Annotated in this window: 52 protein-coding genes and 2 pseudogenes (2 of these 54 only partly in view); 25 read left to right on the forward strand and 29 right to left on the reverse strand. The window is 61.2% G+C overall.

Features of this window, described 5'->3' with window-relative positions; translation table 11 throughout:
- From DKY63_RS00530 to DKY63_RS32040, 5 genes are all read right to left on the reverse strand, one after another.
- A protein-coding gene (locus DKY63_RS00530; RefSeq protein ID WP_110962286.1) for an amino acid permease crosses the window boundary here: on the reverse strand, positions 1-265 show its 5' end (the start). It extends 1,295 nt beyond the left edge of the window; the window shows 265 of its 1,560 coding nt (coding positions 1-265); the start codon lies at positions 263-265; its stop codon lies off the left edge, out of view.
- A 309-nt stretch (positions 266-574) separates the two neighbouring features.
- A complete protein-coding gene (locus DKY63_RS00535) occupies positions 575-1,738 on the reverse strand; it encodes an iron-containing alcohol dehydrogenase (RefSeq protein WP_110962287.1) in 1,164 nt (387 codons plus the stop codon).
- Positions 1,739-1,741: 3 nt separating this feature from the next.
- Entirely contained in the window at positions 1,742-3,133 is a 1,392-nt protein-coding gene (locus tag DKY63_RS00540; protein WP_110962288.1) for an aldehyde dehydrogenase family protein, read from the reverse strand.
- A gap of 32 nt (positions 3,134-3,165) precedes the next feature.
- Positions 3,166-4,539 (reverse strand): glutamine synthetase family protein, encoded by a 1,374-nt coding sequence (locus DKY63_RS00545; protein ID WP_110962289.1) that lies wholly within the window; start codon positions 4,537-4,539, stop codon positions 3,166-3,168.
- A gap of 133 nt (positions 4,540-4,672) precedes the next feature.
- Complete coding sequence (locus DKY63_RS32040; protein WP_162634815.1) at positions 4,673-4,984, reverse strand: hypothetical protein; 312 nt, start codon at positions 4,982-4,984, stop codon at positions 4,673-4,675.
- A 777-nt stretch (positions 4,985-5,761) separates the two neighbouring features.
- On the opposite strand from DKY63_RS32040, the gene DKY63_RS00555 reads away from it, so the two are divergent.
- Positions 5,762-6,082 carry a carboxymuconolactone decarboxylase family protein gene (locus DKY63_RS00555; protein ID WP_110962291.1) on the forward strand — a complete coding sequence of 107 codons (321 nt, stop codon included), beginning with the start codon at positions 5,762-5,764 and terminating at the stop codon, positions 6,080-6,082.
- 72 nt (positions 6,083-6,154) lie between these two features.
- Positions 6,155-6,958, forward strand: a complete 804-nt coding sequence (locus DKY63_RS00560; RefSeq protein ID WP_110962292.1) for an alpha/beta fold hydrolase — start codon at positions 6,155-6,157, stop codon at positions 6,956-6,958.
- On the opposite strand, the gene DKY63_RS00565 is transcribed toward DKY63_RS00560, so the two are convergent.
- Together DKY63_RS00565 and DKY63_RS00570 are read right to left on the reverse strand one after the other, a co-directional pair.
- The gene (locus tag DKY63_RS00565; RefSeq protein ID WP_110962293.1) at positions 6,930-7,478 is read right to left on the reverse strand and encodes an HIT family protein; all 549 of its coding nucleotides are present in this window, start codon (positions 7,476-7,478) and stop codon (positions 6,930-6,932) included. The genes DKY63_RS00560 and DKY63_RS00565 overlap by 29 nt on opposite strands.
- 266 nt (positions 7,479-7,744) lie before the next feature.
- Entirely contained in the window at positions 7,745-8,722 is a 978-nt protein-coding gene (locus DKY63_RS00570; RefSeq protein ID WP_110962294.1) for an alpha/beta fold hydrolase, read from the reverse strand.
- Positions 8,723-9,029: 307 nt separating this feature from the next.
- Between DKY63_RS00570 and DKY63_RS00575 the strand changes: the two genes are divergently transcribed.
- A complete protein-coding gene (locus tag DKY63_RS00575; protein ID WP_110962295.1) occupies positions 9,030-9,884 on the forward strand; it encodes a hypothetical protein in 855 nt (284 codons plus the stop codon).
- A 51-nt stretch (positions 9,885-9,935) separates the two neighbouring features.
- Here the strand turns inward: DKY63_RS00575 and ahr are convergent, their stop codons facing one another.
- The 5 genes from ahr to DKY63_RS00615 all read right to left on the reverse strand — a co-directional run bounded on the left by ahr (position 9,936) and on the right by DKY63_RS00615 (position 16,368).
- Complete coding sequence (gene ahr, locus DKY63_RS00580) at positions 9,936-10,967, reverse strand: NADPH-dependent aldehyde reductase Ahr (protein WP_110962296.1); 1,032 nt, start codon at positions 10,965-10,967, stop codon at positions 9,936-9,938.
- A 681-nt stretch (positions 10,968-11,648) separates the two neighbouring features.
- Positions 11,649-13,055 (reverse strand): aldehyde dehydrogenase family protein, encoded by a 1,407-nt coding sequence (locus DKY63_RS00600; protein WP_110962297.1) that lies wholly within the window; start codon positions 13,053-13,055, stop codon positions 11,649-11,651.
- 238 nt (positions 13,056-13,293) lie between these two features.
- A complete protein-coding gene (locus tag DKY63_RS00605) occupies positions 13,294-14,358 on the reverse strand; it encodes an alpha/beta fold hydrolase (protein WP_110962298.1) in 1,065 nt (354 codons plus the stop codon).
- Between the two features lie 267 nt (positions 14,359-14,625).
- Positions 14,626-15,669, reverse strand: a complete 1,044-nt coding sequence (locus DKY63_RS00610; protein ID WP_110962299.1) for an LLM class flavin-dependent oxidoreductase — start codon at positions 15,667-15,669, stop codon at positions 14,626-14,628.
- A gap of 213 nt (positions 15,670-15,882) precedes the next feature.
- The gene (locus DKY63_RS00615; protein ID WP_110962300.1) at positions 15,883-16,368 is read right to left on the reverse strand and encodes a flavin reductase family protein; all 486 of its coding nucleotides are present in this window, start codon (positions 16,366-16,368) and stop codon (positions 15,883-15,885) included.
- A 322-nt stretch (positions 16,369-16,690) separates the two neighbouring features.
- On the opposite strand from DKY63_RS00615, the gene DKY63_RS00620 reads away from it, so the two are divergent.
- The 4 genes from DKY63_RS00620 to DKY63_RS00635 all read left to right on the forward strand — a co-directional run bounded on the left by DKY63_RS00620 (position 16,691) and on the right by DKY63_RS00635 (position 21,485).
- Entirely contained in the window at positions 16,691-18,097 is a 1,407-nt protein-coding gene (locus tag DKY63_RS00620; RefSeq protein WP_110962301.1) for a purine-cytosine permease family protein, read from the forward strand.
- Positions 18,098-18,246: 149 nt separating this feature from the next.
- Positions 18,247-19,536 carry an NAD(P)/FAD-dependent oxidoreductase gene (locus DKY63_RS00625; protein WP_110962302.1) on the forward strand — a complete coding sequence of 430 codons (1,290 nt, stop codon included), beginning with the start codon at positions 18,247-18,249 and terminating at the stop codon, positions 19,534-19,536.
- Between the two features lie 25 nt (positions 19,537-19,561).
- Complete coding sequence (locus DKY63_RS00630) at positions 19,562-20,116, forward strand: helix-turn-helix domain-containing protein (RefSeq protein WP_110962303.1); 555 nt, start codon at positions 19,562-19,564, stop codon at positions 20,114-20,116.
- A 22-nt stretch (positions 20,117-20,138) separates the two neighbouring features.
- On the forward strand, positions 20,139-21,485 hold the full coding sequence (locus DKY63_RS00635) for a glutamine synthetase family protein (RefSeq protein WP_110962304.1): 1,347 nt from the start codon (positions 20,139-20,141) through the stop codon (positions 21,483-21,485).
- 358 nt (positions 21,486-21,843) lie between these two features.
- On the opposite strand, the gene DKY63_RS00645 is transcribed toward DKY63_RS00635, so the two are convergent.
- Positions 21,844-22,476, reverse strand: a complete 633-nt coding sequence (locus DKY63_RS00645) for a response regulator (protein WP_110962305.1) — start codon at positions 22,474-22,476, stop codon at positions 21,844-21,846.
- Positions 22,477-22,500: 24 nt separating this feature from the next.
- Positions 22,501-23,865, reverse strand: a complete 1,365-nt coding sequence (locus DKY63_RS00650) for a cache domain-containing protein (RefSeq protein WP_110962306.1) — start codon at positions 23,863-23,865, stop codon at positions 22,501-22,503.
- 383 nt (positions 23,866-24,248) lie between these two features.
- Here DKY63_RS00650 and DKY63_RS00655 point away from each other — a divergent pair, with 383 nt between their 5' ends.
- Both DKY63_RS00655 and DKY63_RS00660 read left to right on the forward strand, forming a co-directional pair.
- On the forward strand, positions 24,249-26,306 hold the full coding sequence (locus DKY63_RS00655) for a carbon starvation CstA family protein (RefSeq protein ID WP_110962307.1): 2,058 nt from the start codon (positions 24,249-24,251) through the stop codon (positions 26,304-26,306).
- Between the two features lie 15 nt (positions 26,307-26,321).
- Positions 26,322-26,519, forward strand: coding sequence for a YbdD/YjiX family protein (locus tag DKY63_RS00660; RefSeq protein WP_008051268.1), 198 nt, complete (start codon positions 26,322-26,324; stop codon positions 26,517-26,519).
- Positions 26,520-26,647: 128 nt separating this feature from the next.
- On the opposite strand, the gene DKY63_RS00665 is transcribed toward DKY63_RS00660, so the two are convergent.
- The 4 genes from DKY63_RS00665 to DKY63_RS32045 all read right to left on the reverse strand — a co-directional run bounded on the left by DKY63_RS00665 (position 26,648) and on the right by DKY63_RS32045 (position 29,900).
- Positions 26,648-27,313, reverse strand: coding sequence for a GntR family transcriptional regulator (locus DKY63_RS00665; RefSeq protein WP_110962308.1), 666 nt, complete (start codon positions 27,311-27,313; stop codon positions 26,648-26,650).
- Between the two features lie 23 nt (positions 27,314-27,336).
- Positions 27,337-28,047, reverse strand: coding sequence for a FadR/GntR family transcriptional regulator (locus DKY63_RS00670; protein ID WP_110962309.1), 711 nt, complete (start codon positions 28,045-28,047; stop codon positions 27,337-27,339).
- Between the two features lie 51 nt (positions 28,048-28,098).
- The gene (locus DKY63_RS00675) at positions 28,099-29,412 is read right to left on the reverse strand and encodes a C4-dicarboxylate transporter DctA (RefSeq protein ID WP_110962310.1); all 1,314 of its coding nucleotides are present in this window, start codon (positions 29,410-29,412) and stop codon (positions 28,099-28,101) included.
- 329 nt (positions 29,413-29,741) lie between these two features.
- On the reverse strand, positions 29,742-29,900 hold the full coding sequence (locus DKY63_RS32045; RefSeq protein WP_162634817.1) for a hypothetical protein: 159 nt from the start codon (positions 29,898-29,900) through the stop codon (positions 29,742-29,744).
- A gap of 234 nt (positions 29,901-30,134) precedes the next feature.
- Between DKY63_RS32045 and DKY63_RS00680 the strand changes: the two genes are divergently transcribed.
- Entirely contained in the window at positions 30,135-31,193 is a 1,059-nt protein-coding gene (locus tag DKY63_RS00680) for a GGDEF domain-containing protein (RefSeq protein WP_110962311.1), read from the forward strand.
- Positions 31,194-31,312: 119 nt separating this feature from the next.
- On the opposite strand, the gene DKY63_RS00685 is transcribed toward DKY63_RS00680, so the two are convergent.
- A complete protein-coding gene (locus tag DKY63_RS00685; protein WP_110962312.1) occupies positions 31,313-32,878 on the reverse strand; it encodes an aldehyde dehydrogenase (NADP(+)) in 1,566 nt (521 codons plus the stop codon).
- A gap of 8 nt (positions 32,879-32,886) precedes the next feature.
- Entirely contained in the window at positions 32,887-33,510 is a 624-nt protein-coding gene (locus tag DKY63_RS00690; protein ID WP_110962313.1) for an isochorismatase family cysteine hydrolase, read from the reverse strand.
- A 110-nt stretch (positions 33,511-33,620) separates the two neighbouring features.
- Between DKY63_RS00690 and DKY63_RS00695 the strand changes: the two genes are divergently transcribed.
- The 4 genes and pseudogenes from DKY63_RS00695 to DKY63_RS32985 form a co-directional block, all read left to right on the forward strand.
- Positions 33,621-34,121 carry a winged helix-turn-helix transcriptional regulator gene (locus tag DKY63_RS00695; RefSeq protein WP_110962314.1) on the forward strand — a complete coding sequence of 167 codons (501 nt, stop codon included), beginning with the start codon at positions 33,621-33,623 and terminating at the stop codon, positions 34,119-34,121.
- A gap of 215 nt (positions 34,122-34,336) precedes the next feature.
- Positions 34,337-34,675, forward strand: coding sequence for a hypothetical protein (locus DKY63_RS00700; protein WP_110962315.1), 339 nt, complete (start codon positions 34,337-34,339; stop codon positions 34,673-34,675).
- Positions 34,676-35,144: 469 nt separating this feature from the next.
- Positions 35,145-36,038, forward strand: a pseudogene (locus DKY63_RS32980) (PDC sensor domain-containing protein); the annotation flags it as partial.
- Positions 36,039-36,362: 324 nt separating this feature from the next.
- Positions 36,363-36,899 (forward strand): annotated as a pseudogene (locus tag DKY63_RS32985) (methyl-accepting chemotaxis protein); the annotation flags it as partial.
- Positions 36,900-37,019: 120 nt separating this feature from the next.
- On the opposite strand, the gene DKY63_RS00710 reads toward DKY63_RS32985, so the two are convergent.
- Positions 37,020-37,571, reverse strand: a complete 552-nt coding sequence (locus DKY63_RS00710) for a TetR/AcrR family transcriptional regulator (RefSeq protein WP_110962317.1) — start codon at positions 37,569-37,571, stop codon at positions 37,020-37,022.
- A gap of 109 nt (positions 37,572-37,680) precedes the next feature.
- On the opposite strand from DKY63_RS00710, the gene DKY63_RS00715 reads away from it, so the two are divergent.
- The 8 genes from DKY63_RS00715 (at position 37,681) to DKY63_RS00750 (ending at position 47,497) form a co-directional block, all read left to right on the forward strand.
- Positions 37,681-38,007 carry a LysR family transcriptional regulator gene (locus DKY63_RS00715; protein ID WP_110962318.1) on the forward strand — a complete coding sequence of 109 codons (327 nt, stop codon included), beginning with the start codon at positions 37,681-37,683 and terminating at the stop codon, positions 38,005-38,007.
- A gap of 94 nt (positions 38,008-38,101) precedes the next feature.
- On the forward strand, positions 38,102-39,361 hold the full coding sequence (gene mexE, locus DKY63_RS00720) for a multidrug efflux RND transporter periplasmic adaptor subunit MexE (RefSeq protein WP_110962319.1): 1,260 nt from the start codon (positions 38,102-38,104) through the stop codon (positions 39,359-39,361).
- Positions 39,362-39,373: 12 nt separating this feature from the next.
- Positions 39,374-42,553 (forward strand): efflux RND transporter permease subunit, encoded by a 3,180-nt coding sequence (locus tag DKY63_RS00725; RefSeq protein ID WP_110962320.1) that lies wholly within the window; start codon positions 39,374-39,376, stop codon positions 42,551-42,553.
- Positions 42,550-43,968, forward strand: coding sequence for an efflux transporter outer membrane subunit (locus tag DKY63_RS00730; protein ID WP_110962321.1), 1,419 nt, complete (start codon positions 42,550-42,552; stop codon positions 43,966-43,968). Before DKY63_RS00725 ends, DKY63_RS00730 begins: the two co-directional genes overlap by 4 nt.
- Positions 43,969-44,609: 641 nt before the next feature.
- Positions 44,610-44,918, forward strand: coding sequence for a DUF6124 family protein (locus DKY63_RS00735; protein WP_110962322.1), 309 nt, complete (start codon positions 44,610-44,612; stop codon positions 44,916-44,918).
- 286 nt (positions 44,919-45,204) lie between these two features.
- A complete protein-coding gene (locus DKY63_RS00740) occupies positions 45,205-45,702 on the forward strand; it encodes a PAAR domain-containing protein (protein WP_110962323.1) in 498 nt (165 codons plus the stop codon).
- Positions 45,699-47,111, forward strand: coding sequence for a PAAR domain-containing protein (locus DKY63_RS00745; RefSeq protein WP_110962324.1), 1,413 nt, complete (start codon positions 45,699-45,701; stop codon positions 47,109-47,111). Before DKY63_RS00740 ends, DKY63_RS00745 begins: the two co-directional genes overlap by 4 nt.
- Positions 47,108-47,497, forward strand: a complete 390-nt coding sequence (locus DKY63_RS00750) for a hypothetical protein (RefSeq protein WP_110962325.1) — start codon at positions 47,108-47,110, stop codon at positions 47,495-47,497. The genes DKY63_RS00745 and DKY63_RS00750 overlap by 4 nt, the downstream gene beginning before the upstream one ends.
- A gap of 120 nt (positions 47,498-47,617) precedes the next feature.
- On the opposite strand, the gene DKY63_RS00755 is transcribed toward DKY63_RS00750, so the two are convergent.
- The 3 genes from DKY63_RS00755 to DKY63_RS00765 form a co-directional block, all read right to left on the reverse strand.
- Positions 47,618-48,544 (reverse strand): LysR family transcriptional regulator, encoded by a 927-nt coding sequence (locus tag DKY63_RS00755; protein WP_204354285.1) that lies wholly within the window; start codon positions 48,542-48,544, stop codon positions 47,618-47,620.
- Between the two features lie 82 nt (positions 48,545-48,626).
- Positions 48,627-49,982 (reverse strand): FAD-dependent oxidoreductase, encoded by a 1,356-nt coding sequence (locus tag DKY63_RS00760; RefSeq protein ID WP_162634819.1) that lies wholly within the window; start codon positions 49,980-49,982, stop codon positions 48,627-48,629.
- A gap of 37 nt (positions 49,983-50,019) precedes the next feature.
- Complete coding sequence (locus DKY63_RS00765; protein WP_110962327.1) at positions 50,020-51,075, reverse strand: Rieske 2Fe-2S domain-containing protein; 1,056 nt, start codon at positions 51,073-51,075, stop codon at positions 50,020-50,022.
- 236 nt (positions 51,076-51,311) lie between these two features.
- Between DKY63_RS00765 and DKY63_RS00770 the strand changes: the two genes are divergently transcribed.
- On the forward strand, positions 51,312-51,692 hold the full coding sequence (locus DKY63_RS00770) for a hypothetical protein (protein WP_110962328.1): 381 nt from the start codon (positions 51,312-51,314) through the stop codon (positions 51,690-51,692).
- An 11-nt stretch (positions 51,693-51,703) separates the two neighbouring features.
- On the forward strand, positions 51,704-51,931 hold the full coding sequence (locus tag DKY63_RS00775; RefSeq protein ID WP_110962329.1) for a YMGG-like glycine zipper-containing protein: 228 nt from the start codon (positions 51,704-51,706) through the stop codon (positions 51,929-51,931).
- A gap of 70 nt (positions 51,932-52,001) precedes the next feature.
- Here DKY63_RS00775 and DKY63_RS00780 read toward each other — a convergent pair whose 3' ends face one another.
- The 5 genes from DKY63_RS00780 to DKY63_RS00800 form a co-directional block, all read right to left on the reverse strand.
- Positions 52,002-52,562 (reverse strand): YSC84-related protein, encoded by a 561-nt coding sequence (locus tag DKY63_RS00780; protein WP_110962330.1) that lies wholly within the window; start codon positions 52,560-52,562, stop codon positions 52,002-52,004.
- Positions 52,563-52,802: 240 nt separating this feature from the next.
- The gene (locus DKY63_RS00785) at positions 52,803-53,525 is read right to left on the reverse strand and encodes a haloacid dehalogenase type II (protein WP_110962331.1); all 723 of its coding nucleotides are present in this window, start codon (positions 53,523-53,525) and stop codon (positions 52,803-52,805) included.
- A gap of 36 nt (positions 53,526-53,561) precedes the next feature.
- On the reverse strand, positions 53,562-54,578 hold the full coding sequence (locus tag DKY63_RS00790) for an LLM class flavin-dependent oxidoreductase (RefSeq protein ID WP_110962332.1): 1,017 nt from the start codon (positions 54,576-54,578) through the stop codon (positions 53,562-53,564).
- A 114-nt stretch (positions 54,579-54,692) separates the two neighbouring features.
- Positions 54,693-54,911: a DUF4287 domain-containing protein gene (locus DKY63_RS00795; RefSeq protein ID WP_110962333.1), complete on the reverse strand. Its 219-nt coding sequence runs from the start codon at positions 54,909-54,911 to the stop codon at positions 54,693-54,695.
- A gap of 45 nt (positions 54,912-54,956) precedes the next feature.
- Positions 54,957-55,622: an NADPH-dependent F420 reductase gene (locus tag DKY63_RS00800; RefSeq protein ID WP_110962334.1), complete on the reverse strand. Its 666-nt coding sequence runs from the start codon at positions 55,620-55,622 to the stop codon at positions 54,957-54,959.
- Between the two features lie 428 nt (positions 55,623-56,050).
- On the opposite strand from DKY63_RS00800, the gene DKY63_RS32050 reads away from it, so the two are divergent.
- A protein-coding gene (locus tag DKY63_RS32050; protein WP_162634821.1) for a hypothetical protein crosses the window boundary here: on the forward strand, positions 56,051-56,065 show its beginning. Its footprint extends 369 nt past the window's final position; the window shows 15 of its 384 coding nt (coding positions 1-15); its start codon is at positions 56,051-56,053; the stop codon falls past the right edge of the window.

The raw sequence follows: 56,065 nt of genomic DNA on the forward strand, positions 1-56,065 counted from the left end.
AAATCTGCGCCATGGCCAGGGCGAATACTCCGGAGATCAGGCAGCCGATCGGCCAGCCGATGCCGATCGAGGCACCGCCTGCGCCCGAGGTGCCCTGGGCCAGTGAGTTGATCCCTCCGGAGAGGATGCAGATGATCGAAAAGGAAATCGCGAAGTTGGAGAAAACCCCCATACGTCGCGACAGCTGCTGGGCATAGCCCATGCTGTGCAGCACCTTGACGTCATCGTCATGCGCCTCGGTGCCGGGCTGGCTTGCTGGGTTCATCGTATGTGCCCCTTCAGGTTTTGATACGCATCCATCCGCGATGGCGGACAGCTCGGCCTTCAACCCCTTGTCGTACTGCTCCTGACTTCAATCGGTGAAACCTGTCCACATGACCCTGGACAATCAATTGCTCTACTACGAACTTGCTCTTCTGTGGGAGCGAGCCTGCTCGCGATGGACGTTAACGATGACGCGTTCTGTCTGAATAAACGCATCGTCCTTGAGTCCATCGCGAGCAAGCTCAGCTCCTACAGAAAACGAGGAGGCAGCCCTCGTTATCGTTAACGACCATCGCGAGCAGGCTCGCTCCTACAGGAGGCGGCCGTGATAGGCGGCCTGGAAAATCTCTGCTGCGTCGGCTTTGGTCAGCGGCAACGGGTTGCCACCGGCCGACGGGTCGACCACCGCCATGTCGGCGATCAGGTCCGCCTGCTTGTCATCCACACCCAGCTCGAACAGCGTGTGCGGCACGGCGATGTCCTTGCGCAGTTTGAGGACGAAGGCCATGAAGCTGTCGAAACCGGGAGAGGGCAGCTGTAAATACGCGGCCAGGCGGGTGATGCGTTCTTCGATGGCCGGGCGATTGAATTTCAGGACATAGGGCATCAGCGTCGCGTTGGTCATGCCGTGATGGGTGTCGTACAGCGCGCCGATCGGGTGCGCCAGGGCATGCATGCCACCCAGGCCTTTCTGGAAAGCGGTGGCGCCCATCGCGGCGGCGGCCAGCATGTTGGCGCGGGCATCGAGGTCATCCGGAGTGTGCACTGCACGCACCAGCGCGTGGCTCACCAGGCGCATGCCTTCCACGGCGATGCCATCGGCCAGCGGGTGAAAGCCGGGGGCACAGTAGGCTTCCAGGCAGTGCGCCAGCGCATCCATGCCGGTGCCGGCGGTGACTTTCGGTGGCATGCCGACGGTCAGCGCCGGGTCGCTGATGACCACACGGGGCATCATTTTCGGGTGGAAGATGATGCGTTTGGTGTGGGTCTTGTCGTCGATGATCACCGCCGCCCGGCCCACTTCCGAACCGGTGCCGGCGGTGGTCGGGACCGCGATGATCGGGGCGATGCCGTTTTCATCGGCGCGGGTCCAGTAGTCGCCGATGTCCTCGAAATCCCATACCGGACGGGTCTGCCCGCTCATGAACGCGATCAGCTTGCCCATGTCCAGGCCACTGCCGCCGCCAAACGCCACCACGCCGTCGTGATTGCCCGCGCGCCAGGCGGCGAGCCCACCGGCGAGGTTGGCTTCCACCGGGTTGGGCTTGAGGTCGCAAAACAGCTCGGCGCCGAGCCCGGCGTCACGCAAGGCAGCCAGTGCGGCGGTGGTGATCGGCGCTTTGCCAAGGCCACTGTCGGTCACCAGCAGCGGGCGCTGGATGCCCTGGTTGCGACAGGCCTCGGCCAGTTCGCTGATGCGACCGACACCAAAGCGAATGCTTGTGGGGTAGTTCCAGTTTCCCTTCAGGCTCATGGTTCAGATCTCGTGGCGCAGATGGAAAGATTTGGCGCGGGTCAGGTGCTCGTAACCCAGGCTCGACAGGGTCACGCCGCGCCCGCTGTTCTTCACCCCGGTCCAGGCCAGCGCCGGGTCGAGGTAGTCGCAGCGGTTCATGAACACGGTGCCGGTGTCGACCCGGTTGCCCAGCTGTTCGGCTGCGGCCAGGTCCGTGGTCCAGATCGAGGCGCTGAGGCCGAATTCGCTGTCGTTCATCAAGGCCACGGCCTGGTCATCGCCGGTGACCGGCATGATGCCCACCACCGGGCCGAAGCTTTCATCGCGCATCACCGACATTTGATGGGTGACGTCTACCAGCACCTGCGGCGCCAGATAGGCGCTGCCGGCGACGTCGGGGGCAAACGCCTGCGGCTCGATCAGCGCCTTGGCGCCTTGTGCCAGCGCATCGGCGATCTGGCGGCGGACGAAATCCGCCGCGCCGGGATTGATCAGCGGGCCGAGGGTAGTGGCTTCATCCAGCGGATTGCCCAGCACGTATTGGCGGGTGAGGGCGACGAAGCGCTCGACGAATTGCGGATAGAGCGCCTGATCGACGTAGATGCGCTCCACCGCACAGCAGCTTTGCCCGGAGTTGAAGAAGCTGCCGTCCACCAGGTTTTCCACGGCATGTTCGAGGTTGGCGTCGGCGCGGACATAGGCCGGATCCTTGCCGCCGAGCTCCAGGCCCAGGCCGAGAAACCTGCCCGTGGCAGCGCTTTCCATCGCTGCGCCGGCGGGCACGGAACCGGTGAAATTCACCTGGTGTACGCGTCCGCTGCCGATGATTTTGCTGGTCTGCTCGTGGCTCAAAAGCAGGTTCTGGAACAACCCTTCAGGCAGGCGCGCGCGGCGGAAGGCCTCGGCGAAACGCTCACCGACCAGCAGCGTTTGTGAGGCGTGCTTGAGGATGACGCTGTTGCCCGCCATCAATGCCGGGATGATCGTGTTTACCGCTGTCAGGTAGGGGTAGTTCCATGGCGCCACCACCAGTACCGTGCCCAGTGGATCGCGCTGGATGTGCCGGCGAAAACCGGCGATGGGGGTGGGTTCGACGCTCGCCAGGGCTTTGGGGGCGATGGCGATCATGTGCCGGGCGCGCTCTTCGAAGCCGCGCAATTCGCCGGCGCCATAACGTACCGGACGGCCCATTTGCCAGGCCAGTTCGGGCACGATCTCGCCCTTCATCGCCAGCATGGCGTCGGTGGCGGCACTGCAAAACGCCGCGCGTTCGCTCAGTGGCCGGTGTTTCCACTGCGCCTGGGCGGTCGCGGCGGCGGCCAGCGCCTGTTCGATCTGCCCGGCATCGGCGTACGGGCGTTCGGCATAGATCCGGCCATCGACCGGCGAGATGAGTTGAATCGTTGCAGTCATGTTTTCACCACGGTTTCACAGGCCTGGAATGATCAATAACGCTCGAAGCCGCGTTGCAGTTCCCAGTCGGTGACCCGCCGGTCGTACTCTTTCTGCTCCCATTCGGCGGTGTGCACGTAGTGGTCGACCACCTCATCGCCAAAGGCCTCGCGCAACATGGCCGAGCCCTTCAGCGCGGCGCTGGCGTCGCGCAGGGTCTTGGACACTTCGGGCAAGGTCTCGTTGACATAGGCATCGCCCTCGTAGGGCGGGTCGAGGCTGAGCTTCTCGTCGATACCGGCCAGCCCCGCGGCAATCAGCGCGGCGAAGGCCAGGTAAGGGTTGAGATCGGCGCCGCCGATGCGGCATTCGATGCGAATCGATTTGCTCTCTTCGGCGCACAGGCGGAAACCGGCGGTGCGGTTATCACGGCTCCAGATCGCCCGGGTCGGGGCGAAGGTGCCGGCCTGGAAACGCTTGTAGGAATTGATGTAGGGCGCGAGGAAACAGGTGATGTCGTTGGCGTATTTGAGCTGCCCGGCCACCCAGGAACGCATCAGTTTCGACATCCCGAACTCAGCCTTGGCATCAAAGAACAGCGGTTTCTTGCCGTTCTTGTCCCACAGCGAATTGTGGATGTGGCTGCTGGAACCGGCGGCGTCGTAGCGCCACTTGGCCATGAAGGTGATCGCCTTGCCCTGCAGTTGCGCGATCTCCTTGCAGGCGTGCTTGATGATGACGTGGTGGTCGGCCATGGTCATGGCGTCGGCGTAACGGATGTTGATCTCTTCCTGGCCCGGGCCCCATTCGCCCTTGGAGTTCTCCACCGGAATGCCGCAAGCCTGCAGGTGCTTGCGAATCGCCCGCAGGACCGGTTCCTCACGGGTGGTCTGCAGGATGTTGTAGTCCTCGATGTAATGGCCGGCGGTTTTCGGCTTGAAGTAGTTGCGCTTGTGGATGGACTCGTAGGTTTCGTCGAACAGGTAGAACTCCAGCTCCGAGGCGAACATGCCGGTGTAGCCGCGTTCGCGCAGGCGTTCGACCTGTTTTTTCAGGATCGCCCGCGGGCTGTGGGGCAAGTCCTGGCGATGGTGATGGTCGAGTACGTCGCACAGCACCAGGGCCGTGCATTCCAGCCACGGTACTTTGCGCAGGGTGCTCATGTCGGGTTTGAGGACGAAATCACCGTAGCCCTTGCTCCAACTCGCGGCGGCGTAGCCGGGCACCGGTTCCATGTCGATGTCGTCGGCCAGCAGGTAGTTGCAGCAGTGGGTTTCCTGGTAGCCGCTGTCGATGAAAAATTCGACCTGGAATCGCTTGCCGACCAGCCGGCCCTGCATGTCGACCATACACACCAGAACAGTGTCGATTTCGCCGGAAGTGGCGGCACGCTTGAGTTCGTCAAAACTGAGGGAAGGCTCGGTCATCACGGCAAGTCCTGCGCAAATTGTTTGGGGCCTGTCTGAAAGGGCTATTGCAGACGCTCTCCAGAACAACCCGACAACCTGCAGAAACGAGCATCGTGAGCAATTAGCTGAACATAGCTTAGCCTACTGTCGTTTATTGCAAGTTTTTGCTGAGATCTTCCTTGATGCGCCGTTTTTCCCTGTGGGAGCTGGGTTGTCGGGTCGCCGCATCGCAGCGATGGCGGCCTGACAGCCGACCTGGCTTTTGTTGATTGAGTACATATCCATTTCTTCGGTAGCGGCCGCTGGCGGTTTCGCCCTTACGGCGACTTACTTTTTTTTCAAACGCCAAAAAAAAGATAAGCAAAAAAAGGCTCGCCCCGGCGTCCGGCCCCTCGCCAAGGCTCGGGGTTCCTTCGCTCCGGCATTCATCCGGGGGCATCGCCTCCGGTTTGCTGCGCTGCACCTCCTCTCGATGTGTGCGGCTTCGCCGCACGGCGCTGCGCGCCTGCCCCCGGATGAACACCTCCACTCAGCCTGCCGAAGGGGCGGGTGGATCAAGATCAAAAGCTTGCAGGCGAGCTAACGCTCGGCCTGTTGAGTGGTGAGGGGCAGAGCAGGTCAGGTGTACACCGTCCCCTGTAGGAGCAAGGCTTGCCCGCGATGGCGGCCTGACAGCCGACCTGATTTCACGGATGTCCCCAATCCCCTGTAGGAGCGAGCCTGCTCGCGATGGTCGTCAACGATAACGCTGGCAGCCTGACACCCCGCGGTGTCCTGTCGTCCATCGCGAGCAGGCTCGCTCCTACAGGGGACCGCGATCTGCTTTTGCTTTGGCTTTTGATCTTGATTTTGATCTGCCCCGTCGGAAGGCCGAGTGGAGGTGTTTATCCGGGGGTAAGGCGCGCAGCGCCGTGCGGCGCAGCCGCACACATCGAGAGGAGGTGCAGCGCAGCAAACCGGAGGCGATGCCCCCGGATGAATACCGGAGCGAGGGAATGCCGAGCCTGGGCGAGGCACCGTACGTCAGGGGATAAAAGCGCTTGGTTACTTGGCGCTTTTCCAAGTAACCCGCCGTAAGGGCGGAACCTTAAGTGGCCGTTACCGAAGAAACGGATATGTACACGTTCAAAAAAACAGGCCAGCTGCCAAGAAGCCATCGCGAGCAGGCTCGCTCCCACAGGGTGAATACCTCGCCAACTCCTACACTGGAAAAGGTTCACACGCTCACGGAGTAACGACCATGGCGAAGAAAAAAGAGCACACCACCTACGAAAATCTCAAACATCAATACCCGGACTATATGGACGCCGTTGAGGCCCTCGGATCGGCGGTCCGCCAGACGGGGCCGCTGGACGAGAAGACGGTGCAGTTGGTCCAGTTGGGCGCCGCTGCGGCAAGTCGCTCCGAGGGCGCGGTGCATAGCCATGTCCGGCGAGCGCGGGAGGCGGGGGCTACGCCGCAGGAGGTTAGGCAGGCGCTGATCTCGCTGACCAGCACCATCGGTTTCCCGACCGTGGTGGCGGCGATCAGTTGGGCGGACGATGTGATGGGCGAGGGGTAGAGCCCCGGCGTTGGATTTTGCCAGCTGCAGCAAACTGTTACAGTCCGTGGATGATTGCACCATGAGGCTCCCATGCACTTGTCCGTCAGTACTGAAACACTCTGGATCGATACACCCCACGGACGCCTGTTCGGATGCCGCTGGTTCCCGGAAGGCGGCGTGGGCAGTGCGCAGAAACCACCCATCATTCTTTTCCATGACTCGCTGGGTTGCGTTGCCCTGTGGCGCGATTTTCCCGAGCAGTTGTGTCGCGCCACCGGGCATGAAGTGATTGCCTATGACCGCCTGGGTTTCGGTCAGTCCGATGCGTATCCAGGTCCCTTGCCGCTGCACTTTATCCGTGACGAAGCCACGCAGTTTTTCGTGCATTTGAAGGCTGCACTAGGGATCGAGCGATTCATTGCATTCGGTCACAGCGTCGGTGGGGCGATGGCGGCGGCTTGCGCTTCTGTGTACGGACAAAGCTGCACGGCCTTGATCACGGTATCGGCGCAGGCGTTTGTCGAGGATCGGACGCTCGAAGGCATTCGAGTGGCCCAGGTGCAATTCGCGCAGCCGGGACAGATGGCGCGCCTGGAGAAGTATCACGGCGCCAAGGCGCAGTGGGTATTCAACGCCTGGACCGAAACGTGGCTTTCCCCGGACTTCAGCGACTGGACGATTGAAAGCACGGTGGGCGCGATTCAGTGCCCGTTGCTGGCGATTCATGGCCAGTACGATGAATACGGTTCGGACCTGCATCCCAAGCGTTTCGCCCGGCTGTCGACTGGCCCGGGCGATTATCTGATCGTGGAGGATTGCCATCACGTTCCGCACCGCGAGGCGCCGCAAGCTGTGCTCGCAGCGGTCAGTGAGTTCCTCGGTGCAGCGGCGTGACGATCCCTGGCCGGTCCGCGGCATGAAAGGGTAGCGGGCTGCCGAACGCCAAACGCAGGCGCTCGATCGTCTGCTCGACTGAAGGGCCCTGAATGCTTGGAGGCTCGGGGCTCTCGCCGAATTCGCGCCAGACGAACAGTGTCAATTCCGCGCCATCGGTCATCGAGTGGGCATCAATACCTGCGCCGAAGTTCTTCAGGACGCGATAGCGCTCATCCTGGCTGAACAGCTCTTCGACCCAGTGGTAAACGGGGATGTAGTGAAAGTGGATGGGGAAGCGCGGGTCGTGGCCGAAGCGGCTGATGTAGAGCCACTTGGGTTGCAGCTGCGCTTGCAGGGTCTTCTGCACGCGAGCCAGTAAGGGACCCATTTCGATCAGCGCTTCTTCCGGCAGCTCGGACAACGAGCGCACGGGATATCGGGTACCGAATACCAGATAGCCCGGCAGCCTGGAGGACATGTGATGGTTGAGTATCCAGTGCTCTGTTTCATGGATGATGAAGCGTGGCGCTATGTCCATGGCGAATGTCCGTAGATGGCTGGCAAGGATCTGTGGCAGATCCGGTCGCTTTTTTGTTCTTGAACGTCATTTCGAACAGTCGCGCGAAGTGTTTTGAATCGCTCCTTTGGCTTCGCGCGCCTGCCTATCGCAAGACACGCTGAATTCGCACAGGCAGCTCTATCGCTGATTTGCCTGTATCGATTCTAGAACCAGATCCTGTTCCTGCGAATCGCTTTTATTCGTGCAGGGCCGCAGGCGCTCTGGCCTGCGGCACAGCGTGCAAATCAAGCCTTGACGAACGCCAGCAGGTCCTGGTTGATCACCTCGGTATGGGTGGTGCACATGCCGTGGGGCAGGCCGGGGTAGGTTTTCAGCGTGCCTTTTTTCAGCAGTTTGATGCTCAGTTGCGCGGAGTCGGCGATCGGTACGATCTGGTCGTCCTCACCGTGCATGACCAGGGTCGGCACTTCGATGTTTTTCAGGTCATCGGTGAAGTCGGTTTCCGAGAAGGCCTTGATGCAGTCGTAGTGCGCCTTGATCCCGCCGTTCATGCCCTGGCGCCACCAGTTGTCGATGATGGGCTGGGAGACTTTCGCACCCGGACGGTTGAAACCATAGAACGGGCCGCTGGGGAAATCGCGGTAGAACTGGGCGCGGTTGTCGGCCAGGGCCTTGCGCAGCCCGTCGAACACATCCATCGGCAGGCCGCCGGGGTTGTTCGCGGTGCGCAGCATGATCGGCGGCACGGCGCCAATCAGCACGGCCTTGGCCACGCGACCACGGCCATGGCGTGCCACATAACGCGCCACTTCGCCGCCACCGGTGGAGTGACCGATGTGGATCGCATTGGTGATGTTCAGGTGCGCCATCAGCTCGGCGACGTCGGCGGCGTAGGTGTCCATTTCGTTGCCGGTATCGGTCTGGGTCGAACGGCCATGACCACGGCGATCGTGAGCGATGACGCGGAAGCCCTTGCTGAGGAAGAACAGCATCTGCGCGTCCCAGTCGTCGCCGGACAGCGGCCAGCCGTGGTGAAACACGATGGGCTGTCCGCTGCCCCAGTCCTTGTAGAAAATCTGCGTGCCATCCTTGACCGTGATCGTTCCCGAGCCTTTGGCGTTGCCTTTGCCGCCGCTGTTGCTGTTGGTGGCGGACGGGGCCTGCTGCGCGGCAAGCGCCGGGACCGCCACGGCGAGGGCGGCGGCCATGGCACCGGTCGTTATCAGGCCACGACGGGAGGTTCCACTGGTCTCATCAGTCATTTTTCAATACCCATTCGGTTCTGGAGGGAGCGCTTGCAAGGCGTGCTGCCGTGCGTTCGGCGGCTGGGGAAAAATTTATGGGTAAAGCGATGCACTGAAAATCAGACATCGGTGTCTGCGGCTAACGCTTTGGTATAGGCGAAGTGGAGCGGGTTTTACGCGATGATGTGGCCCCTGGGACATGTGGGTTTGCACAGCCCCTGTAGGAGCGACACAGGGTCGTCATGTCGATGGTTTATTTACCGATCCAACGCCAGTAGATTAGGCGGCGTTTTGCCGACCACCCCGGACACAACAAGGAAGAATCATGTACGTCAATTCATCGTCCTCCTCATCCAGCGCCTTGATCGCCGCCTACTCATCCGCCGCCAGCAACAAGGCCGGCAATGCCCAGGGCAGTGCTGAAAGTCAGTCGGCAGACGCGACGCAGAATGGCGATTCGGTGAGTTTTTCCGGTACCGCCACCGATTACAGCGCGGCCATCGCCAGCAACGCGCCGTACTTTCCGGTGCGGCCGGGGATGAATGCCGACGCGCTGATCCTGGGGGCCGCCAAGCCGGGGGCGATTTCCAGTTCGAAGGACAAGACCTTCGCCGATGTCGCTCTCGATGCCCGCAAGCGCATGGATGAGAAGTACGCGCTGATGAAAGACAGCGGCAAGCCGTACGACAACAGCCTGCAGGATCGCAATTCGCTGATGGGCGATCTGGATCGACGTTCGCTGTACGCCGTCGCCACCAACCAGGGCGACCAGTTCAGCAAGGAAGAACAAGCCTCGGCGCAGGAACTGATGCGCCAGCAGGCACAGCTCGCGACGGGTTATTACGTCGGCCCGGATGATCAGAAGAAGAATTGGCGCGATCCGTTCGCCAATGACCCGGTCGGCCGGGCCAAGGCCGCGCTGAGTTTCCTGGACAACATGAGTCCGGAAGAAAAATCCACGCCGCAATGGCTGACCCAGCGCGCGACGATCCAGACCGCGCTGGACCAGGCCACCGCCGCCGACCCGGTGGAGATGGCGAAGAAGAAACAGCTGTATTTCCCGATCCTCGCGGAGATCCTGCAGAACGGCACCAGTTGGTTCGACAAGAAAGAGTCGGATAAAGACAAATCCGCCGAGTTGTTGAACCGCCTACAGGCTGCGGTTCAACCGTCCAAATAAGTGAATGCCGGACACCTGGCCCGGCATTCATGCCCGTTCATCGACGGTCGATCATTTGCTCGCATCCAGCACCACGCGATACCGCGCCTTGCCGCTGCGCAGGTGGTCGACGGCCTCGTTGATGCGACTCATGGGAAACATCTCGACCTGCGGCACGATCTGATGTCGCGCGCAGAATTCCAACATGGCCGCCGTGTTGCTCGGCGAGCCCACCGGTGAGGCGGACAGGGTCTTTTGCTGCGGGATCAGGTCGAACACATGCACCGGAATCGCGCTGGGCACGATGCCGACGAAATGCAGGCGACCCTTGCCGCGCAGGGTGGCGAGCAGGGCGGTCCAGTCGAGGTTGGCGCTGGCGGTGACCAGCAGGAAATCCAGTGTGCCGGCAATGGCTTTCATGGCTTCGCTGTCGGTGGAAGCAACGACTTTGTGGGCGCCCAGGCGCTTGGCTTCGTCCTGTTTGCCCAGGGATGAGGTGAAGGCGGTGACTTCGCAACCCCAAGCATTGAGGAAGCGCAGGGCCAGGTGACCGAGGCCGCCGATGCCCACCACGCCGACCCGGTCGGTGGGTTTGATGCCGAACTCCAGCAGCGGGTTGAACACCGTGGAGCCTGCGCAGAACAGGGGACCTGCCAGCGCCGGATCGAGGGCTTCGGGGATTGGCAGGGCCCAGGCCCAATGCGAACGCAGGCGGTCGGCGAAGCCGCCGTGGCTGCCGATGATGGTGGGTTGGGCGGTGCGGCACAGGTTGTGGGAGCCTTCGATACAGGACGAGCAGTGCATGCAGCTGCCCTTGTACCAGCCGATGCCCACCCGTTGGCCCATTTGCAGGCCACGCACCTGCGCGCCCACCCGGACGATTCGGCCGACGACCTCATGGCCGGGAATGAAGGGGTATTGGCTGATGCCCCAATCGTTATCGATCAAGGACTGATCGGAATGGCAGACGCCGCAATATTCCACGGCGACTTCCACTTGCTCTTCACCCAGGGGGCCGGGGTCGTAGCTGAAGCGCTCCAGCGGGGCGCCGGCCGCCGTGGCGGCCCAGCCGGTGAAAGTCGTGAGTTCGCTGCTGTCGCTCATGGGGGACACTCCGGATCAGGAGACGAGGATTTGGCCGCCGGTGTGCGGTGGCGGCGAGGCCAGAAAAGTGTAGCGGGTCTCCTTCATGGCGCCATGCCCGGAAGTCTTTGGTGTGGGAACTGGATGTGCGGGTGACACAAAACCCTGTGGGAGCGAGCCTGCTCGCGATGAGGCCGGCACATTCAGCATCCATGGCGCCTGACCCACCACCATCGCTGGCAAGCCAGCTCCCACAGTGATTTATGGTGTTCACGCATTTTGCGGACTCACACAAAACCCTGTGGGAGCAAGGCTTGCCCGCGAAGGGGCCGGCACATTCAACATCCATGGCGACTGACCCACCACCATCGCTGGCAAGCCAGCTCCCACAGTGATTTATGGTGTTCACGCATTTTGCGGACTCACACAAAACCCTGTGGGAGCGGGCTTGCCCGCGATGAGGCCGGCACTTTCAACATTGATGTTGACTGAGCTGACGCCATCGCGGGCAAGCCACGCTCCCACAGGTTTCCGGGGTGGCCGCTGGGTTTGGGGATGACACAAAACCCTGTGGGAGCAAGGCTTGCCCGCGAAGAGGCCGGCACATTCAACATCGGTGCTGACTGAGCTGACGCCATCGCGAGCAGGCTCGCTCCCACAGGGATATTGGATTCCCACCCACAGGTATTGCGGTGTTGCTGTTTAGCCGCGCACCGCCCGGGAGCGCCAGACCATCATTTTCTCGACCTGCATTTCCTTCATGGTGTGGGGGATCCCGCCCACGCCATGGCCGGACTGGCGTGCGCCGGCGAAGGGCATCCAGTCGACGCGGAAGGTGGTGCTTTCGTTGATCATCACCGCCGTCGCGTCCAGGTCCTGGTAGCACTGCATGGCGGTGTCCAGGTTCTGGGTGAAGACCGCGGCCTGGAAGGCATCGGGCAGGGCGTTGGCCAGTTCGATGGCTTGCGCCAGGTCGTCGTAGGCGTACACCGCCACCACGGGGCCGAACACTTCCTTTTGCATCACGCTGGAGTCGATGGACGGATTGAGCAGTACGGTCGGCGCGTAGCAGTTGTTGCCGAGTGCACGGCCTCCGGAGATCAGGCGCGCGCCGCCGGCGACGGCCTCATCCACCCACTGGCTGACGCGATTGACTTCACGCTCGGTGATCAGCGGACCGACATCGGTGCGCGCATCGGTCGGGTCGCCGACCACCATGGCATCGCCCAACTGGCCCAGGCGCTCGGCCACCTGCTCGGCAATGCTGCTGTGGCAGAACACCCGCTGCACACTGACGCAGACCTGGCCTGCATGGAAGAAGGCACCCCGGGCGATGCGCGGCAGCGAGTCTTCGAGATCGGCGTCGGCGGCCAGCATCACCGGCGCCACACCACCGTGCTCCAGCGCGCAGCGGGTGCCGGGGGCGAGGGTCGAACGCAGCATCCAGCCGACTTTCGCCGAGCCGATGAAGCTGAAGAAACCCACCCGTGGGTCGGACACCAGCTTGCCAGTGATGCTGTTGTCCGCCGGCAGCAGCATCTGCGCCCAGCCTTCAGGCAGACCGGCTTCGGTGAGGATATCGACCAGCGTGCGGCAGCTGAGCGGGGTGTTGCCCGCCGGCTTGACGATCACCGGCGCGCCGACGGCGATGGCCGGAATCACCTGGTGCACGATCAAGTTGAACGGGTGGTTAAAGGCCGAGACCGCCGCCACCACGCCGATCGGTTCGAATTGGGTGAAGGCCACGCGGTTGGCCGATGCGGCGTTCAGGCCCATGGGAATCACGTGGCCGCCCTCGGTGCGCAGCACTTCGATGCTGTTGAGGATGCCGTCGATGCCGCGTTCGACTTCGGCGAGGGAATCCTTCAGTGGCTTGCCGCCTTCGCTGGCCGCCTGGGTGGCGATCTCGTGCTTGCGCTCGGTGATCAGTTCGGCGGCGCGGTGCAGGATTTCGATGCGCCGTGGCTTGCTCAGCCATTGGCTGCGGTTGCGGAAAAGGCCGTGGGCGACGCTCAGCGCCTGCTCGACATCAGCCGCGGTGGACGCGGCGACATGACCGAGTAGTTTGCCGTTGTAGGGCGCGTGCACAGCCAGGGTTTGTTCGGACATGGGACTTACCTCGGATCGCAAGAAAACAATGTGCGGGCTGGCGTCAAAGAGTGCAGCCTGCGACAGCTCCTACATGTGCAACGCTAGAGTGTAGGAGCTGCCGCAGGCTGCGATCTTTTAACCGGCCAATGGCGCTTGCCAGACTGGCGATCAAGTTAGCCATGAGCGGGTGTTTCGAAAACTGAATAATTAAGAAATACCCGTTCATTATTCCAGAACATCTTTTCGCCTCACGACCTTACAGGTGATCGGCATCGATGACCGCCTTGGCAAAGGCTTGCGGGTCTTCCTGCGGCAGGTTGTGGCCGATGCCGCCGGAGATCAGCCGGTACTCGTATTTGCCGGTGAAGCGTTGGCGATAGTCTTCGGCCTTCGGGTGCGGCGCGCCGTTGGCGTCGCCTTCCAGCGTGATGGTCGGCACACTGATGGACGGGGCCTTGGCCAGTTTCTGCTCCAGCGCCTCGTACTGGCTTTCGCCCTGGACCAGGCCCAGGCGCCAGCGGTAGTTGAAGACGGTGATGTCGACGTGATCCTTGTTATTCAGGGCGGCGGCGCTGCGGTCGTAGGTGGCGTCATCGAACTTCCACTGCGGCGAAGCCAGCTGCCAGATCAACTTGGCAAAGTCGTGGGTGTTCTTCTGGTAACCCTCTTTACCGCGATCGGTCGCGAAGTAGAACTGGTACCACCACTGCAATTCAGCCTTGGGCGGCAGCGGGTTCTTGCCGGCGGCCTGGTTGCCGATCAGATAGCCGCTGACCGACACCAGCGCCTTGACCCGCTCAGGCCACAGCGCCGAGACGATGTCCGCCGAACGTGCGCCCCAGTCGTAGCCACCGAGCACGGCCTGTTTGATGTGCAGGGCGTCCATGAAGTCGATGACGTCACTGGCCAGCGCAGCGGGTTGGCCATTGCGCAGGGTTTTATCGGACAGGAAGTGCGTATCGCCATAACCCCGGGCATAAGGCATCAACACGCGATAGCCCTTGGCGGCGAGCAGGGGGGCGACCTCGTCGTAGCTGTGAATGTCGTAGGGCCAGCCGTGCAGCAGGATCACCACCGGGCCATCGGCCGGGCCGGTTTCGGCATAGGCGACGTCCAGCAGGCCGGCGTTGACGTGTTTGAGCGGACCGAACGGGGAATCGGCGGTGGTTGGCGCAGTGGCGGGTGCAGGGGCTGCGCTGGCGCTGGTGTTCGCCTGGGCATTGACGGCGCCCAGTACGCCCAGGGTCAGGGCAAGAACGGTGGAGCCCACCAGATGGCGGCGATTTTTGTCGGCGTGTTTGTTCAACAAATGCACTTTCATGGTGGAGCTCCTTTTTAAGTGAAGGCCAGGCGGGGGAGGCCGTGGTTCACATTTAAGTGCAGGGAGGTATCCGGGGTATTTCAGGAAAGCGGGCGGGTGCAGCGTTTTGTATCGCGGGGAAGTGTAGATACATTCCGATACAAAGCGGGGGAAGGAACCTGTAGGAGCGAGCATGCTCGCGATGGACGCAAAGACACCGCGGGGAGGCAGGCACCCCGCATTATCGTTGACGACCATCGCGAGCATGCTCGCTCCTACAGGGGACAATCAGCGGAACGCTGGCACCACATGCTTGATGAACAGCTCCAGGGATTTTTTCTTTTCCGCGTGGGGCAGGCTGTTGTCGCACCAGAAGCTGAATTCGTCGACGCTCAGTTCCTGGTAGTACTTGATGCGCGGAATGATTTCTTCCGGGGTGCCGATCATGGCGGTCTTGTGCAGGCTGTCCAGTTCGAACTCCGGGCGACCGGCGAATTTCTCTTCCGGGCTTGGCGCCAGGAAGCCATTGACCGGGGTCTGTTTGTTGCCGAACCAGGCATCGAAAGTACGGTAGAACTTGGAGATGGCCCGGGCCCCGACTTTCCAGCCTTCAGGGTCGTCAGCGGTGTGGACGTGGGTGTGACGCAGCACCATCAGTTGCGGGCGCGGTACGTCCGGGTTGTTGTCCAGCGCGGCCTGGAATTTGTTTTTCAGGTCCAGCACCTCTTCGTCGCCTTTCATCAGCGGCGTGACCATGACGTTGCAGCCGTTGGCCACGGCAAAGTTGTGCGAGTCCGGGTCGCGGGCGGCGATCCACATCGGCGGGTTTGGCTGCTGGATCGGCTTGGGCACGCTGGTGGAGGTGGGGAATTTCCAGATATCGCCGTCATGGGCGTAGTCGCCTTGCCACAGGGCACGCACCACCGGAACCATTTCCCGCAACGCCTGGCCACCGCTGGAAGCCGGCATGCCGCCGGCCATGCGGTCGAACTCCACCTGATAGGCGCCGCGTGCCAGGCCGACTTCCATGCGACCGTTGCTGATCACGTCCAGCAGGGCGCATTCACCGGCCACCCGCAGCGGGTGCCAGAACGGCGCGATGATGGTGCCGGCGCCCAGGTGGATGGTGGTGGTCCTGGCCGCCAGATAGGCCAGCAGCGGCATCGGGCTCGGCGAGATGGTGTATTCCATGGCGTGGTGTTCACCGATCCATACGGTGCTGAAACCACCGGCTTCGGCCATCAGGGTCAGTTCGGTCAGGTCTTCGAACAACTGGCGGTGGCTGACGCTTTCGTCCCAACGTTCCATGTGTACGAACAGGGAAAATTTCATGACGCTTACCTCGGATCTTTTGTTATCGGCCTGTCGTGTGCGGGCTCGTTGGTTATTGGTATACCATAATACATAGTGACTGCAAATGTTCTTGCTCTTCTGTAGGAGCGAGCCTGCTCGCGATGCACGTCTGAGCGACGCGGGGTGTCAGGCTGCCAGCGTCATCGTTGACGACCATCGCGAGCAGGCTCGCTCCTACAGGGGGCGGGGGAATCAGGCCAGCACCGGCAACGCCCCCATCTTCCCGTGGCAATACACCAGCGGCCCGGCATCGTGCGCGGGCACGATCAGGTTCTTCACCGCGCCGACCATGATCGCGTGGTCGCCCCCTTCATATTCGCGCCACAGTTCGCATTCGATGACCGCCGTGGCATTGGCCAGGATCGGGTTGCCCAGTTCGCTCAGGGTCCATTCGATACCTTGCGCCTTGTCCTTGCCTTTACGGGCAAAAGCATAGGCTTCGATCTGCTGGCCGCCGGACAGCACGTGGATGGCGAAGCGCTTGTTCTTGATCAACACCGGATAGGAATCGGAACTGTAGTTGGGGCAGAACAGCACCAGGGCAGGGTCCATGGACAGCGAGCTGAAAGCGCTGGCGGTCAGGCCGACGATTTGCCCCTCGTCATCAAGCGTGGTGATCACCGTCACGCCGGACGGGAACGAACCCATGACTTGTTTGTAGATGGCGGCATCGATCATTGGACGGTCCTCGGGTGGTGTGACGCGGTTTTTATGTGTTTGTAGGTCTGATGGTATACCGTAATACCAAGTTTGCAAGAATTTTCACGGCGTGCCGACAAACGCGCAGGCTTGCCGTTTGAGCCAATGATTACGGGGACTTGCGCCAGGTGGCCGACATCGATACGCAGCGAAATGACGGATCAGATGCCCTTTCAAACGCCGGATCAGTCTTGTGAAAGTGTTGGAATACCATAATATGGCTCGCATCTGAGGGGTGGCAGACAGCACCCCCGGTTTGGCTTTTACAAAGATAAGAACAGACAAACTCGAGTTCACACCTATGTCCCAGATGTCCCGGCAAGATCCGTTGATCGAGAACCACACGGTCGACTACGTTCCTCTCGCAGAGCGCCACGGGAAGGCCCGCGATCTTTTCACCTTATGGTTCAGCACCAACATTGCGCCGCTGCCGATCGTGACCGGCGCGATGGTGGTCCAGGTGTTCCACCTCAATCTGTTCTGGGGCCTGCTGGCGATTGCCCTGGGGCACATGGTCGGTGGTCTGGTGATTGCCCTCGCATCGGCCCAGGGGCCACGCATGGGCATCCCGCAAATGGTCCAGAGTCGCGGCCAGTTCGGTCGCTATGGCGCGTTGCTGATTGTGTTCTTTGCCGCGCTGATCTATATCGGCTTCTTCATTTCAAACATCGTGCTCGCGGGCAAATCGATTGTCGGCATCGTGCCTTCGGTGCCCGTGCCGGCCAGCATCCTCATCGGTGCGCTCAGCGCCACAGCCATCGGGGTGATTGGCTATCGCTTCATCCATACCCTCAACCGTATCGGTACCTGGGTCATGGGCAGCGCGCTGCTCGCCGGCTTCCTCTATATCTTCGCCCATGAGCTACCGGCGGATTTCTTCAGCCGTGGCGGCTTCAACCTGCCCGGCTGGCTGGCCACGGTGTCGCTGGGCATCATCTGGCAGATCAGCTTCTCGCCTTATGTGTCGGACTATTCGCGTTATCTGCCGGCGGATATCGGCATCAGCCGCCCGTTCTTGGCCACGTACCTGGGCGCGACCCTGGGCACCATCCTGTCGTTCACCTTTGGTGCGGTAGCGGTCCTGGCGACTCCCGAAGGCACCGAGGCGATGGCGGCGGTCAAGCAGTCCACCGGCTGGCTGGGGCCGATCCTGATGGTGCTGTTCCTGCTCAACATCATCAGCCACAACGCCTTGAATCTGTACGGCGCGGTGCTGTCGATCATCACTTCGATCCAGACCTTCGCCAGCCAGTGGACGCCGAGCATCAAGGTGCGGGTGGTGTTGTCGAGCGTGGTGCTGGCGGGCTGCTGCGTGGTGGCGCTGGGAGCGTCGGCGGATTTCATTTCGCAGTTCATCGGGCTGATCCTGGCGCTGTTGCTGGTGCTGGTGCCGTGGGCCTCGATCAACCTGATCGACTTCTATGTGATCAAGCGCGGCTGCTATGACATCGCTTCGATCTTCCGCGCCGATGGCGGGATTTACGGGCGCTTCAACCTGCACGCGATCATTGCCTACTTCATCGGCATCATCGTGCAACTGCCGTTCGCCAATACCTCGCTGTACGTCGGGCCGTACGCCAATCTGGTGGACGGTGCGGACTTGTCCTGGCTGGTGGGACTGGTGGTGACGTGCCCGCTGTATTACTGCTTGGCGACACGGGGGCAGAAGCAGGAGAGCCGGGTGACGAAACTCGGTTACACCGACTGAAGCGACATCGTGTTCAACCGAAATGCCCGGCTTTTGCCGGGCATTTTTGTTTGCGTTGTGCTGGTGCCTCGTCGCCTGTCGTTGCCGGCGTGAAATCTTTCGTGTATTTTTTCATGAAATTAAAACTATAAAATTTCATGGAGCCGGTAATGTTTCAGCAATCCACGCAACATGTCGCCAGCTATTACGCCCATTCCTGCAGTGATCGCCTGGTCAATCGGCCGGCGCTCAAAGGTGAACAGGACACTGAAGTGCTGATCATCGGCGCCGGCTTCAGCGGCTTGCATACCGCATTGCGCCTGGCCCTGGCCGGCAAGCGCGTGACATTGCTGGAGGCGAGCCGGGTGGCGTGGGCGGCTTCGGGGCGTAACGGCGGGCAGGCGATTCTGGGTTGGTCCTGTGACATGCCACCGCTGGAAGCGGCACTGGGTTATGAGCGCACGCGGCGGCTGTGGGACGGCATGCGCTGGGCGGCGCAGGAATTGCGCGAACTGCCGGCGCGCCATGGTTTCGATTGCGATTACCGGCCCGGGCATCTCTGGACCTCGGTGATGCCACGGCGGGTCAGCCTGCTGACCGAATGGCAGCATGAGGCCAGCCACAAATGGGGTCATGACGGATTGCAGTTCATCGAGCGTGATCAGCTGCCGGAATGGGTCGCGAGCGAGCGTTATCAGGCCGGTCTGTTCGATCCCGAGGGCGGCCACCTCAATCCGCTGAAACTGGCGCTGGGCCTGGCCGCCGCGATTGAGCGGGCTGGCGGCGTGATCCATGAACAAAGCAAGGCCCTGAGTTATCACGAAGACGGCGACGGTTACCGGGTGACCACCGAACGCGGCAGCATCCGCGCGGACGTGCTGGTCCTGGCCTGCAACGCCTATCTGGATCGACTCGATCCGCAGCTGTCGAGTTGCGTATTGCCCGTGGGTACCTATCAGGTCGCCACGGCACCGCTGTCAGAAGCGCAGGCCACCGCGCTGTTGCCGAGCAATGTGTGTGTCACCGACAACCAGTTCGTGCTCGATTATTTCCGCCGCACGCCCGACAACCGCTTGTTGTTCGGCGGTGGCTGCACCTATTTGGGCGGGATGCCCAAGGACATCGCCGCCGCGACCCGGCCATGCCTGGAGCGGGTATTTCCGCAGTTGAAAGGCGTCGAGCTGGAGTTTTCCTGGGGCGGACATATCGACCTGACCCTCAAGCGCACCCCCGATATCGGCCGACGCGGCGATTTGTACTGGTTGCAAGGGTATTCCGGGCATGGCGTGCTGCCGACCCTGGCCGGGGCGCGGGCGGTGTCCGATGCGATACTCGGTCAAGCGGACGAACTGGCGTTGTATCAGGGCCTGACCAACGGCAGCTTCCCCGGCGGTAAATACATGGCGGCGCCCCTGGAAGCCATCGGCAAAGCCTGGTACCGGCTGCGCGACAGCATTTGAAACGGCCTTTTCTGGAAGCCTTTAGATGGACATGCAAGAAGAGATTTCGGCGCTGGCGATCCTGATCCAGGACCTGCGCAAACACAAAAAGTACACGCTCAAGGATCTGGCGGACAAAATCGGCCGTTCCGTGGGGTTCCTGTCCCAGGTCGAGCGCGGGCTGTCCCGGCCGACCGTGGCGGACCTGACCGCCATCAGCGAAACCCTGGGCGTGCCTACCACTTATTTCTACAGCCTGCCCAAACCCAAGGCCCTGCCGTGGGTGACCCGGCCGGATGAGCGTCGCACGCTGTATTACGCCGATGGCATCACCGACATCCTGGTCTCGCCGCAAATGCGCGCGTCCTTTTCCATGCTCGAAAGCCAGCTGGAACCCGGCGCCAGCAGCGGCGACCGACACATGAAGGACAGCTCGGAGCAGGGCGGCTACGTCCTCGAAGGCGAGCTGACCCTGTGGCTGGATGACGACGAACCGGTGACCTTGCGCCCCGGCGACAGTTTCCAGCTGGCCAGTCATGCCCATTGCCGCTACGGCAATCTGGGCGATCAACTCACCCGCGTACTTTGGGTTTACACCTGATAAAACAACAAGGAACACAATGATGGCTGCTGTCTCCCCAGAACTGCTGGCTGAAGTGCGTGAGTTTCGCCAGCTTCACCCCGACGTGCGCTTCGTCGACCTGATCTCCCTGGACATTCCGGGGCATTTCTATGGCAAGCGCTACCCGATCGAAATGCTCGAAAAAGTCGCGGCTGGCAGCGCGCTCAAGTTGCCGCAGAACTGCGTGTTGCTCGGCACCCAGGGCGGGTTGTTCAAGATCGGCGATTACTGCTTCAACGACGGCGACCCGGATGCGCAGCGGCGCCTGGTGCCCGGCACCCTGAAGCTGGTGAGCTGGGAGCAACAACCGCTGGGGCAGATGCTGATCACCTCCGACGGCACTGAAAAACCGATCGAATTCGAACCACGGGAAGTGTTGGCCCAGGTGCTGGCACGGTTGGGACGCAAGGGCATTTTCCCGGTGGTGGCATTCGAACTGGAGTTCTATCTGTTCGACAGTCACCTGCGCGATGGCCTGCCGCAATTTGCCCGCGACCCGCTGACCGGCGATGCCGATGATCAGCCGAACATGCACATCGAGCGCCTGACCCGTTTTGCCCCGGTCCTCGATGAGATGGTCGAAACGGCGCGAGCGCAGGGCATCGACGCCACGGTGATTACCGCCGAGTTGGGCCCTGGCCAGTTCGAAATCAACTTCGGTCATCTCGATGACGGTTTGCGTGCCGCCGACTGGGCCGCCTTGTTCTGCCGCAGCACCCGTGGCGTGGCGCTCAAGCACAACTATCGCGCCAGCTTCATGGCCAAACCGTATTTGCAGCACCCCGGCAGCGGCATGCATGTGCACGTGAGCCTGTATGACAAAGCGGGGAACAACCTGCTGGCGGCGGATGGACAGCAGGCGCTGCGTCATGCCGTGGCCGGTTGCCTGGACGTGCTGCCCCATTGCATGCCGATCTTCGCGCCGAACCACAACGCCACTCGCCGCTTGAGCGCCACGGTGAACGTCGCCTCCCGCGCCAGCTGGGGCTTTGAAGACCGTGACGCGTGCCTGCGGGTGCCGGAGTCGGACGCGAACAACCTGCGTATCGAACATCGCCTCGCCGGCGCCGATGCCAACCCGTATCTGGTGCTGGCAGCGATCCTGATCGGCCTGGAGCAGGGCCTTGAACAGAAGCGCGAGCCGATTGCGCCGCTCAATGACGATCGCAGCAGCGGCGTGGATTTCCCGTTGGAAATGCTTGAAGCCGTGCGCTGCATGCAGAACCACGCGGCGGTGCGCGATGGCCTGGGGGCGGAGTTTGTCGATGTGTATTGCGAGAACAAACGCCAGGATCATTTGGCGTTCATGAATGACATCAGTGCGCGGGAGTACCGCTGGTTTCTGTAAGCGCAGTTAAAGCGGTTTCGACGTTAACCTTAAAAAACATCTGGATATTTAAAGGCTTAGCGAAGTTAGTAACTGAGCAGTTAATCAAAATATCTTGTTACAGGGCGAAATATTCCGTAATATTCGCCCCGCGTTCACCACCACGGTTTATGCATTTTTAAATCCCGGGCGTCCATCAGCTGCCCGGGATTTTTTTTGCCTGGAATTTGACCCTGATTTACTTGATCCCTGCTTTTCTGTGGGAGCGAGCCTGCTCGCGATAGCGGTGTGTCAGTCAACATTGATGTTGACGGTGCCGCCCTCATCGCGAGCAGGCTCGCTCCCACAGGTGATAGATGACAGGCGGAAGGCATAGGGGCTATCGGGAAATGAGCCCGTGATCGATGGCGTATTTGACCAGCGCCGCCGGCTTGTCGATGTTGAGCTTGCGCCGGATGCTCAGGCGATGGGTCTCCACGGTGCGCACGCTGATGTCCAGTTCCCGGGCCATTTCCTTGTTGTTCAGGCCCTGGGCCATCTTCGACAACACTTGGCTCTCCCGGGGCGTCAGCTCGTTGTCGGTGTTCTTGTCGGCGACGAGCCGCTGGGCGATGTCGGCGCTATAGAAGGTGCCGCCGCTGGTGATCGCTTCGATGGCGGCGATGATTTCCCGCGAGGGTGCATTTTTCAGCACATAGCCGCTGGCCCCGGCGCGCACGGATTCACTGACATATTCATAGTTGTCGTACATGCTCAGCACCAGCACCTTGAGCGACGGGTATTGACCGCGCAGCATGCGGGTCAGCTCCAGGCCGTTCATGTCGCCCAGGCTGATGTCGACCAGCAACAGGTCGGGCTGGCAGCGCCCGACCATCTCGATCGCCTCGGCACCGTTTTCGGCTTCGCCCACCACTTCCAGGGGCGCCATGACCGACAGCAGTGCCTTGATTCCATCGCGGACCAGGGAGTGATCGTCGACCAGCGCGACGCGGATCGGGGAGGGCAGGTTCATTCTAGGTTCACTCTTGTTATTGGCTCAGCCAAGCCTGTCGGCGGACGGTTTCATTGGCAGCAGCACATCCAGTTCACTGCGTCCGGGTACGGATACCAGGTCGAAGCGGCCGCCAAAATGTTCGACGCGTTCACGGATATTTCGCAGGCCGATGCCTGCCTGACGACGCTCGACCTGGGCGACGTTGAAGCCCACGCCGTCATCGACCACCGTCAGGCGCACATTGTCTTTGGAGCCGTGCAGGGTAATGGCGACATGTTTGGCCTGGGCATGCCGTTCGATATTGGTCAGGCCTTCCTGAACGATGCGAAACAACGAGACCGCCGCGCCATCGACCAGTTGGCAGTCGAATTCATTGTCGGTGTAGCTCACCGTCAGGCCGCTGCGCTGCTCGAATTCCGCCGCCAGTTGGCCGATGGCCGCTGGCAGGCCGAGGGTGTCGAGCAGGGATGAGCGCAGGTCGTGGGACAGGCTGCGCACCTCGCCGATAGCCTCGCCCAGCCTTTGCGTGGCATCGCGAAGTATGCCCAGACCCTTGTCCTGCCCATTTTCCAGCACATGGCTGGCCAGTTCGAACTGAAACTTGATCGAGACCAGCACCTGGCTGATGCCGTCGTGCAGCTCACGGGAGACTCGCGAACGTTCTTCTTCCTGCAGGCTGACGATGCGCTGGGTCAGGCGTTGCAGCTTCTTGTCCGCGAGCCGGTGTTCGCTGACATTCAGTGTCATGCCGGTGGCGAACACGAACAGCACCGCCACCAGCGCCACCACAGCAATCGCCATCATGGTCTTGCGGATGCCCATGGCCACTTCGGCGCGGGCCTGCTGCGTGGCGCGCTCGACGTCTTCCAGGTAAATGCCGGTGCCGAGCATCCAGCCCCAGCGATCGAGCATCACTACGTAGGCGAGCTTGTCGGTGACCTGGCCGGAGGAGGGCTTGTTCCAGGCGTAACGCTGGAAGCCTTCGCCCGATTGTGCGCTTTTGAGCAACGCCTGAATCACCGGCAAGCCGTGGGGGTCTTTCATGTCCCACAGGTATTGGCCCACCAGTTCGGACTGGCGTGCGTGCATCAGGCTGCGGCCTTCGTGGTCGTAGACGAAGAAATAGCCGTTGATACCGAAGCTGAGTTTGCGCAGTTCTTCCAACACCTGTTTCTGCGCGGCGGCGTCGCCATGGCCATCGTCGTACAGCGGCTCGATCAGGCTTTGCGCCATTTCCACGTAGTTTTTCAACTCCGCGCGCTTGCTCGCCAGAATGCTGTCTTCGATCAGCTGCGCCTGCTGATCGCCCAATTGACGATTCAGGGAAATCACCAGCGCGCAGATCACGGCAATGGCCAGGACCAGCGGCAGGATCCCGAGGGCGACGATCTTGTGTTTGAGCTGCATCAGTGCTCCCGGCCGGAACGAGGGATGGCGAAGGCCCGGCATCATATGCCAAACATACGCCGGGCCTGTAGCGCTGCTGGACGGAATGACGGGTGGCCTGCATATGCCAGAACCTGTAGGAGCAAAGCTTGCTCGCGATGGCGGTGTGTCGGTCACCATATTCGTTGAATGACACACCGCCATCGCGAGCAAGCTTTGCTCCCACAGGTTTTGCGTTTCCCAGGAAAGATCAGCGTGTCCTACGTAGAACTACGTAGACGCTACATACGTAGTAACGCGGATTTATTTGTGGACGCCATGCGCGGATATTGGGCCAGCTCCGCCTAGCGGACACAATTATAAAAATTACCGCCGCAGTCACGAGCTGTCGGCAGGAGACCCCTATGCCCCGTCTGGCTAAACACCTCGCCTGGTTTGCCGTGGCTGTCCTTGGAGCGATTGCGCTGAGTGTCGTGGCCCTGCGCCGCGGCGAAGCGATCAACGCCCTCTGGATCGTCGTCGCCGCTGTCGCTATCTACCTCGTTGCCTACCGTTACTACAGTCTGTTCATCGCCAATAAAGTGATGCAGCTGGACCCCAATCGCGCCACGCCCGCCGTGCTCAACAACGACGGTCTGGACTACGTTCCCACCAACAAACACGTGCTTTTCGGTCACCACTTCGCGGCCATCGCGGGCGCGGGGCCACTGGTCGGCCCGGTCCTGGCGGCGCAGATGGGCTACCTGCCCGGCACGCTCTGGCTGATCGCCGGCGTGGTGCTGGCCGGTGCGGTGCAGGACTTCATGGTCCTGTTCATGTCCACCCGCCGCAACGGCCGCTCCCTGGGCGACATGGTCCGTGAGGAAATGGGCCGCATCCCCGGGACCATCGCGCTGTTCGGCTGCTTCCTGATCATGATCATCATCCTCGCGGTGTTGGCGCTGATCGTGGTCAAGGCCCTGGCCGATAGCCCGTGGGGCATGTTCACGGTGATGGCGACCATCCCGATTGCGATGTTCATGGGCATCTACATGCGCTACATCCGCCCGGGCCGCATCGGTGAGATTTCCATCATCGGCGTGGTGTTGCTGCTGGCTTCGATCTGGCTGGGCGGGCAGATTGCCGCCGACCCGGTATGGGCCAAGGCCTTCACCTTTACCGGCGTGCAGATCACCTGGATGCTGATCGGCTACGGTTTCGTCGCCGCGGTATTGCCGGTGTGGCTGATCCTGGCGCCCCGTGACTACCTGTCGACTTTCCTGAAAATCGGCACCATCGTCGCCCTGGCCATAGGCATCCTGGTGACCATGCCCGAGCTGAAAATGCCGGCGCTGACCCAGTTCATCGACGGCACCGGCCCGGTATGGAAGGGCGGTCTGTTCCCGTTCCTGTTCATCACCATCGCCTGTGGCGCGGTATCGGGTTTCCACGCGCTGATCGCCTCCGGCACCACGCCGAAGCTGCTGGCCAGCGAAGGTCATGCCCGTTACATCGGTTACGGCGGCATGCTCATGGAATCCTTCGTGGCAATCATGGCCATGGTCGCCGCTTCGGTGATCGATCCGGGCGTGTACTTCGCCATGAACAGCCCGGCCGCCGTGGTCGGCGCCGACGCTGTTGCCGTTGCGCAGACCGTCAGCAGCTGGGGCTTCGCCATCACGCCGGAAGCGCTGCAAGCGGTGGCCCACGACATCGGTGAAACCACCATCCTGGCCCGTGCCGGCGGTGCGCCGACCCTGGCGGTGGGTATCGCGCAGATCCTGCACCACGTGTTGCCGGGCGAGAACACCATGGCGTTCTGGTACCACTTCGCGATTCTGTTCGAAGCGCTGTTTATCCTGACTGCAGTGGATGCCGGTACCCGTGCCGGACGCTTCATGCTGCAGGACTTGCTCGGTTCCTTCGTGCCGGCCCTGCGCCGCACCGAGTCCTGGACCGCCAACCTGATCGCCACCGCCGGTTGCGTGGCCATGTGGGGTTACCTGCTGTACCAGGGCGTGATCGACCCGTTGGGTGGCATCAATACCTTGTGGCCGCTGTTCGGTATCTCCAACCAGATGCTGGCGGGTATCGCGCTGATGCTGGGCACCGTGGTCCTGATCAAGATGAAGCGTCAACAGTATGTGTGGGTGACGCTGCTGCCAGCGGTCTGGCTGCTGATCTGCACCACCACCGCCGGCTTCATCAAGCTGTTCGACGCCAACCCGGCGATCGGCTTCCTGGCCCTGGCCAAGAAGTACAGCGATGCGCTGGCCAACGGTCAGGTGCTGGCTCCGGCCAAGAGCATCGATCAGATGCAGCACGTGATCTTCAATGCCTACACCAACGCAACGCTGACCGCGCTGTTCCTGTTCGTGGTGTTCAGCATCCTGTTCTTTGCGCTCAAGGTCGGCGTAGCCGCCTGGGGCAAGAAAGAGCGTACGGATAAAGAAGCGCCGTTCCAGCCAGTGCCGCAGGCGTGATCGAGGAGCTGCCGCATGTTCAATGACCTCAGTCGCCTCGGCAAATACCTCGGTCAGGCCGCGCGCCTGATGGTGGGGATGCCCGACTACGACAACTATGTCGAGCACATGCAGAGCAAGCATCCGGACAAGCCGGTGATGGACTACGAGGCGTTTTTCCGCGAACGCCAGGAGGCCCGTTACGGCAGCAAGGCCGGGCCTAAATGCTGTTAGGTTGAAGCAGTACCCTGTAGGAGCGAGCCTGCTCGCGATGAACGCAACGACAACACGTGTATTCAGACAGTACGCGTTATCGTTGAGGTCCATCGCGAGCAGGCTCGCTCCTACAGTTGTTTTTGTGTCTAGCTGGCAGCGCGGGTTTGCCGCAGCAACATCCCTTCAAGCTGATCCAGGTGCCGGCTGAGCAGCGATACAGCCATCGCCGCATCCTGCCGCTCAACGGCTTCCACAATCCCTTCCTGTACCCGCCAGTCGCAATAGCCCTCGACCTGCGCATCCATCTGCGCGATCGCCAGCGACGTCAATGGCACCAGGCTTTCCAGAAAGTGCGTCAAGGGAGCATTGCCCGCCAGCTCCGCCAATTGCAGATGAAACGCTCCCGCCAGTCGAAGGGCCTGGCCGCGCTCGACGCAGTGGCGTTGGCTCTGGATGATTTCCCGCAGGCGCGTGAAGTCTTGAGGGCGCTGGCAGGCCAGTCGCACCAGGGTGGTTTCGGCCAGCCGTCGGGCGTGCAGGGTTTGCCGGGTCTGTTCGGCATTCGGCGCGGCAACGCGAGGGCGATGGTTGGGGCGAAGAATGATGATGTGCTGGTGGCTCAGGCGCGTCAGCACGCTGCGAATCTCGCTGCGGCGCACGCCGAACATCTGGCCCAGGCTGTCTTCGGTGAAACGGCTGTGGGGTTGAAGACGCTGCTCGAGAATGGCGTCGAACAGCCGCGAATAAAGGTCGTCTGCCGGCAGAGGGAAGGGCAGGTCAACAAGAGTTTGCGGTGAGGCGAAGCTGTTCATGGCCTGTCTCCAGTTTCAGGTTTTCAACGGCTGAGGTTGTCGTCCGGAATGTTCAGTTCGATGCCCATGCGCTGGCCTTCGCGCAGGATGTGCCGGCGCATTTCGGCACTGGCCTGGGCGCTGTTCTTGCTGCGGATCGCGCGGACCACGGCTTCGTTTTCTTCCAGGCGTTCGGCCAGGTGTTCGGGAGAATTGCGCAGCACGTCGGCGCTTTGTTTGAGGGCGTTGCTGGTCTGCTGCACCACGCTCTGGAAAATCGGGTTCGAGGTCAGGGTGAACAGCTCTTCGTGAAACGCGATGTAGGCGTTCACGCCGGCTTCGCTGTCGTTGGCCTCCAATGCTTCACGCATGTCCATCAGGGTCAGGCGCAGTTGCCCGACTTCCTTGCTGCTGATCGATTGCGCAACCAGGCCGACAATGAACGGTTCGAGGGTATAGCGCAGTTGCAGCACATCCTCCAGGCTCGCGCCGGCCACCGCGCTGTCGTGGCGCTGGTCATCGCTGTCGCTGGCAATGGCGTCCAGCACCACCACGCCTTTGCCCGGCATCGACCGCACCAGCCCGAGGGTTTCCAGCACGGTCACCGCTTCGCGCAGACTCGGGCGGCTGATGCCCATTTGTTCGGCCAGTTCACGCTGGCCCGGCAACATGTCGCCGGAGCGCCACTGACCGCGGGCCAGCGCGGCCCGAAGTTTTTCTACCACTGAATTGACGACGGTTGAGGAGGTAATCACGGTTCGCTCCAAGCGATCTAAGTGCCCACCGGCAAGGTGGGCACGCACTGTTTAAAATTCCTGCTGATGCGACGCAGCAGCGGGTTTTCTCGGCTGGAAGGTATAACCCACCTGACCGGAAAGCACTTTGTTTGCCCGTTGAATATCGATGTCTTTTTCCCAGCGGGCGATGGCCACGGTGGCGACACAGTTGCCAATCAGGTTGGTCAGCGCTCGGCCGATACCCATGAACCAGTCCACCGCCAGCACCAGCACCAGGCCGACCACCGGGATCGCCGGGATAGCTGTAAGCGTCGCCGCCAGAATCACCAGGGCCGAACCTGGAATGCCGTGGGCGCCTTTGGAGGTGATCAGCGACACCAGCAAAATGGTCAGCAGGTCGGTCATGGCCAGCGGTGTGCCGGTGGCATTGGCAATGAAGACAATGGCCAGTGTCAGATAAATCGAAAAGCCGTCGAGGTTGAACGAGTAGCCGGTGGGGATCACCAGGCCGACCGTCGAACTGCCGATGCCCAGGTGTTCGAGTTTGCGCATGATTTGCGGCAGCACGGCGTCGGAGGAGGCGGTGCCCAGGACGATCAGCAATTCTTCGCGCAGGTATTTGAGCAAGGGCCACATGCGCAAGCCCGACAGGCGCATCACCAGGCCGAGGATCACCACCACGAACGCCGCGCAGGTCAGGTAAAACAGGCCGACCAGGCTACCCAGATGTTGCAGCGAGTCCAGGCCATATTTGCTGGTGGTGAACGCAATCGCGCCGAACACGCCAATCGGCGCCAGGCGCACGATCATGCCCATGATGCGGAAGATCACGTGGCTGAGCTCATTGATCAGTCGCGAGATGCCCGAAGCCGCTTCACCCACCAGATTCAGGGCGCTGCCGAACAACACCGAAAACAGCAGCACCTGCAGGATGTTGTTGTCGGCGAAGGCACCGATGACCGAGGTCGGGATCAGGTCCATCAGGAACTGCGTGGTGGTGTGCATGTGCTGGCCGCGCTGGGCGATGTCGCCCATGTCGGCGGCGGACAGCTGTTCCAGATGGATGTTGGCACCGCTGCCGATGCCCGTGCTGAAGGCGAACACCAGGCCGATCACCAGGGCGATGGTGGTCAGCACTTCGAAGTAGATCACCGATTTGAGGCCGATTCGGCCGACTTTCTTCAGGTCGCCGGCACCACTGATGCCGCTGACCACGACGCAGAACACGATCAGGCCAATGAGCATTTTGATCAGCTTGATGAAGCCGTCGCCCAGCGGCTTGAGCTGGGCCGAATATTCGGGAAGGGTCAGCCCGCAGATGATGCCGAGCATCAGTCCGAGAACCACTTGGAGGAAGATTGAACGCGAGCACCATCTGAGCATGGGAGGAATCCTGGTCGGTGTCCCGGCTGGCGTGACTGTGGCACTTCAGCGTCGGGACTTAATTATTGTGGTCTTACCGGTATGTCCAGTGCGAGGTCAGTCTAGGCGGGTTTATTGGCTGGATACAAGAGGGAAGTGAAAAATTGGCATGACCGGTCTGACCAGTGGTTTCGTCAGAGGATTCTTGAATGTTCAGCAAACGGATGGGTAGTTCGGCGAGGGAGCAGGGGGAATGGCAGATGCGCCCGGTTTCCCGGGGCGGGAGCAATAGCTATGAAGGCAGGAAATTCAGCGAGCGGGCGTTGAAAGGTAGCGTGGGCGAGAAGGGCTTACGCCAGATAAATACCCGAATGGTCTTCTTCGCATACGTCCGAATGCTGCATGCCCAGCGCCTGATCCGCCATTTTCGCCTTGTGGATCTGACGGCACAGGATCGCGGCCAGGGCAATGGCCAGCACGAACCAGCAGATCAGGACATTCAGGAGCATGGCATTTCCTCAGGCAGGAACACTTCTTGATGAGAGCCGGCTGCAGTTCAGCGGCAATATGACATCATTATGCCACGCAATGATGGCACTGTGCATCCACTCGTCGTTTTGCACCGCCGTTCCAGGTCAGACATTAAATGGCGATGCCAATCAAACCGGGATAGCCGTTTGTCGGGCGTATCGGTATGCTCAGCGCACTGCCAAACGCCAATGATTAACAACCACAGTGAATCCATGAGCCAATCAGACACGCGTGCGAATGTGCTGGCGCTTTATCCTGAAGACTCCCGCGAGGCCGCGGCGCTGCTCAAGCAAGCCGTACCCCTGATGGTTCGCCACAATATCCCGCCCAATCCCGTGCATTACGCGCTGTGGTACACCTACAGCAAAGGCCAGGAACCGGAACTCAACCGTCATCTGGACCGCGTGGTGCGAGACTTCGACGGATGCCCGCCAGAATCGGCCACACGGCTGTTTCGCGAGTTCATCATTCGTGACGAGCTGGAAGACGCCCGCGCGGAACAGCAGCAGGTGATCACCCTAGTCGATGGCATGGAGCGCGATGTCTCGCGCAGCGTGAAGGGCAGTGTCAGTTTCCAGAACCGTCTCGGGCAGTGTCTGGAAATGCTGGAACAACCGGCCAGCGATCGTTTGCCGGGGATCTTGAACGAACTGCAGCAGAGCACCCGGCTGATGCAGAGTCAGCAGGAACACTTCCTGGCCCAACTGCAATCGGCGCAAAGCGAAATCAAGACCCTGCGCGACAAACTCGAGCGTGCCCAACAGGCGGCGACGCTGGACGGCCTGACCGAACTGCTCAACCGCACGGCGTTCACCCGTCAGTTGGAGAAGGCGTTGGCCAAGTCCGGTGGACAGGTCGCGTTGGTGATGCTGGATATCGATCACTTCAAACACTTCAATGACCAGTACGGTCATCCGCTGGGCGATCGGGTGCTGCAGCATGTGGCCCAGGTGTTGCGCGGTGCGCTGGTGGGCGAGGCGTTCGCCGGGCGTTACGGCGGCGAGGAATTCTGCGTGGTGCTGGAGCATTGCACCGACCTGGAAGGCGCCTGCGCCTTTGCCGAGCAACTGCGCCTGAAGGTCCAGTCGTTGCGGATCAAGGCGCGGGGTACCGACACGGTGCTGGACACCATCACCGCGTCCTTCGGCGTTGCCTTCGTTGGGCCGGGCGACAACCTGGAAACCCTGCTGACCCGTGCTGATGATGGTTTGTATGAGGCCAAGCGCAATGGGCGCAATCAGGTGGTTGCTTTGCAGAAAACTCAGGTTTAAGCAATCCCTGTAGGAGCGAGCCTGCTCGCGATGGTCGTCAACGATGACGCGGGCTGTCTGCATGCCCGCGGTGTCTGGATGTTCATCGCGAGCAGGCTCGCTCCTACAGGGGGTTGTGCTTATTGGCCATCCACGCTGCGCGGCAATCCGAGCGGGTTCAATTCCCGAAGTGCTTCAGGCAACAAACCATCCGGAAAGCCCTGATAGGTGATCGGTCGAAGGAAGCGCTCGATGGAGGTCATGCCTACTGACGTGAAACGGCTGTCCGAGGAGGCCGGGAACGGTCCTCCGTGAATGGTCGCGAAGGACACTTCCTGCGGATGGGCGAACGCATTGACCACGATCCGCCCGGTACGCCGCTCCAGTATCGGCAACAAGCGTCGGGCCAACGCCAGGTCCGCGTCCTCAAGGTGCAGGGTCGCGCTGAGCTGTCCGCGAAACGCCCGGGCGACCGCCAGCATCTGTGCCTCATCCCGAACTTTCACCAGCAGTGCGGCGGGACCGAAAACTTCATCGGCCAATGCCGGCTCGTCGAGGAAACGCTGGCCGTCGACTTCGAGCAATCCCGAACGTCCATCCAACTCGGCATGGGCCACCGCACCCACCGCCACCAGGCTCGCACCCGCGCTTTGCAGGTGATCGAGATTTTTCAGGTAAGCGCCTTGAATTCCCGGGGTCAGCATCGGCCGCGCGGGAGCGTCGGTCACTCGCTTGATCATGGCCGCGCGCAATGCCGCAAAACCTTCACCTTCGACGGCGATCAGGATCGCCGGCTTGAGGCAGGCCTGGCCGACATTGACCAGCATGCGCTCGACGAAACCGTCACCGATCTGCGCGCCTCGCGCGGCCAGGGCCTGGGGCAGGATGAAGGTGGGGTTGACGCTGGTCATCTCGGTAAACACCGGGATCGGGTCGGGGCGCAATTGTGCGCGGCGATACAGGGCCATGCCGCCCTGTTCGGAACCGGTGAAGGTCACGGCCTTGATCAGCGGATGATCGACCAGCGCTTCGCCAATGGCATTGCCGGCGCCGCGCACCATCGAGAACACACCCGCCGGCAAGTGGCTGTCCTGCACCGCCTTGAGAATGGCCCGCGCTTGAATTTCCGAAGCGCCGGGATGGGCGTTATGGGCCTTGACGATGACGGTCGCGCCCGCCGCCAGTGCCGAAGCGGTATCGCCACCGGCCACGGAATAGCTGATGGGGAAGTTGCTCGCGCCGAACACCGCGACCGGGCCGATGGCGATTTTCTGCAGGCGGTGGTCCATGCGTGGCCGTGGCTGGCGCTCGGGCTGCGCCGGGTCGATGGCCAGGTGCAAGAAGCGTCCCTTGCGCACGACGTCGGCGAACTGGCGGAACTGTGTGGCGGCCTTGGCGACTTCACCTTGCAGCTGGGCTTCGGGCAGACCGGTTTCCAGCGCGGCCCGGGCAGCGAGTTCGGCAGTGACGGCATCGAGATTGTCGGCAATGCGTTCAAGGAACGCCGAGCGCTCGGCGAGTGAGGTATGGCTGTAATGATCGAAGGCTTCGTCGGCGAGCGTCGCCGCCCGATTTACTTCAGCGGCGCCACCCAGGGCGAAGTCCGGCTCGATGGTCTGATTGGTCGCAGGGTTGAGCGCTTTCAGGGTTCCTTCGGTCGCCGCGACTTCGTCGGCGCCGATCAGCAGATGTCCGGTCAGTTTCATGGGTTTGATCACTGCTTGAGGGTGGCGATGAGTTGTTCGGTGGTGACGATCGAATGGGCGAAGGTGGGGCCATTCAGTTCATGGGCCGAATGCATCATCTCCGGCTTGAAGGCGGCGGTTGCGTCGCGCACCAGGGTGACGTGATAGCCCAGTTCCTGTGCGTAACGGGCCGTGGCCTCGATGCAGGTATTGGCCAGCAGACCGACGATGATCACGTGGGTGATGCCTTTCTGCTTGAGGCGAAAATCCAGGTCGGTGTTGGCAAAACCACTGGAGCCCCAGTGCTCGGAGGCGATGATGTCGCCTTCCTTGGGCGCGAAATCGGGATGCCATTCACCGCCCCATTCGCCACGGGCGAAGTGGTGCATGTGCTGGATCTTGCATTGGGACGGGCTTGGATGAGACCAGTTTTCGTAGTCGCCTTGTTCCCAGCGACGGTGCGGTACGATGACCACCTGAATATCGGCGGCGCGCACGGCGCGATCCAGTGCGCGCAGGTTGTCGAGCAGGCCGACCTGCTCGGCGATCGGCTTGATCAGGGGGAAGACCCGGCCACCCTCGGAGAGAAAATCGTTGTAGGGATCGACCAGCAAATAGGCGGTGCGATCCAGCGGGTAGGCAGCGTTCGACATGACATTTCTCCAGAGTGGATGAATGAACTATTCAATGAGCTATGCCATGGGCTTGCCCCGGCATGGTGTAGATATGATAATCATAGTTACTGTAAAAGAGGCAAGCCTGCATGGCCGTAAAAAAGACTAGTCCGCAAACCCTGTGCCCGATTTCACGGGCCGAAGACATTGTCGGAGATCGATGGACGGTCTTGGTTTTGCGCGAGCTGTTCATGCGCAACCATCGTTACGACGAGATCCAGGCGCAGACCGGCGGCACGCCGCAAATGGTCGCCTCGCGCCTGAAAAGCCTGGAGGCGGATGGCATGGTCGAGCGACGCGCCTACAGCGAGCGGCCGCCGCGTTACGAGTACCACCTCACGCCCAAGGGCGAGGCGTTTTACTCGGTGGTGCTGGCGTTGCGGGCGTGGGGGGAGACCTGGTGCAAATCGCAGGATGAAGGGCTGGCCGTGCGCTACACCCACCGTAAGTGCGGGCACGAGGCCGGCCTTGGACCTCTTTGTGATCATTGCGGTGAGCTGCTGCGCCGTGGCGAATTGATCAGCGAGCCTTCGCCGGGGTATGTCGAAGAACGGGCTGTCAGGCTCGAAGCGTTCAAGTCCAAACCGTGAACGCACACCCCCTGTAGGAGCGAGCCTGCTCGCGATGGAGGCACAGGCACCGCGTGGCGTCAGGCAACCCGCGTTATCGTTGACGACCATCGCGAGCATGCTCGCTCCTACTATCGCTTCACGTAATAGTCACAATCATTCATCACAAGTTCTGTTGCCCGCGGCAAACAGGGAAAATCGCGCCCATCCAAAACACTCACGCAGGAATCGGCGCGATGAACCTATACACCCGGCTGACGATTGCCGCCTCTTTGTTGTTGTCCGGTTGTGCCTCCACGCCAAACGATCCGACGCTGACCTTGCAGACGAGCAAGGCGCCGGCGGACTACGCGAACTGTGTCTTGCCCAAACTGCAGCATGATTCGTTGAACGCGACAGTCTCGGAAACCCAGCGCAGCTACCGCATCGTGGTGTCGAGCAAAGTGGCGGCCAACGACGTGCTTGAGGCGCGCAAGGCCTCGAACGGCGGCAAGGTGTTCCTGTATGAGCGCACGCTGCTGGCGTCGACCTTCGGGCCTTCGAGCCTCGAGCGCGCCGCTCAGGAATGCCTGTAAACCCTCGCTGAAAAATCCCTTTCCCAACCCGGTGAATACGCCTGAATCAGGCGTGTTCGCCGGGCGTTTTTTGCTGTCATTTTTTTGATTGAACAAGTGTTCATTTTGAGTTGCATCGAGCCCATTTGCCTCGATATAGTGGCTTAATAATATCAACTATAAAAAACTGCCAGCAGGGCTGCTGCACTCACACATAAGCGCGGGCTTTGCTGGCCGACATATCGTCTATTCGAGAATGTTCATGCCTAATCGCTCACTGCACTTCAAGCTGTTCTGGACGGCGCTGATTGGCACCGTCGTCGTCATGGCGCTGTTGCTGGGCTCCATCGCTTACATTGCCTACGGCAATTCCGTCAAAGAAACCTTTTCTCTGGTCGACAGCGTCGTCAAGGCCAACGCCAAGGAAGTGGAAGTCGAGCTCGGTGCCGGCTATAGCGTGGCTGAGTCCCTGGCCAGCGTCGCCACGGCAATGCAGCAACAACAGGTCGACCGCAAGACCGCCGACGTGCTGACCCGCCAGCTGTTCGAAGCCAATCCCCGGTTTCTGGGCCTGGGTCAGTACTGGGAGCCGAACGCGTTCGACGGCAAGGACAGTGAGTTCGTCAACCAGCCCAATCACGACGCGACCGGTCGCTACCTGACCTGGTGGAACCGTGCCGGCGGTTCGGTGAAATCAGAGGCGCTCAGCGGTTATGCCCCGGAAAGCGCCGACAACCAGTACTACTACCGCCCGCTGCACACCCGTCAGCCATGGGCCTCCGAACCCTATGCCTACAGCGCCGGCGGTGGCCAGCAGATGATGCTGGTGTCGATCATGTTGCCCTTGATGCAGGGCGGCAAAGCCATGGGTGTGGCGGGGGTGGATATTCCGCTGGAAAGCATCAACCGCCAGCTGGCTAAAATCGACGCCTACAAGGGCTACGGCGCGCTGGTTTCCAGCGACGGTCTGTATGCCAGCCATCCGGATCCCAAGCGCCTGAGCAAGCCGGCAGAAGAACTGCCAGCCGCGGCCAAGGACGCGATCAAGGCGGGCAATGCCTACAGTTTCGAACTCGATGGTTGGGGTTATGTGCTGCAACCGGTGCGTATCGGCAAGGCCCCGAACTACTGGGCCTTGATGGTTGCTTATCCGTTGGCCGAAGCCATGGCCGGGATCAATCATTTCCTCTACACCGCCGTGGTCATCGGCCTGGTGGCGTTGCTGGTGCTGGCCATCGTGCTGTGGCACTTGCTGGCGTGGCAGATTCGTCCATTGTCCGGCCTGACGGTCGGCATCCAGGCCTGGGAAGGCGAACTGGGCCTGCGTTTCGAACAACGCAGTGGCGATGAAACCGGCAAGCTGGCCGGTGCGTTCAACCAGTTCATCCAGCGTCTGGGCAACCTTGTGGGCTCGATTCGCCAGAGCAGCACCACGCTGATGCAGATCTCCAATCACCTGGGCGATACCACCCAGGCCGTCGCCGAGCGGGCAACCTCGCAACACACCGCGACCGAGGAAATGGCCAGCGGCGTGACGGCGCTGGCGCACTCGGTGACCGAGATGTCCCAGCAAGCCGAAGACGTCGAGCAACTGGCGCGCAATACCGAAGTGCTGACCACCAACATCTCCACCGACATGAGTCAGACCCTGGCCGGCATCACCCATATCGACCAGACCATGGACGTGGTGGCCGGCGCCGTGGGGGATCTGGAGAAGCGCTCGCAGCAGATTGCCGGGATCATTGCGGTGATTCGCAGCATTGCCGACCAGACCAACCTGCTGGCCCTGAACGCGGCGATCGAAGCCGCGCGGGCAGGGGAGCAGGGTCGCGGGTTTGCGGTCGTGGCCGATGAAGTGCGGCAACTGGCCGAGCGCACCAGCCGTTCGACCGGGGAGATCGGCGAGATGATCGGTGCGATCGGTTCGGACGTACGCAACACCGTGGCCAATGTGCAGCAGGTCGGCGAAGCGGTGCGCCAAGGCGTGGTGCAACTGACCACCTCGGCAGAGGGCGTGGATCAGATTCGCCAGCATGCGCAGGACATCCTGACGCGCATCAGCGAAGTGGCGCGCCAGACCCAGAGCCAGGCGGCGACGGGCGAGCAGCTGTCGGTGGCGATCCAGGGCGTCAGCCGCATCTCCGAACAGAACGACCAGGCGATTCGCAGCCTGCTCGATCAGTCGGTGAAGCTGCGGGATCAGGCCGGGTCGCTGAGCCAGCAGTTGACGCAGTTCCGCGATTGATACACCCCCCCCTGTAGGAGCGAGCCTGCTCGCGATAAACGTCCAGACAACGCGTTCATTCAGACAGTGCACGTTTTCGTTAACGTCCATCGCGAGCAGGCTCGCTCCTACAGTGGAATTTCATGACGTCCAGGCATCAACGACCGACGCCATGAACTGCGTCGCCAGTTCAGGCTTGTCCACCGCCCGGGCAATCAGCATGGCGCCGGCAATCGATGCAATCAGCTGCTGCGCCTGCCGCAGCTTTTCCTCCTGACTGTCGCCTTCGACCAACGGCATCAGGATTTCAATGAAGTGTTCGATCCCCTGGGTGAAGGACTGGCTGACGCTGCCGCCGGTGCGGGCGACGTCGGTGGCCAGGGCGGGGATCGCGCAGCCCTCGGTCCAGTTCTCCAGATGCTTCTGGGTCAGATAACGCTTCACCAGTTCGGGAACCGACTTGGCGTTTTGCCAATTGCGAATGTTGCTCTCGAAGGTCCGGGCCACAGCCTCCGACGCCAACTGTTCCTTGCCCCCGGGAAACTGCCCGTAAAACCCGCCATGGGTCAGCCCCACCGAGCGTGAAAGCTCGCCGATGCCGATGCCGTCGATGCCTTTTTCCCGATACAGCCGGGACGCGGCAGTGAGGATCGCCTCTTTGTTTTCCGCCGCCTTTTCTTTGGTCACTTTCATCAGATGCTCCTCGGGCTGGATGCCCTCGCCGGGTGCAAGTCGTCGCCAAATATCTTGTAATGATTATGGTCGTAATATATCGTCAGCGCAAATACCCGGTGGACACGTCATGAACCGAAGTGACCTGCGCAGTATCGACCTGAATCTGTTGGTGGTGTTCGAGGCGCTCATCCAGGAGCGCAACGTCACCCGAGCCGCCAGAAGGCTTTCGCTCGGCCAACCGGCCGTCAGCGGTGCACTGCGGCGGTTGCGAGTGTTGTTCAACGATCCGCTGTTCAAGCACACCGGGCGGGAGATGAAGCCCACGCCACGGGCGATCTCGATCGCCCAGACCCTTGGTCCGGCGCTGGATTCGGTGTGCGGTGCAATCTCGAACACTCAGGTTCGGGCAGGGCAGACCTGTTTTTTTGCCCGTATACATGATGATCATCATTAATAGTAATAGCCAAGTTCACCCCGTTCGATTCGTCGACGCCTCCCCCGAGGCCGAGCCTTCGCAAACCCCTGAAACCGTCTGGCGGACACAACCCATGGATCAGTCACTCAAAGCTTTTCGTTATCCGATTGCCGCACTGGCGCTCACGATGCTCACCGCGTGCGATCGTGCGCCGGTCGCCGCCAATGCTCCCGGTGCGCCACAGGTCACGGTGGCCAAGGTGATTGAGCAGCCCATCACCGAGTGGGATGAAGTCACCGCCCGCCTGGAGGCGCCGGAAACCGTCGAGGTCCGTCCACGGGTGTCGGGGCAGATCGAGCAAGTGGCCTTTACCGATGGTGCGCTGGTGAAGAAGGGCAACCTGCTGTTCCAGATCGACCCGCGGCCGTTCGAACACGAAGTGCATCGCTTCGAAGCCCAACTGCAACAGGCCCGGGCGACACTGGTGCGCACCGCCAACGAAGCGCAGCGCGGCCAACGCCTGCTGGGCAGCAACGCGATTTCCGCCGAACTCGCCGACACCCGGACCACCACCGCGCAGGAGGCCAAGGCCGGTGTCGATGCGATCCAGGCACAGCTCGATCTGGCGCGCCTGAACCTGAGTTTCACCCGGGTCACCGCACCGATCAGCGGCCGCGTCAGCCGTGCCGAAATCACCGCCGGCAACATCGTCACCGCCGACACCACGGCGTTGACCAGCGTGGTCTCCACCGACAAGGTCTACGCCTATTTCGACGCCGACGAGCGCCTGTTCCTCAAATACGGCCAGCTCGCCCGCCAGGGCCAGCGCAGCCAGACCACACCGGTGTACATGGGCCTGTCGAACGAGGAGGGCAACACGCACCTGGGGCAGATGAACTTCGTCGACAACCGGGTCAATCCGAAGACCGGCACCATTCGCGGCCGCGCGGTGTTCGATAACGCCGACGGTCAATACACCCCGGGCCTCTATGCCCGCTTGAAACTTGTGGGCAGCGCAGCTTATGCGGGCCTGCTGATCAAGGACGAGGCGGTGGGTACCGACCTGGGCAAGAAGTTCGTGCTGGTGGTCGATCAGGACAACAAGACCGTCTATCGCAACGTCGAACTGGGGCCGAAACTTGAAGGCCTTCGCATCGTGCGCAGCGGCCTGAACAAGCAAGACCGCATCGTCATCAACGGCCTGCAACGGGTCCGCCCGGGCGCCGTGGTCGCCCCGCAGGACGCGCCGATGGCCGACCCGGAAACCGTCGCGGCCCTGACCCGTCAGCGCCAGGCGGTCGAAGCCAGCAATCAACCTGCAAGCCCATCTCCTGCATCCGGTAAATCGCCAGCCCTGGTGAAGACCGATGCAGCCGTCACACCTCGCGGATAAGGGCCCATCGCCATGAATTTTTCCCGGTTCTTCATCACCCGGCCGATCTTCGCCGCCGTGCTGTCGCTGCTGATCCTGATCGCCGGCGCCATCTCTCTGTTCCAGTTGCCGATCAGCGAATACCCAGAAGTGGTGCCACCGACTGTGGTGGTTCAGGCCAACTATCCGGGAGCCAACCCCAAGGTGATCGGCGAAACCGTGGCCGCACCCTTGGAGCAGGCGATCACCGGCGTCGAAAACATGCTGTACATGTCTTCGCAATCGACCGCAGACGGTCGCTTGACCCTCACCGTGACCTTCGCCCTGGGCACCGATCTGGATAACGCCCAGGTCCAGGTGCAAAACCGCGTGACTCGCACCGAACCGAAGCTGCCGGAGGAAGTGACGCGCATCGGCATCACCGTCGACAAGGCGTCGCCGGAATTGACCCTGCTGGTGCATCTGGTGTCGCCGGACAAGCGCTACGACATGCTCTACCTGTCCAACTACGCGATCCTCAACGTCAAAGACGAACTGGCGCGCCTGGAAGGTATCGGCACGGTGAAGATGTTCGGTATCGGCGATTACTCGCTGCGGATCTGGCTCGATCCCGAGAAGACCTCCTCGCGCAATCTCACCGCCACCGACGTGGTCAACGCTGTGCGCGAGCAGAATCGTCAGGTCGCCGCCGGCCAGCTCGGCTCACCGCCCGCACCGAATGCCACCAGCTTTCAAATGTCGATCAACTCCCAGGGACGGCTGGTCACCGAGGAGGAGTTTGAAAACGTGATCATCCGCAGTGGCCCGAACGGCGAAATCACCCGCCTGAAGGACATTGCCCGGATCGAACTGGGCTCCAACCAATACGCCTTGCGCGCCATGCTCAACAACCAGGAAGCGGTGGCCATGCCGATCTTCCAGCGCCCCGGTGCCAATGCCATCGACGTGTCCGACCAGGTGCGGGCGAAGATGGCCGAGCTGAAGAAGAGCTTCCCGGAAGGGATGGACTACGAGATCGTCTACGACCCGACCATCTTTGTCCGTAGTTCGATTGAAGCGGTGGTGCACACGCTGTTCGAAGCACTGATCCTCGTGGTGCTGGTGGTGATCCTGTTCCTGCAAACCTGGCGCGCTTCGATCATTCCGCTGGTGGCGGTGCCGGTGTCGCTGATCGGTACCTTTGCCGTGATGCACCTGCTCGGGTTTTCGCTCAACGCGCTGTCGCTGTTTGGCCTGGTGCTGGCGATCGGCATTGTGGTCGACGACGCGATCGTGGTGGTGGAGAACGTCGAACGGAACATCGAGTCCGGGCTGGAGCCGGTCGAGGCGACCAAGAAAGCCATGGGCGAAGTGACCGGGCCGATCATCGCCACGGCGCTGGTGCTGTGCGCGGTGTTCGTGCCGGCGGCGTTCATCTCCGGGCTCACCGGGCAGTTCTACAAGCAGTTCGCCCTGACCATTGCCATCTCGACGGTGATCTCGGCCTTCAACTCGCTGACCCTGTCGCCGGCGCTGGCGGCGGTGTTGCTCAAGGCCCATGGCGCACCGAAAGACCGTTTCTCCAAGGTGCTGGACCGGATGCTCGGCGGCTGGTTGTTCAAACCGTTCAACCGGGTCTTTGAAAAGGCCAGCCTTGGCTACGTGGTGGCGGTGGGCAAGATCGTGCGCGGCAGCAGCGTCGCCCTGCTGCTCTATGCCGGCCTGATCGCCTTGACCTACATGGGCTTCAGCACCACACCGACCGGCTTCGTGCCGACCCAGGACAAGAAGTACCTGGTGACCTTCGCGCAACTGCCGGATGCGGCGAGCCTGGACCGTACCGAATCGGTGATCCGGCGCATGAGCACTATCGCCATGAACGAGCCGGGCTTTGATAGCGCCGTGGCGTTCCCGGGGCTGTCGATCAACGGTTTCACCAACAGCCCGAACGCCGGCATCGCCTTCATCGGCCTGCGCCCGTTCGACGAGCGCAAGGACCCGAGCCTGTCCGCCGGGGCGATTTCCGCCTCGCTCAACGCCAAGTTTGGCGAGATCCAGGATGCGTACACGGCGGTGTTCCCGCCACCGCCGGTCCAGGGCCTGGGCACCATCGGCGGCTTCCGCCTGCAGATCGAGGACCGGGGCAACCTCGGTTACGACGAGCTGTACAAAGAGACGATGAACATCATCGCCAAGAGCCGCAACGTGCCGGAACTGGCCCGGGTGTTCACCAGCTACACGGTCAACGTGCCGCAAGTCGAAGCCGCCATCGACCGGGAAAAGGCCAAGAGCCACGGGGTGAAGATCAACGATATTTTCGACACCTTGCAGGTCTACCTGGGCTCGCTGTACGCCAACGACTTCAACCGGTTTGGCCGCACCTATCAGGTCAACGTGCAGGCCGAGCAACAGTTCCGTCAGGAGCCGGAGCAGATTGGCCAGTTGAAGGTGCGCAATGATCGCGGCGAGATGATTCCGCTGGCGACCTTCGTCAAGGTCAGCCCGACGTCGGGACCGGACCGGGTGTCCCACTACAACGGTTTCCTCACTGCGGAAATCAACGGTGCCGCCGCCCCCGGCTACAGCTCCGGCCAGGCCCAGGCTGCAATTGAAAAGTTGCTCAAAGAGGAATTGCCCAACGGCATGACCTACGAATGGACCGACCTGACCTATCAGCAGATCCTGTCCGGCAACACGGCGCTGCTGGTGTTTCCGCTCTGCGTGTTGCTGGCGTTCCTGGTGCTGGCGGCGCTGTACGAAAGCTGGAGCCTGCCGCTGGCGGTGATCCTGATTGTGCCCATGACGCTGCTGTCGGCGATTGCCGGGGTGATCATCTCCAAGGGCGACAACAACATCTTCACCCAGATCGGCCTGATCGTACTGGTGGGCCTGGCGTGCAAAAACGCGATCCTGATCGTCGAGTTCGCCAAGGACAAACAGGACCAGGGCTTCTCCCCGTTGGACGCCGTGCTGGAGGCCTGCCGCATGCGTCTGCGGCCGATCCTGATGACCTCGTTCGCTTTCGTCATGGGCGTGGTCCCGTTGGTGACCTCCAGCGGCGCCGGTTCCGAAATGCGTCGGGCCATGGGTGTCGCGGTGTTCTCCGGGATGCTCGGGGTGACCTTCTTCGGCCTGTTGCTGACACCGGTGTTCTTCGTCCTGATTCGCCGCTACATCGAACGCAAGCAAGCGCGTAAACAAGCCCGCGCACTGAACCTGGAGGTGCAACCATGAATGCTCTGAAGTTGTTTTTACCCAGCCTTCTGGTGGCTGCCTTGGCCGCCTGCACCGTAGGGCCGGACTACAAGACCCCCGATACGCCACCGGCCAACAGCGTGTATGCCAAAGCTGCAAACTACGATCAGACGCGGTTCGAAACGGTGTGGTGGCAGCAGTTCGACGACCCGACGCTGAACCAGTTGGTGAGCAAATCCCTGGAAGGCAACCGCGACCTGCGCGTGGCCTTCGCCCGCTGGAAAGCGGCCCGGGCGATTCGTGATGACATCAGCAACGACAACCTGCCGGTGGTCACCAGCCGCGTCAGCAGCGTGCAAGGCAAGTCGCAGGTGCCGGGCCAGACCGAGCACCGGGTCAATACCGAGCGCTATGACCTGGGGCTGGACATGGCCTGGGAAGTTGACCTGTTCGGGCGCATCCAGCGTGCGCTTGAATCGAGCGACGCTCGGGAAGACGCGGCGGCAGCGGATCTGTACCAACTGCGGGTGACGATGATTGCCGAACTGGTGGACGCCTACGGGCAACTGCGCGGCGCGCAACTGCGGGAAAAAATCGCCGTGGCCAACCTCAAGAACCAGAGCGACTCGCGGGCCGTGACGGTTAGCCTGCGTGATGCCGGTGTCGGTAATGAACTTGATGTGGTGCGTGCCGATGCACGACTGGCTGCTGTCGAAGCCAGCGTGCCGCAACTGCAAGCGGAACAGGTTCGGCAGAAAAACCGCATCGCGACCTTGCTGGGTGAGCGTCCGGATCAATTGAGCGTATCCCTGAGTCCCAAGGATCTGCCGGCCATTTCCAAGGCGCTGCCGATTGGTGATCCCGCCGAACTGCTGCGTCGTCGTCCGGATGTATTGGCGGCTGAACGCAGACTGGCCGCCGCGACCGCCGATGTCGGCGTGGCCACCGCCGAGCTGTTTCCCCGGGTCAGCCTGAGCGGGTTCCTCGGCTTCACCGCCGGGCGCGGTTCGCAAATCGGTTCCGCCGCCGCCAAGGCCTGGAGCCTGGGTCCGAGCATCACCTGGGCGGCGTTCGATCTGGGCAGCGTACGTGCGCGGATTCGTGGTGCCGACGCCGATGCCGAAGGCGCCTTGGCCACCTATGAACAGCAGGTATTGCTGGCATTGGAAGAATCGGAGAACGCATTCAGTGACTACGGCAAACGGCAGGAGCGGTTGCTGTCGTTGATCAAGCAAAGCGAGTCCAGCCGGGCGGCGGCGGACCTGGCGGCGACGCAATACAAGGAAGGGGCGGTGGACTATCTGGTGCTGCTCGATGCCCAACGTGAACGGCTCAATGCCGAGGATGCGCAGGCGTTGGGGGAGACGGATCAGTATCGGGCCATCGTCGCGATCTACAAAGCGTTGGGAGGCGGGTGGGATGCCGGGGGTAACAAGGTGGCGGCCAGAAACTGAGTTCTGAAAACACCCAAAACCCTGTGGGAGCGGGCTTGCCCGCGATGGGGCCGGCACTTCCAGCCCCCATGCTGGCTGACCTGACGCCTTCGCGAGCAGGCTCGCTCCCACAGGAGATCTTTTGCGAACACAGAATTTGTGTTCGACGCAGATCAAACTGTAGGAGCGAGCACGCTCGCGAAAAACCAGAGAACGCCGCGGGGTATCTGGTTTCACGCGTTATCGTTCACGTCCATCGCGAGCAGGCTCGCTCCTACAGGTGGATGAAGCAGGTTTCTGTCAGCGCTTAAACGCCTTTTGCGGCGCATGTTTAAGCTCCCTCCGGATCACTTCCTGAAAGCTACAAAACCTTGCGTGCTTGCCTACCGCTACGCCAGAATCCGCCGGCTTGTGCGCCCTGGGGTCGCTGGGTAACTTGATTCGGGTCACTGAACATCAGTGATCGGGTTTAGCAGCCCGGGGTCTTCCAGTGAAGTGCACAAGCTCATCAGTAGGCATTGCCGCGCTTGATGGTAGTTGTGCGCAGGGCGCCTTCGGGCGCGCCGGATTTGCTGGGTACCCCGGTCTGCTAACCTGCGTACAGCTGCCACCCCTTTCGTTTAGCAGCAATAGGGGTTGGCACTCCATCCAGGACCCAGCCTATGAAAAAGCCTTCACCCAATCCCCCGAACACCGATCCCAACTCCGCCTTTGATTCACCCTCTACCGCCGACATCAAAGCCACCCCGCGCACACCCGGCACGCTGTTCTGCGTCAACCCCGAAACCAGAACCGAAGACCTGATGGCGTACCTGGTCGAAACCCTCGCCTCAATCGATGTGATGGTCCATCAGTTGGTTGATCATCTGGACGGCAGCGACCGCAATGCGCTGCTGGGCATCTCCAACAGCGTGATGCTGGCCGAGATCACGGCCAATCGGGTGCTGGATCAGATTGCCCCGGTTGAGTAGCTGAAAGGAGGGCACCCATTGGTCTTGGCGATTGGGTGCCCCTTCGCTCCAACATTGCAGAAGTCAGCAGGAATTGGCTGAAGGTTTCGACTGATCGACCGAATTGTCGTGTAGGAAATGGATGTTTTTCTTTGTAGAAATTTCCGAACCATGCGTTTGGCGATTGCTGCCTGCAAGCGTCCTGTCGTCTTATCCGTCGTCGCCCCGATACCCCACCGGCACAGTGCCGGTACCGAGGGAAAAAAGCGGGAAGCCATTCAACACCGACAAGGATAAGGATCTGCAAATGAATGCACCTCTGCACAGCTTTTATACCAACGAAGTCTCTCCTGCATATTTGCGTCGTCTGGACGAACCGCACCTGAAGGAAGAGCGACTTGAGAATTGTTCCGATGAAACTCTGGCAGTTGTTCGCCGGCAGCAAGCTTACATAGTTGCTCATCCCGCTCGAGCCATTTACCGGTTGGCAACCGAAGGCAGTCAAACCCGTGATGGTGGAGTAGTTCAGCAAGCGACATCGCCATTTGTGTTCACGGCAGGAGACGGCCAAAAAGTACGTGCGGCACAGAAGGGCGATAGCGTCACCTACCCCGACGGGCGTACGGCGCAGATCGTCACGGGCGCGGGTCAAGACTTTGATCATGTCGCGCTGGTCGGCAGCCTGCTTTGCAATGGCGACGAGATCATCAACACATTGCAAGGCGGGTGTTTATTGGTCGGGCGTGAAGGTGTTTCGATGGCTGAGGATTTTCTTTCTTCCGCCAAGCAGGAGGAACACCAATGAACGAAGGGCATTTCATTGGCCTGCATGACAAGACCACCTGTGGCGGCGAGGTTCTGGATGGTCATACGGGCGTCATGATGTTCGGCATCGCCCATGCCCGCGAAGGTGATCGAGTTACCTGCGGCAAGGATGGCAAGACTTACAAGATCGTCGGTGGAATTTCCTACATGATCAGTCATGGCAAGGCCGTGGCAGGCACGCTGGACAGCTATAGCGATTGTCCGTGCAGGGCCCGATTGATCCCCTCGGTGTTTGGGGCCACCTATCAAAGCGCTAACTCCGCACCGCGAGCGGGCAGGAGCGCTGCGCAATCAGTCTCCGGTTCTGCAACCAGTCAACCGGCAGTGCCACGTCATTCCGCTTTCGCCTCTTCGAACGCTCCCGCATCTGCGATATTCGCCCGACCAGAACCTCAGGAACCGGGCTTCTACGTCGTGCCCAGAAGCATGACCCGCAAAGCCCTGGAGGCGACGTTGTTCTCCACGCCCGATGCCGTCGTGCTGCGCAAGTTTCGGGTACTTAATCCAGGGAAGGACGATCTCAAGGCCGGTTCGCTGATCGTGCTCGGCGATCCGAACAACGCCTCTTGCACTTATCAGGAAGCGCTGCTGATGCAGGCCGCACAAGAGGTCAAGACAGCCCTCGATCCCCTGACGCCAGACGAAGCCGATTTCATGCACCGCCACGCGGCGGAAATCGCCAGCTTCACCGGCCAGACGTCGACCTGGCTGGGTGTCAGCGCGGCGATGATGGAGAAACACATCGCCAGCCTGCGCGACATCCTCCAAAAGATTGAGCGGCTGCATCAGGACAATTACCGACAGCACGGCCACCTGCGATCCCCTTCATTCTTCGCCGATCGTCGGCACCTGCTTTCGCAACTCGATAGTCACTTGCTGAACTCCACTCGGTTGCGTGGCCTGACGACTATCGGTGATCACCCCAAACTGAAATCGGCCCTTGGCATTTCCAGCCGCAGCCTTGTGCATCATTGGGACAAGGCCGGCGGGGTAGGGCAGATACCGGGTTACTCCACGCATGTAAGTGCGGTTAGCCGGGCTGCGAAGTACATGCAGACCGGCGGGTTTATTGGTATTGCGATTGGTGGGGTTTCTTCGATGCTGGCTGTTCAGGCGGTTTGTAATGGTGACTCGGCAATTGCTTGCGAGAAAATCAAGTTCACTGAGGGTAGTAAGTTCGTGGGATCGACAGGTATGGGATATTTGGGAGGAGAACTGGCGTACATCGCCAGCCCCATCATTTGTGCCGCGCTTGGTATTACGACAGGTATTGGGGGCGCTGTCTGTGTCGCGACCGTAGTTGGAGTTGGCACATTCGGAGGGGCGGAAGTTGGTGGCTTGGGGGGAGAGTTTATTGGTGAAAAGATATTTGAAGCTACGCAGCCATGATCAGCATCGTCTCGTGGTCTCCTTGGGCCGCAATCATTGTTGTTGGTGGCCCAATTTTGCTGTGTTACGTGAGTTTCATTTACAGCCTGTACCTGAGTCGCTGTCACATGATTCGCCTTCTTCAGGCCCTGAATAGAAGTCGTCAAATCATAATCAGCGCCGCAGGGATGATGCAGAACGGCTGGTTAAATCGACTTTTATTAGTTGCAAAGATCACGTTCATGGTGACGTGGCCCGGTCCCGGGCTTCGCGCGGGAGACCTTGATCCTGAGGATATCCGTAACTTTCCTGCAGACTTGAAGCGTTTGCTACAGGTAAAAGTCCTTCTGACATTTGTCATTTTGGCTTGGGGAACGCTTGCGTTTGTGCTGGTGAAATTCAAGTAGTCATACTCACTGGAAGGTCTGGTGGAACCAAAAGATCGCAGCCTGCGGCAGCTCCTACATGGGAATGCGTACCCCTGTAGGAGCTGTCGCAGGCTGCGATCTTTTGCGTTTACTGACAAATCACCCCGGAGCAATCGCCCTCGCCGCATCCAACACCAACCCCCGCAACCACTTCGAAGCCTGCGCCCGATGCTTTCGCGCATGCCACAGCTGGTAATACCGCAAGGGTTGCGCCGGCACCGGAAACGCTTCGATCCGCAGCGGCAGCAACTCGGTGTAGTGCTTGGCGAACGAGCGTGTGGTGGTGAAGATCAGGTTGGATTTGACCAGTACGTAGGGCGCGATGCAGAAGTAGGGCAGGGTCGTGGTCACCCTTCTTGCCAGGCCACTCTTGGCCAGTTCGGCGCCGATGGTGCCTTGCCCGGACGCGTTGTGGGTCATGACGGCCAGATGGTCGGCGTCCGAATAGGCTTCCCGTGTCAGGCCGCCGGGCCGGATGGGGTGTTCTTCGCGCATCAGGCACACCAGGTCGTCGTCGCACAGGGGTTGCAGGTGCAGATGTTCGGCCGGCGTGTTCCAGTTGCCGATCACCAGATCCAGATAACCGTCTTCCAGGCCACGGGAGTAGCCACCCTCGGCTTGCAGGTGGGTCAATTCCAGCGTGGCCAAGGGCGCCTGCGCATGGAAGCGTTCGATGATGGCAGGCACGAAGAACACGCTCAGGTAATCCGGCGTGCTGATGCGAAAGGTCTGGCGGGTAGTGGCGGGATCGAAGCGGTCGAGAGGGTGCAGGATTTGATCAATCCCCTCCAGCGCCTGCGCGACCGGTTCGATCAAGGTCTGGCCGTGGGCGGTCAACACCATGCGGCTGCCGCTGCGCACGAGTAATTGGTCGCCGGTCAATTCGCGCAACCGGCGCAGGGCGACGCTGATCGCCGGCTGGGTTTGCCCCAGCAATTCGGCCGTGCGCGAAACGCTGCATTCGCTCAGCAGGGTTTGCAGGGTCCGCATCAGCTGGACATCGAAATTGGGCAGGGAGTTGGGCACAGCAGCCTCGGTTTTGATGAGTCATAACGCTATATAAAAGATCATATAGCGCTATGTCCGAATGCGTCCATGCAAGGCTCGGCTAGCGCCAGTCCGGCAGTGTTTTCAGCAGTTCGGATTTTTCCTGCGTCGCTGCCCCCATCAGCACGAAGCCCGACATCCGCTGCTGTTGGTCGTAATAGAGCGACTTCACATTGGCAATGCCTTTGTCACAGCGACCCACTCGCTCGGTGGACCACAGCCCTTCGCTGTCCATCGGCGAGGCCACGATGGTGGGCAGGACGCTGGTCTTGATGGTCACCGGCATGGCGGGGTAGGCAACCGGGGTCGGTTGGCCCGCCAGTGTTCGAGCCAGGGCGCGGGCCTGCAGCATGATCGGCATGACATAAGGCAGCACCAGGTCATGGACTTGCGCGCAATCGCCCAAAGCGTAGACGTTGCTGGCACTAGCCCGCAGGCAGGCGTCGGTGATGATCCCGCTGGACACCGAAATACCCGCCGCACGCGCCAGATCGACCCGCGGTTCCAGGCCGATGGCGCACAGCACGTAGTCCACTTCGAGCGCTTGGCCATCGGCCATTTGCAGGTGCAGTCGCTCACCAATACGCTGCACCGCAACCGGGGCATTGCCCAGTTCCAGGCGTACACCAATGGACTGAAGGGCATTGGCCATTTCCTCGCCAGCCTCCACCGGCAGCAGGCGACTCAGTGGCCAGGTGGCGCGGTCGGTGACCCACACGTCATGACCGGCATGGCGCAGGTCGTTGGCGAACTCGCAGCCGATCAGCCCGGCACCCAGGATGGCGATGCGACTTTCAACGCCGATCTGCTGGCGAAAGGATCGGTAGTCCGCAAGGTCGTTGACGGTAATGATGGCGTCCACCCCGTCGCCTTGCAGGGCAGGGCGCCGAGCATCGGCGCCCAAGGCCAGCACCAGCGCACTGTAGGGATGTGGCTGGCCATCGATGTAGACCTGTTGCGCGTCGGTGTCGATCCGCTCGATCGAGGTGTGGGTCTTGATCTGTGCTTGCAGTTGCGCCGCCATCTGTTCGGCGCTGGAGGTGATCAGTTGATCTGGCAGGCGCCCGGTCTGGAAGGCATTGGACAGTGCGGGCTTGGAGTAAAACTCACCGCCATCGCGGGTCACGATCATGATCGGCACGCGGGTGTCCAGCTTGCGCAGCTCGCGGGCCACGGTGTAACCGGCCAGCCCCGACCCCAGAATAATCACCGGATCAGGCTGCGCCGGTGGCAGCGCGGCCACTTCATCCTCCGCCATTCTGCGCATGTCGAAATCAGCCTTGCCGACCCCGCATTCCGGGCAATACCAGTCGTCCGGCACGTCCTCCCAACGGGTCCCCGGCGCGATGCCGTCCTGCGGTATACCGGCCGCTTCATCGTAAATGAAGCCGCATACAAGACATTCCCACTTGAACATGATCGTGACTCCCATCAATCGGTTGGCAGGCAGGGCATCAGCTGGTGAAGGCGCGACCCAGGCCCAGTGCTTTCAAGGCGCGGCGATAGGCGGTGGAGGAGCGATCGGCGGGAATGTGGATTTCCAGCGAAAGATCCAGCGGCAGGTCTTCCGGACGGCACAGTTCGACAATGTCGCGGTCCTCTTCGAACACCTGCTGGTTGAAGGCGTACACGTCATCCAGCGGCAGCTCTTTGTCGAAATTGCGGGTGATGGCGCAGAACATTCGGGTCTTGCGCGCCGAGATAGGGCTGGCCGCGTTCAGGATTACCAGGCGGTGCTCGGGATCGGGGAAGTTGACGGTCAAACGAGCGGTGAACGGCGCAAAGACATCGAAGGTGCGGCTCCACAGAAAACCTTCCGGAGCGCGATGTTGCAGGCTCTTGGGGAAATTGCTGACGCTGCTGACGTATTCGGCGTGCACCCCGTACGGTGTGACTTCGGCCTTGTAGGTGGGCACCACCGGGTTGTCGCGCTCGGCAAAGGCTTCGTGGTGAATCCAGGCGAAGTGGGCGACGTCGATAAAGCCTTCCACCTGACGCCCGGCCGAGGCGGCGATGTCGATCGATGGCGGCAGGATTTGCTGGTAATCGTCATCATGCCAGGACGGCATCTGCGCGAAGGGCGCGCTGGTGCCGGACATCAGGACCCAGATCATCCCGAAGTCTTCGCGGGTCGAGTACACTTGGATGCGATGGCGCTCGGTGAGGTTGGCATTGGGCTCCGACGGGATGCGCGTGCAGCGGCCATCGGTGCCGAAATGCAGGCCGTGATAAGGACAGATGATGTTCTCGCCCTGAACCCAACCCTTGCTCAGGGGCGCGCCGCGATGGCTGCAGATATCGCGGGCGGCGTTCAGCTTGCCGCCGGCACGGTAGAGCACCACGGGTTCGTCCAGCAGGGTGACGGCATAGGGCTTGTTGGTTACGTCCGCCGAAAAGGCGACGGGGTGCCAGTGCTGGCTGAGAATCTGGCGATCCTCTGCGGTGAAGGTGCTGGATTTGGTGATCGGGTTCCAGGTAACGGTCTGGCAGGCGATGGCGGCCGTGGACATTTCAGTGCTCCTTTGACAGGGGAGTGATACCGGAGAAGTACGGGGCCCATGCTAGAGAACCGGGCCGGTCGCGCCCATGTCGTGAAGAGCATGTTCGTTATGCGTAATTCGTTATGTCGATATCGCGAAAGACGACGTGGTCTTTTCCTACAGGAATCTAGACTTGACCCTACGCCCGACGAGGCGAAGCAACGAGCGGCAGGCGTCGAGGTTCAACCTGGCGAGGAGGGAAGGCGATGAGTGTATTGCGATGGTGCAGGTTGTTGTTGGTGGCATGGGTGACCCTGGTGGCGGCATCGGGCATTGCTCGCGCCGAACCGGTTGCCATGATCACCGGCGAGCAGTGGATGCAGTCGACGGAGCAGCTCAAGAAGGTCTATCTCATTGGCATTGCCAACGCCTTCGAGGTCGAGGCTGCCTACCATGCAGCCAAGCCTCCGACCGATGAGCAGAGCCTGATTCCACGTTTCGGCAGGGGCTTGAAGGGCCAGACGCTCGACACCGTGCGCGAAAGGCTCAACCAGTGGTACGCCGCCAACCCCGACCGAGTGAAACGCCCTGTCCTGGAGACCATCTGGTTCGAGATGGTGGTACCCGGCCTGAAACAGAACAAGTAGCGGAGGGGAACATGAAGAAGGTTCTATTGTTTGCCGCAGTCCTCACCGCAGCCAGCATGTTCGGTTGCACCTCGATGTCCTCCAAGCAGCAGGGGACCTTGAGCGGTGCGGCCATCGGTGCTGCGGCTGGCGCTGGCATTGCCGCGATTGCCGGTGGCAGTGGCTGGACGGGCGCGGCGATCGGCGCGGTTGCCGGCGGCGTTGCCGGCAATATCCGGGGCGGTCGGCAGCAGAATTAGCCGGCCCGCTGAAGCAAAGGATCGCAGCCTGCGGTTGTAGGAGCCAGGCTGCGATCTTTTTCATTCGGCTTCACCGCTTGATCTTGGAAATCTTCGCGCCTTCGATACTGATGCCCGCCATCAACCCCTGCTGGTCGAAGATGAACGCGTAGGCGTCGTCCTTGAGCGTCGAGCTGGACAGGTTCTTCGCCGCCCCTTCATCGACCACCACCACCGTTGGCCCCACGCCGATCTCCCAACCTTTGGATTCAGTCAGGTACTTGAGCGCCTTGTCGCTCATCAGAAACACCGCATAACCATAGGATTGTGCGCCTGCCTGCAGCCCCCACGACCCGCTGACGGAGTTGTAATAGTCCTCGACCTTCGTGCCTTTCATCAGCACGCCTTCGCCATAACTGCCGCCGAACACCAGGCCGGCCTTGACGATATTCGGGAAGACCAGCACGGCCTTGGCTTTATGGGAGATCGATTCAGCGACCGGATGGCTCTTGTACAGCGCTTGCAACGCTTGGCGAGAGTCGGCATTGAGGTCTTCGGCGGTCGCCGCGCCCGCCGTGTTCAACAGGCTCGCCGAGGCCAGGGCGGCAGCGGCGAGGAAGATCGAAATGAAAAATCGCATCGATTGAGTCATTTGCGTACTCCTGAAGTTTACGAGTTGAAAGCAAGGCGCTGGCGTGCAGCACGATGCCATCAATGGTAGTGACCACAGTGGGTGGGCCGGGTTCGTTGTCAGTGTCTGGGTTTGGCTGTTCACTGCCGGCAAGTAGCGTGCAGCCGCTGCCCAGCATTTAATGTAGTTGTGGTGGTTAAAGAGGTCGTCTTTTTGATCAAGGACAGTGCAGGAGCCGATGAAGGAGGCGATTTTTTACCGTCAGCAGTCGAGCAGCGAGGCCAATTCGCTCAGGGAATCCACAACGACGTCCCAGTCTTGAGTGGGCTGCAGGTCCGTTGTCTGTTCCGGACCGTATTCCGTGGGGCGCCGGATGAACACTGTGTGAAATCCGCAAGCGCTTGCCGCGACCAGATCGTCATTGTGTGCCGCGACCATGGCCACCCGATGCGCTGGCAATCCCACGGCTTCGGCCGATCGCAAATACACCTCTGGCTGCGGCTTGTAGGCGCGGGCCAGTCCCGCGCCGGTGATGACATCCCAGGGCAGGCCGCCGTAGCGGGCCAGGTTCATCATCCCGGCGATGTGGCCGTTGGAGATCGGGCCGATGGCGAAGCGTCGTTTCAAGCGTGTGAGGCCTTCGACGGAATCAGGCCATGGATCGAGCTTCTCCCAGGCGGCGCTCCAGGCGGCGATATCCATTTCCTGAAGTCGCCCGGCCTCGATGCCGTGCTGGATCAGCAACGCCTCCAGATTCTCTCGGTTCAAAACGTCCAGCGTCACAAACGGACGTTCGCCGCTGCGCACGCGTTGCATTGAGGGTTGGTAGAGCGAGCGCCATTCATTGGCGAAATCCAGCGGGTCGATCTGCAAGGCAAGTCGCTGTAGATACAGCGCGGACTGCCGCGCAATGCTGGTTCGCCAGTCGACCACGGTGCCAAAGACATCGAAGCCGAGAAACCCAACGTCTTTGATACCGGTCATGCTCAGTCTCCTGTGCGGTCGGGGAACACCTCAGCGCTAGCCGAGGGCCGGGGCGACGTGCTTGAGGATGGATTCGATGACATGCGCGCAATAGTCCACGCCCAGTTGGTTGGGGATTGTCAGCAGCAGGGTATCGGCTGCGGCAATGGCTTCATCTTTGGCGAGTGCTTCGATCAGGGCATCGGGTTCTGCCGCGTAATTCCGGCCGAAGATCGTCTGGATGTCACCGTCGAGGAAGCCGATGGTGTCCTCGTTCTGGCCGTCTCGACCGAAGTACAGGCGGTCCATGTCATTGGTGATCGCGAAGATGCTGCGGCTCACCGACGTACGCGGCTGCCGGGTATGCCCGGCCTGTTTCCAGGCCTCGTGAAAAGCGTGAATCTGTTCGGCTTGCTGGATGTGCAAGGGGCGGCCGTTTTCATCGACCTTCAGCGTCGACGTCTGCAGGTTCATGCCCATTTGCGCCGCCCACACCGCCGTCGCGACGGAGCCTGAACCCCACCAGATCCGGTCGCGAAGGACTTCGGCGTGTGGCTCAAGTCGCAGCAAGCCTGGCGGGTTGGCAAACATGGGGCGCGGGTTCGGCTCGGCGAAGCCCTTGCCACGCAGTAGTGCATAAAACACTTCGGTGTGACGTCGGGCCAGGTCGGCATGGGTCTCGCCTTCCTTCGGCGCATAGCCAAAATGGCGCCAGCCGTCGATGACCCGCTCGCCAGAGCCGCGGCTGATGCCCAGTTGCAATCGCCCTCCGGCGATCAGGTCCGCCGCGCTGGCGTCTTCGACCATGTAGTAGGGGTTCTCGTAGCGCATGTCGATGACCCCGGTACCGATTTCAATCCGGCTGGTTTTTGCCCCGACGGCCGCCAGCAAGGGGAAGGGCGACGCCAGTTGCCGGGCGAAATGATGGACGCGGAAAAACGCCCCGTCGGCGCCCAGTTCCTCTGCCGCGATGGCCAGATCGATGGATTGCAACAGCACATCGGCCGCCGAGCGGGTTTGCGAGTGCGGGGAAGGAGTCCAGTGCCCGAAGGACAGGAAGCCGATTTTTTTCATGGGATGCTCGCGACAGGAATTGGAAGGATGGCGCCAATGTAGTCCGCGCCGTCCACGGTCAGTACCCCCCATGCCTTTGTGACAGCTTCAACCATTGGTTGTAAGTGTGAGGGTTCAGCTCTTGGCGGTGGAAGCCAAATGATGCGCCACCAACGCATTGGCATGGCCATGGCCCATGCCGTGTTCGGTTTTGAGCACCGCGACCATTTCCATGTGCTTCTTGCCATCGAGGGTATTGAGCAGGTCCAGCCAATGAGTGACAGGCTGCCCGTACTTCTTTTCGATCGAGGGGAAATACGATGCGGGGCCTTTGACTTTTGCCTCTTCTGTCATGAGGAAAACTCCATTTCTTCGGTTAAGGAGCAGGCATTAGTTGCCTTATTTTTGCTTGAGATCGGCCTCTTTCCAGGCGCCACTCAACGGACCACCCGGCAAGCCTTCAACGGCTCGCGACAACGGGAAGGGTACCGGGATGAAACCGGCATCGCGCACCAGCCGGGCACCCATCTCACGGGCCTGGGCGTCGTCGGCGAAAACCGGAATCGCCTTGCCCTGGCCGGACTGATCTTTCATGGATTGGAAACCAATGGCATTGAAGCCCCGTACCAGATGCACGCCGGGCAGGTACTGCTGGTCGGCCAGGGAAACGCCCGTCTCCAGCGCCTTGCGCCCGATATCGCCGTCACGCCCGGTAAAGGGATTGCTGGTGCTGAACACCACCTTGCCATTCAACTGGCCCTTGAGCTGTTCCGACAGCGCCGGCATGGCGCCGTAGGGCACGCTCAGCACGATCACATCGCCCCATTTCGCGGCATCGCCGACCGTGCCGGCCTGTGCGTTGGGACCGGCATTCTTGACCAGCTCCGTCAGCTCCTCGGGGTGGCGTGATGAAAACATCACCGAATGCCCGGCCTTGACCCAAAGCGTGCCGAGCGTGCCGCCAACCTTGCCGGCGCCGATCACGCTGATTTTGAGGCTGTCTGCCGCCACCTGGCCGGCGTACAGAACCAAGCCGGAGAAGATCAAAAAAAGAATCTTGAACATGCCCTGTGCCCCTGAATCCGGAAAAAGTGATGTAACCACCGTAGTAGAGCCAGCGCAGATGCGAAAGGCGGGAGACGGGCGGTTTTCGAATCAGCTGCTTGTTCGAATTCCTGCCATTCGTCCGTTGAACTTGGGTTGAAAGTGCCGCTCTATAGAAAATGTGGGAAAATTTCCCACGCAAATACGCTAACTGGCTATGATGGATCGTGCGGTAACCGCAGTGGCTCGTCAGCGCTGCAGATTGATGGCCGTGCCGGTTGGCTGGTCGCACTTTTTGCGGCTGGAAACTCACTGGATATTGCGTTCGATACGGACATGACTACGCGGCTCCAAGCGGAGGTGCAGCATGCATATCAACAAATGTTTATTGGCGCTGGCCATTGGCGGCGTGTTGTCGGCATCCACGGTCCTGGTACCGGATTACATCAGTGGTTTCTCCAGCG

Origin of the sequence: Pseudomonas putida (genome assembly GCF_003228315.1) — a bacterium.
In the GTDB taxonomy this organism is placed as follows: Bacteria; Pseudomonadota; Gammaproteobacteria; order Pseudomonadales; family Pseudomonadaceae; genus Aquipseudomonas; species Aquipseudomonas putida_S.

Bases quoted from the DNA above. Each gene is read 5' to 3' on its own strand.
- DKY63_RS00665 (WP_110962308.1), bottom strand. From the start codon at position 27,313: ATGAACAGCTTCGCCTCACCGCAAACTCTTGTTGACCTGCCCTTCCCT.
- DKY63_RS00605 (WP_110962298.1), bottom strand. From the start codon at position 14,358: ATGAAAGTGCATTTGTTGAACAAACACGCCGACAAAAATCGCCGCCAT.
- DKY63_RS00555 (WP_110962291.1), top strand. From the start codon at position 5,762: ATGGCGAAGAAAAAAGAGCACACCACCTACGAAAATCTCAAACATCAA.
- DKY63_RS00700 (WP_110962315.1), top strand. From the start codon at position 34,337: ATGAACCTATACACCCGGCTGACGATTGCCGCCTCTTTGTTGTTGTCC.
- DKY63_RS00575 (WP_110962295.1), top strand. From the start codon at position 9,030: ATGTACGTCAATTCATCGTCCTCCTCATCCAGCGCCTTGATCGCCGCC.
- mexE (WP_110962319.1), top strand. From the start codon at position 38,102: ATGGATCAGTCACTCAAAGCTTTTCGTTATCCGATTGCCGCACTGGCG.
- DKY63_RS00535 (WP_110962287.1), bottom strand. From the start codon at position 1,738: ATGAGCCTGAAGGGAAACTGGAACTACCCCACAAGCATTCGCTTTGGT.
- DKY63_RS00655 (WP_110962307.1), top strand. From the start codon at position 24,249: ATGCCCCGTCTGGCTAAACACCTCGCCTGGTTTGCCGTGGCTGTCCTT.
- DKY63_RS00540 (WP_110962288.1), bottom strand. From the start codon at position 3,133: ATGACTGCAACGATTCAACTCATCTCGCCGGTCGATGGCCGGATCTAT.
- ahr (WP_110962296.1), bottom strand. From the start codon at position 10,967: ATGAGCGACAGCAGCGAACTCACGACTTTCACCGGCTGGGCCGCCACG.
- DKY63_RS00775 (WP_110962329.1), top strand. From the start codon at position 51,704: ATGAAGAAGGTTCTATTGTTTGCCGCAGTCCTCACCGCAGCCAGCATG.
- DKY63_RS00570 (WP_110962294.1), bottom strand. From the start codon at position 8,722: ATGACTGATGAGACCAGTGGAACCTCCCGTCGTGGCCTGATAACGACC.
- DKY63_RS00645 (WP_110962305.1), bottom strand. From the start codon at position 22,476: ATGAACCTGCCCTCCCCGATCCGCGTCGCGCTGGTCGACGATCACTCC.
- DKY63_RS00690 (WP_110962313.1), bottom strand. From the start codon at position 33,510: ATGTCGAACGCTGCCTACCCGCTGGATCGCACCGCCTATTTGCTGGTC.
- DKY63_RS00745 (WP_110962324.1), top strand. From the start codon at position 45,699: ATGAACGAAGGGCATTTCATTGGCCTGCATGACAAGACCACCTGTGGC.
- DKY63_RS00610 (WP_110962299.1), bottom strand. From the start codon at position 15,669: ATGAAATTTTCCCTGTTCGTACACATGGAACGTTGGGACGAAAGCGTC.
- DKY63_RS00695 (WP_110962314.1), top strand. From the start codon at position 33,621: ATGGCCGTAAAAAAGACTAGTCCGCAAACCCTGTGCCCGATTTCACGG.
- DKY63_RS00660 (WP_008051268.1), top strand. From the start codon at position 26,322: ATGTTCAATGACCTCAGTCGCCTCGGCAAATACCTCGGTCAGGCCGCG.
- DKY63_RS00600 (WP_110962297.1), bottom strand. From the start codon at position 13,055: ATGTCCGAACAAACCCTGGCTGTGCACGCGCCCTACAACGGCAAACTA.
- DKY63_RS00675 (WP_110962310.1), bottom strand. From the start codon at position 29,412: ATGCTCAGATGGTGCTCGCGTTCAATCTTCCTCCAAGTGGTTCTCGGA.
- DKY63_RS00735 (WP_110962322.1), top strand. From the start codon at position 44,610: ATGAAAAAGCCTTCACCCAATCCCCCGAACACCGATCCCAACTCCGCC.
- DKY63_RS00760 (WP_162634819.1), bottom strand. From the start codon at position 49,982: ATGTTCAAGTGGGAATGTCTTGTATGCGGCTTCATTTACGATGAAGCG.
- DKY63_RS00750 (WP_110962325.1), top strand. From the start codon at position 47,108: ATGATCAGCATCGTCTCGTGGTCTCCTTGGGCCGCAATCATTGTTGTT.
- DKY63_RS00565 (WP_110962293.1), bottom strand. From the start codon at position 7,478: ATGGACATAGCGCCACGCTTCATCATCCATGAAACAGAGCACTGGATA.
- DKY63_RS00685 (WP_110962312.1), bottom strand. From the start codon at position 32,878: ATGAAACTGACCGGACATCTGCTGATCGGCGCCGACGAAGTCGCGGCG.
- DKY63_RS00630 (WP_110962303.1), top strand. From the start codon at position 19,562: ATGGACATGCAAGAAGAGATTTCGGCGCTGGCGATCCTGATCCAGGAC.
- DKY63_RS00710 (WP_110962317.1), bottom strand. From the start codon at position 37,571: ATGAAAGTGACCAAAGAAAAGGCGGCGGAAAACAAAGAGGCGATCCTC.
- DKY63_RS00620 (WP_110962301.1), top strand. From the start codon at position 16,691: ATGTCCCAGATGTCCCGGCAAGATCCGTTGATCGAGAACCACACGGTC.
- DKY63_RS00715 (WP_110962318.1), top strand. From the start codon at position 37,681: ATGAACCGAAGTGACCTGCGCAGTATCGACCTGAATCTGTTGGTGGTG.
- DKY63_RS00680 (WP_110962311.1), top strand. From the start codon at position 30,135: ATGAGCCAATCAGACACGCGTGCGAATGTGCTGGCGCTTTATCCTGAA.
- DKY63_RS00560 (WP_110962292.1), top strand. From the start codon at position 6,155: ATGCACTTGTCCGTCAGTACTGAAACACTCTGGATCGATACACCCCAC.
- DKY63_RS00635 (WP_110962304.1), top strand. From the start codon at position 20,139: ATGGCTGCTGTCTCCCCAGAACTGCTGGCTGAAGTGCGTGAGTTTCGC.
- DKY63_RS00785 (WP_110962331.1), bottom strand. From the start codon at position 53,525: ATGACCGGTATCAAAGACGTTGGGTTTCTCGGCTTCGATGTCTTTGGC.
- DKY63_RS00780 (WP_110962330.1), bottom strand. From the start codon at position 52,562: ATGACTCAATCGATGCGATTTTTCATTTCGATCTTCCTCGCCGCTGCC.
- DKY63_RS00740 (WP_110962323.1), top strand. From the start codon at position 45,205: ATGAATGCACCTCTGCACAGCTTTTATACCAACGAAGTCTCTCCTGCA.
- DKY63_RS00770 (WP_110962328.1), top strand. From the start codon at position 51,312: ATGAGTGTATTGCGATGGTGCAGGTTGTTGTTGGTGGCATGGGTGACC.
- DKY63_RS00725 (WP_110962320.1), top strand. From the start codon at position 39,374: ATGAATTTTTCCCGGTTCTTCATCACCCGGCCGATCTTCGCCGCCGTG.
- DKY63_RS00795 (WP_110962333.1), bottom strand. From the start codon at position 54,911: ATGACAGAAGAGGCAAAAGTCAAAGGCCCCGCATCGTATTTCCCCTCG.
- DKY63_RS00650 (WP_110962306.1), bottom strand. From the start codon at position 23,865: ATGCAGCTCAAACACAAGATCGTCGCCCTCGGGATCCTGCCGCTGGTC.
- DKY63_RS00790 (WP_110962332.1), bottom strand. From the start codon at position 54,578: ATGAAAAAAATCGGCTTCCTGTCCTTCGGGCACTGGACTCCTTCCCCG.
- DKY63_RS00625 (WP_110962302.1), top strand. From the start codon at position 18,247: ATGTTTCAGCAATCCACGCAACATGTCGCCAGCTATTACGCCCATTCC.
- DKY63_RS00545 (WP_110962289.1), bottom strand. From the start codon at position 4,539: ATGACCGAGCCTTCCCTCAGTTTTGACGAACTCAAGCGTGCCGCCACT.
- DKY63_RS00730 (WP_110962321.1), top strand. From the start codon at position 42,550: ATGAATGCTCTGAAGTTGTTTTTACCCAGCCTTCTGGTGGCTGCCTTG.
- DKY63_RS00765 (WP_110962327.1), bottom strand. From the start codon at position 51,075: ATGTCCACGGCCGCCATCGCCTGCCAGACCGTTACCTGGAACCCGATC.
- DKY63_RS00615 (WP_110962300.1), bottom strand. From the start codon at position 16,368: ATGATCGATGCCGCCATCTACAAACAAGTCATGGGTTCGTTCCCGTCC.
- DKY63_RS32045 (WP_162634817.1), bottom strand. From the start codon at position 29,900: ATGCTCCTGAATGTCCTGATCTGCTGGTTCGTGCTGGCCATTGCCCTG.
- DKY63_RS00800 (WP_110962334.1), bottom strand. From the start codon at position 55,622: ATGTTCAAGATTCTTTTTTTGATCTTCTCCGGCTTGGTTCTGTACGCC.